The organism is Jiangella endophytica (genome assembly GCF_003427025.1).
GTDB classification, from domain to species: Bacteria; Actinomycetota; Actinomycetes; order Jiangellales; family Jiangellaceae; genus Jiangella; species Jiangella endophytica.
In genome coordinates, this window is sequence record NZ_QVAI01000012.1 from 1 (window position 1) to 57042 (window position 57042).

Consider the following 57042-nt stretch of genomic DNA (forward strand, 5'->3'; position numbering starts at 1 on the left):
CGCCCGGTCGTACCCTTTCGGGTTCCCCGGACGAGCCCGGCCTCAGCCGGTGTGGCCCAGTTCGCCGTCCAGACCGGCCAGGACGGCCGCGGCCTCGGCACGCTGCGGTGAGCCCGGCGGGAGTCCGTCCATTCGGGCCCGCCAGATCTGGGCGTCCTCGCGGCCGGACGGCGACATCGCGTAGCGCCGCAGCGCGTCGCCGTCACCGGCCTGCAGCAGCACGTTGCGCAGCCAGCCATGCAGCCGGTAACGCAACGCGACGACGCCCGGCGCCGCCGAGCGCGGCAGGAGGTCGCCCCGGTACAGCTCGACGGCGCCACGGTGGTCGCCGCGGGTGAGCCGGTCGGCGACGTCCATGGCGTCGGTGCGCAGCTCCGTGCGCAGGCGGTACTGGCCGGCGGGTGACACCAGGTCCGGGACGGCCTTGCGCAGCCGCGACATCTCCGCGCGGACGGTGACCTCGGCGGCGTCGTGCTCGTACAGCTGCCACGCCAGCTCGCTGGCCGGCAGACCGTCGGGGTGCTCGGCGAGCAGGAGCAGCAGCTCGGTGTGCCGCAGGCTGAGCTCGATGCTGCGGCCGTGGTGAACCAGCAGCCCACGCGGGCGGCCCAGGACCTCCAGCCGGCTGTCCGGCGCTGCCGCGACGGCTCCGCCGAGAAGCCGCAGCTCCGCCTCGACCGCCGCGACGGCGGAGCGGACCAGGAACGCCGACTGCGGCGTCACGACCGAGGCGCCGCCGGTGATGTCGAGGACGCCGATGACCTGGCCGGTGCGCGGGTCGCGGATCGGAGCCGCGGTGCAGCTCCACGGCTGGACGCTGCGGGCGTAGTGCTCGCTGCCGAAGACCTGCACGGTCTCGCCGACCGCCAGCGCCGTGCCGATGGCGTTGGTCCCCATGGCGTCCTCGCACCAGTCGGCACCGGCCTGCAGGCGCATGCGCTCGGCCCGGCGGCGCAGGTCGTCGTCGCCCTCGGCCCACAGGATGCGACCCCGGGCGTCGCTGACGATGACCAGCACGCCCGCGTCGGCGGCGTCGTCGATGAGCAGGCGGCGCACGACCGGCATCGCGTGGCGCAGCGGGTGGGTGGCGCGGGCCTCGTCGAGAGCGTCGTCGACCAGCGTCATCGGCGAGTCGCGTCGGTCGGGGTCGACCTGCAGCGCGGCGGAGCGTCGCCACGACTCCAGGACGACCGGCCGGACCTCGGCGTCGCCGCGTGGGTCGGACAGCAAGAAGTGCTCGTGGGCCCGGGCCGTCATGCGCCAGCGGCTGACCGGGTCGACGCCGTTCGGGAGTGCGAGCTGGAGGCTGGGCACGTCACTCCTCCTGGGGAGGTGGTCCGCGGACACGCCTAGAGTAGGCCGTCCGGAACCGGCGGACGGCCGAACCCCGGCGATCGGCAGACTGTCGGACCGGCTGCATAGGCTGAGTGCATGCCCGTCGACCTTCCCGACCGCCGCCTGCTGCTGGTGCACGCCCACCCCGACGACGAGTCCATCGGCACCGGCGCCACCATGGCCCGCTACGCGGCCGAGGGCGCCCACGTCACCCTCGTCACCTGCACCCAGGGCGAGCTGGGAGAGATCGTGCTGCCCGAGCTGGCACACCTCGCGCCCGAGCACGACGACACGCTGGGGCCGCACCGGGCCGGCGAGCTGGCCGACGCCATGGCGCAGCTGAAAGTCGGCGACCACCGGTTCCTCGGCGGTCCGGGGCGCTATCGCGACTCCGGCATGGTCTGGGGGCCCGACGGTCGCCGCGCGGTCGCGCCCGACCAACTCGACCCGCGCGCGTTCTGGTCCGCCGACCTCCGCGAGGCGGCCGACCACCTGGTCGCCGTCATCCGCGAGGTCCGGCCGCAGGTGCTGGTCACCTACGACGAACACGGCGGCTACGGCCACCCCGACCACATCCAGGCGCACCGCGTGGCCACCTACGCGCGCGACCTCGCCGCCGTCCGCTCCTACCGCACCGACCTCGGCCCCGCCTGGGACGTCGCCAAGGTGTACTGGACGGCGACCCCGCGGCAGGTGCTGCAGGAGGCGCTCACGGCGCTGCGCGAGCGGGGCGGCACCGGCTTCGAGAACGCCGCCTCGGCCGACGACTTCGGGTACGTGGTCGACCTCGCCGACATCGACGCCGTCATCGACGGTTCGCAGCACATCGACGCGAAACTGGCGGCCATGCGGGCGCACGCCACCCAGATCGACGTCCAGTGGCCGTACTTCACGCTTTCCGACCACGTCGGGCAGCCCGTCTGGGCGCAGGAGTACTTCCGGCTGGCGCACGGCCGTCGCGGCCTGGCCGACTCCGCCGGCGGCTTCGAGACCGACCTCTTCGCCGGCGTCGCACCGTGACCGTCGCACCCGGGGCGCCGGTGCGGTCCGGGCCGGTGCCCGGCCCGACGCTGCGGGCTCGGGTGCTGTCTACGCTCGCCGTCGCCGGCCTCGGGGCGGTCGCGGTCGCGGTGGCCGTCGCCGGGGCGTTCCTTCACCGGTGGAACAACCCGGCCGGCATCCTGCTGGCGGTGGGTGGCGCCGTGTCGCTGGGCGTACTGGTGCGGGCGTGCGCGCGCAGCCGGGCGGGCATCGCGGTGGTCGCGTTGCTGTGGCTCGCGCCGGTGCTGGTCCTCGCTCAGCTGCCGCCGGGCGACGACCGCGTCATCCTCGGCGACGAAGCCGGCCTGGTGTTTCTCTTCGGCGGGACGACCAGTATGGCCATCGTTCTGGGCCGAGGCGTCGAGGCGAGATCGACTCGACCAGTGACGTAAGATGCCCCGGGCAAGACCTGACTACTGACGAATTGCGCATATTCAAAGCGATAGGTGCCCTAGCGTGACCGACAACCCACCTGGCCGGGGCGACGCCGCGGCCGGTTCCACTGACCGTGGCGACGCGGTCGGCGTCGAGAACGACCGGCCCGCCGACGCACCGGCGACGTCTTCCGCAGACCCTATCGGGTCGGCCGGAAACGCATCCGCCACCCCTGCCACTGAGACGAACAGCACACCCACCCGGCCGGCCTCCGCCGAGGGCGGGCGTCCTGATGCTGCCGGGGGTGCGCCGGCACGGCGGACCACCATCGCCGCGTCGGCGGCAGCGCTCGCGGAGAAGCGGGCGGCCAAGGCGCGTGCGGCGGCGGAAGCCGCGGCGGCCGGCGACGGCGCTGTGGGCGCATCCGCGCGTCCACGGGTCATCGACGCCCGGCCCACCGGCCCCCAGCCTGCGCGCGACGACCAGCCGGCCGCAGACGAGGTTCGACCGGTGCGTGAGGGGCAGCGGCCGGAGAACGGCCGCCGCCAGGACGACAGTCGTGCCACCAGCGACCGTGGGCCGAGCGACGGCCATCGACCGGACGACGGGCGCGGCGCCAGCGACCGTGCGCCGAGCGACGGCCGACGGCCCGATGCTGAGGCCCGGCCCATGCGTGACGGTCAGCGGCCGGAGAACGGCCGCCGCCAGGACGACGGTCGCGCCACCAGCGACCGTGCGCCGAGCGACGGCCAGCGGCCCGACGCCGGAGCCTCCGAGGTTCGGCCCATGCGTGACGGTCAGCGGCCGGAGAACGGCCGGAGCCAAGACGGCGGTCGCGCCACGAACGACCGTGCGCCGAGCGACGGTGGGAGGCCGCAGACCGGCCGCCGCCAGGACGACGGGCGCGGCATCAGCGACCGTGCACCGAGCGACGGCCAGCGGCCCGACGCCGGAGCCTCCGAGGTTCGGCCCGTGCGTGACGGTCAGCGGCCGGAGACCGGCCGCCGCCAGGACGACAGGCGCGGCGCCAGCGACCGTGCGCCGAGCGACGGCCACCGACCGGAGGCGGCCGCGGGCAACGCCGCGGGTGCTCGTGCGCCGCACGAGTCGCGCGGTGACGCGGCGCCGTCGCGCGAGGTACGAGGCGTCGACGAGTCGCGGCGGCCGGATCAGGGCGCGCCGAACCCCGAGCCGTCCCGCGAGCCGCGGCGACCGGACCCGGCGGCACCGAGCACTGCCACGCCGCGCGACCCGCGCCGTAGCGACGAGACGCGGGCGGCGCAGAGCGCCGAGGCCGCACCGTCGCGGGCGGAACAGTCGCGGCGGGCCGGTGAGACACCGGAGCGCGGCGGCCGCCAGGACGAGCAACCGGCCGCCGAGCAGCAGGGCCTGCCGACCCGGCAGCGCCCGACGTCGGCGCCGTTGGGTGCGGCATCGCCCCAGCCGTCGATGCTGCCGCCGGTCCAGAAGGAGGCACGCGCGGCCGGGGCGATGCAGTCCCGGCCGGCCGCCGACGAGGCGAGGTTCGCGGCCACGGCGCAGGCGTTCACCGGCGCCCAGGCCGCCCGTGCCCGGGTCGCCGAGCAGTCCGAGAACACGCCCGGGCCCCGCGATGCGGAGGAGCAGCGGCCCAGCGGGCCGACGCCGCCCCCGTCGGCGCAGCGGCCGGCGCCCGGTCGCTCGAACGTCAAGGACCGCAACCGCTCGGGTCAGACCCCGGTCGATCCGCGGCTGTCCGGCCCGGTCCCGACCGCCGCGGCAGCCGCCGCGGCGGCCGAGGGCAGCGGCCAGCGCTTCGAGGAGCCGCGCGTCGTGCAGGATGCTCTCGCGGCCAAGGCCCGCGCCTCCGAGCGGGCGGGCGCCGGCTCCGACGAGTCCGGCGTCGCGGAGACCGCTGCCGCAGCAGGTGCGGTCGGCGCCGCCAGGACGGCCGAGGCAGCGACCGCGAGACCGAGCGAGACGCCGGCGGCGACACCGAGCGAGACATCGGCCGCGACACCGAGCGAGACCCCGGCGGCGGCACCAGCCGCCGAGCAGGCCCGGCCCGGTACGGCACCGGCCGCCGAGCAGGAGCGGCCCGATGCCGCACCGGCACCCACACCGGCACCCGCACCGGCAGCAGTACCGGCCGCCGAGCCGGCCCGGCCGCGTCCGGAACCGGGCGTGCGGGCGGCCGGCATCTACACCTCGGGCCGCGAGCCGGCCGAGGAGCCGACCCAGGAGTTCGGCGCCGTCGACGCCCCGATCGTGGCCGCCGCACCGCCGGTTGCCGCGGCGGCCGACGCTCCGCCGCAGGACGAGTCCGCCGGGCGAGCCAACCGGCGTCAGCAGCAGCGCTCCTTCGGGCAGGCCACGGCGGCCGCCCTGCTGGACTCCTCCAAGCGCGGTGACGACGGCAACGGCGGCGACGGTAGCGGCGGCAACGACGACGAGGCATCCAGTGGCCGGAGTAGGGCCAAGGTGGCAGCCCTGGTCGTCGCCGGGGTGGTCGTGGTGCTGGGCATCGGCTACGGCGTCGCCTACGCGGTGGCCGGCGACTCGCTGGCCCGCGGCGCGACGGTCGCGGGCATCGAGGTCGGCGGCATGACGCCGGAGGAGGCCGAGGAGACGCTCAACACGCAGCTCCCGGCCCTGGTCGACCAGCCGTTCCACCTGACCATCGGCGAGGAGGAGACCTCCTTCGAGGTGGTCCCGTCGGCGGCGGGCATGACGGTCGACGTGCCTGCGACGATCGACGAGATCCCGGGCGGCAGCGCCAACCCGGTGTCGCTGTTCCAGGCGCTGCTGGGCGGCGGCGAGACCACCCCGGTCCCGGCGTTCGACCAGGCCGCGCTGGAGGCGGCGCTGACGGAGATCGCCGCTCAGGCGAACATCGAGCCGGTGAACGGCGCGGTCGCGTTCGACGGCGGTGAGGTCGTCACCAGCGACCCGCAGCTCGGCCGTGCGGTCAACCTCGACGCCACCATCGAGCGGCTCGAGGGCGCGTTCTTCGGCGCCGAGTCCACCCTGCCCGTCGGCGACGTCCAGCTGGCCATCGACGAGGTGCCGCCGGCGGTCAGCGCCGAGGAGGTGCAGCGTGCGGTTGCCGAGTTCGCCGAGCCGGCGATGTCCGCGCCCGTGACGGTCGTCGCGGGGGAGGAGAGCGTCGAGCTGCCGGCGGAGCTCGTGGGTCAGGCGCTCGCCATGGCGCCCGACGAGGCCGGGACCCTGCAGCCGGCGCTCGACGGCGCCAAGCTGACCGATGTCGCCCGCGACCTGCTGACCGAGGTGGGCCAGGAGGGCCGCGACGCCACCATCACCATCGAGGGCGGCGAGCCGACCGTCGTGCCGGCCGAGCGCGGCATGGGCATCGCGCCGGAGTCGCTGAGCGCGGCGCTGCTGCCGGTGCTGACCGCCGAGGGCGACGAGCGGCAGGCCGCGGTCGAGCTCACCGAGGTCGACCCCGAGCTGACGACGGCCGCCGCCGAGGAACTGGGCGTCACCGAGGTGGTCGGTGAGTTCACGACGCGGTTCCCGCACGCCGACTACCGCAACGTCAACATCGGCACCGCGGCCGAGCGCATCGACAACACGCTGCTGCTGCCCGGCGACGAGTTCAGCCTCAACGGCATCGTCGGCGAGCGCACCGAGGCCAACGGCTTCACCGCCGGCACCATCATCAACGGCGGCCGGCTGGAGGAGTCCCTCGGCGGCGGCGTCTCGCAGGTGGCGACGACGACCTTCCACGCTGCCTTCCTGGCCGGCCTCGAGGACGTCGAGCACTGGCCGCACTCGATCTACTTCGACCGCTACCCGGTCGGCCAGGAGGCCACCGTCGCGTGGGGGGCGAAGGACATGCGGTTCAGCAACGACACCCCTTACGGCGTCGTCGTCGACACCAGCTTCACCCCGAGCTCGTCCGGCAACCAGGGCACGCTCAACGTGAAGATCTGGAGCACCGAGTACTACCGGGTCGAGACGTCGGTCTCCGACCGTTCGAACTACTCCTCGCCGCAGACCATCTACGACACGTCGGACAACTGCTCCGCACAGGGCGGCAGCCAGGGATTCGACATCACGTCGTACCGGCAGGTGTGGGACCCCGACGGCAACCTCGTCAAGGACGAGGCGGACCCGTGGACCTACAACCCGAACCACCGGGTCATCTGCGGTCCCGACCCGGGCGAGGACGACGGCGAGGGCGGCGGCGACAACTGACGCGCGACCACTACCGCCGGCTCAGCGCAGCCGGCGGTAGTGGTACGCGTGGTGCTCGGCGAAGCCGGCCTTGCGGTACGTCGCACGGGCCGGCTCGTTCGGTTCAGCGACCTGCAGGTACACGTCGGTGGCGCCGAGCTGGTCCGCCCACGCGGCCAGCCCGGCGACGATGTGCCCGCCCAGCCCGCGCCGCCGGGCCACCGGCGCCACCTCGACCGCGGTCACCCCGAGCCAGCGTCGCCCGCTCGACGCGTCGCTGACGGCGCCCCGCGCGATGGCGACTCGCTCGCCGTCGTCGTCCACCGAGGCGAACCCGACGCGGTCGGCGTTGACCAGCACGTCGACGGCGTGCGCGGGCAGCTCACCGCCTCGGTAGTGATAGCCGGCCAGCCACGCGTCGTCGGGCCGGTCGTCGACCCGGACCCGCGGCAGCTCGGCCCGCTCAGCGCCGCGCACCACGTCGACCGACGCCACCATGACGAAGGTGCGGTCCTCCAGCGCCGGCCAGCCGCGCGCGTCCAGCACCGGCCCCAGGGTGCGACCGAGCGGCTCGGGCACCTGGAACGCCGGCACCAGCCCACGCGCCCGGTACCACCGCTCGACCAGCTCGACGGCCTCGGGCAGCGGCCGCCCGGGGTCGTCCAGCGGAAGGCACGAGTTGGCCCGGCCGGTGAACCCGCCGGAGGCCCGCAGCAGCCAGCCGCCGTGCCACTCAGGCTCCAGCGCCCGCCAGCCGTGCAGCGCGGCCGTCTCGAGGTCGCGGACGTCGCGTCGGGTCACCGTCAGCTCGGGGATCTCCTTGACGACGATGACGTCGTCGGCCCGCACCACGACCACGTCGCCACCGCGCGACGGCCGCACCCGCAGCTCGTCGCGCGAATGGGATTCGAGGAGGCCGAGCACGTCCGTGGCGCCGAACTCGTCGCCGTGCAGACGGTAGCGAATCACGACACGCCGTCCGACCAGGTCGGACGGGTTCTGATTCGCACTGGGCTGTCTCATAGGCTGACCTTGGTGCACGATGGATTGCGGGCAACGCGATACTAGGGCTGAGCACGAAAGAGTAGCCGGACCGGTATGCGCCGGAAGGGCTTGCGATAGGAGGATCCCGCCGTGACGTACGTCATCGCGCAGCCTTGCGTCGATCTCAAGGACCTCGCTTGCGTCGAGGAGTGTCCGGTCGACTGCATCTACGAGGGCGAGCGGATGCTCTACATCCACCCGGATGAGTGCGTCGACTGCGGTGCGTGCGAACCGGTCTGCCCCGTCGAGGCGATCTTCTACGAAGACGACGTCCCCGGCGAGTGGAAGGACTACACGCAGGCCAACGCGGAGTTCTTCGACGACCTCGGTTCGCCCGGAGGCGCAGCCAAGCTCGGTGCCATCGACAAGGACCACGCGGTCGTCGCGGCGCTGCCCCCGCAGGAGCACGAGGGGCATTGAGCACGTCGCAGGGCCGGCCGCAGCGCACACCACGCCAGCTGCCCGACTTCCCCTGGGACGCTCTCGTCCCCTACGGCGAGCGGGCGGCGGCACACCCCGACGGCATCGTCGACCTCTCGGTCGGCACGCCGGTCGACCCCACGCCGGAGGTGGTGCGCCAGGCGCTGGCCGCGGCGGCGGACGCTCCGGGCTACCCGACGACGCTGGGCACGGTCGCGCTTCGTGAGGCGGCCGTGCGCTGGCTCGGCCGCCGGGCCGGCGCCAAGGGGCTCGACCCCGGCGCCGTCATTCCGGCCATCGGCTCGAAGGAGCTGGTGGCGTGGTTGCCGACGCTGCTCGGCCTGGGCCCCGGCGACACCGTCGTGTTCCCCGAACTGGCCTACCCGACGTACGACATCGGTGCCCGGCTGGCTGGGGCCGACCCGGTCGCCAGCGACTCCGTCACGGCGCTCGGCCCGCGTCCGGTGGCGCTGATCTGGGTGAACTCGCCGGCCAACCCGCACGGCCGGGTGCTGCCGGCCGCGCACCTGGCCAAGGTGGTCGACTGGGCTCGCGAGCGTGGCGCCGTCGTCGCCTCCGACGAGTGCTATCTCGAGCTGGGGTGGGAGGAGCGGCCGGTCTCGATCCTCGACCCCGCCGTCAACGGCGGCTCGCTCGACGGCCTGCTGGCGGTGCACTCGCTGTCCAAGCGGTCCAATCTGGCCGGCTACCGTGCCGGGTTCGTCGCCGGCGACCCCGCGCTGGTCGGTCAGGTGCTCGCGGTACGCAAGCACGCGGGCCTCATGGTCCCGACGCCGGTGCAGGCCGCCATGGCCGCCGCCCTCGACGACGACGCTCATGTCGACGCCCAGCGGGAGCGGTACGCCCACCGCCGCGAGGTGCTGCGGGCGGCGCTGGTCGAGGCCGGGTTCCGCATCGACCACTCGACGGCCGGCCTGTACCTCTGGGCGACCCGCGACGAGCCGTGCTGGGACACCGTCGGCTGGCTGGCCGACCGCGGCATCCTGGCCGCGCCGGGCGTGTTCTACGGCGCCGCCGGCGGCTCGCACGTCCGCATCGCCCTGACGGCGACCGATGAGCGGGTCGACGCCGCCGCCAAGCGCCTCACGCCCTGAGAATGATCACGTTGAGTGGGGGTGCTCCCGCTCCACCAGGCATGCATGCCTGGTGAACCGTGAACTCGCCTGGGCCGACCCTGGGAAAGCGATTGCCGAGCCGACGCTCGGCGTTCTACCGCTTCCCCAGGCATGCATGCCTGGTGGAGCGTGAAGAGCCCCACTTAACGTGATCATTCCGGGGTGGGGGTCAGCTGATGGCGGCGGCCGCGATCTGGGGGTCCGGTCCGACGCCCAGCGCCACCTCGGAGCCGGAGCACGACACGACGGCCGACTGGCCGGTGCCGGTGAACACCGTACGGCCGTCCTCGTCGCCGGCCTGTGCGTCCGGGAACGCCGCCGCGTAGAACTCGGTGACGGTGTCGCACAGCGGCGTGACCCCGTCGTCGCCGCGGTCGGCGAGCACGAGCGCGAGCGCGGTGTCGTCGCCGTCGCCCCAGACGGTGACCTCGCCGCCGGCCCAGGCCGCGACGCGGTCCTTGGCGTCGGACGGCGCGGCGGACTCGTCGTCGCCCGGCGCCTCGAGCAGGAACAGCAGGTCGGCCGCGCCGAAGGTGTCCATGCGCAGCTGCTGCCAGCCCGGCCCGGCCGGGTCGCGGACGTCGACGGCGGCCTCGCCGGCACGGTAGCGGTCGGGGAAGAGCACCTGCGCGGTGGTCGCCGGCGGCGTGGAGTACGTGGCGTCGACCGCGTCCCAGCCGCCGTCGAGGAACACGTCGCAGGTGAACGTCATGCCCTCGACGTACGGAAACTCCAGCTGGCGGGCGATGAAGTGCGGCAGTGCGTTGAGGTCGGCCGTGGTCCGGCCGGAGGTCTCCTGCAGCGCGAGCAGCTGGTCGAGCGGCAGGTGCTGGCCGATGAACTGCTGGCTGTACAGCGACGCGTCGCCCTCGATGGCGTTGAGCGCGGCGTACGCGGCGTCGGAACCGGATTCGACGGCGATGGCCTCCTGGTCGGGCAGCCCGATGGCGGCGTCGGCTTGCGCGTGCACCAGTTCGTGCGCCGTGATCAGCGCGCCGAGGCCGTCCATCTCCTCCGACCCGATGACCAACTGCCGCGTCTCGGGGTCGTAGAAACCGCCGACGCCGGCGTCGAGGGCGTCGAGCTGCGCCTGGCCGAGGTCGGTGCCGGGCTCGACCGCGCCGAGCGCGGCCAGCAGCCGGGAGTCGACGGCGGCCCGCTCCGGGTCGAGGTCCTCCTGGGTGAGCTCCACCGCCCGTCGCTGCACTTCGTCGAGGCCGACGAACTCGATGTCGACGTCGTCGCCGGCGGGCAGCCCGCGCTCCTCTTCGACCAGCTGCGCGATGGCCGCCACCTGTGTCTCGACGTCGGCGTCGGGAATCGAATCGGAGCCGCCGAGGCCGAGCCCGCCGGAGCCGAGGCACTGCAGCAGGATCGGGTCGAAGTCGCCCATGCCGCCGAGATCGCCGCCGAGCTCGCCCAGCAGTCCGTCGAGCCCGCCCTCGCCGAGCAGGTCCTCCAAACCGCCGAGCCCGCCCTCGGAGCCGCCCAGCAGGTCCTCGAGGCCACCGAGCCCCGACGACTCCTCCTGCGCCGCGGCCAGCTCCTCGCGGGCGGTGTCGCGCTCGGCGCGCAGGTCGTCGACGCGCCGGTCCATCACCACGTACGTGACGCCGGCCAGCACCAGCCCGACGGCGAGCGCGAGGGCGGTGGCGACCTGCCAGACGGCGGTGCGCGACCCCCCGCTCGGCGAGGCCGACGGGGACGGCGACGGGTCCGACGGCGGAGGCGGCGGGGTGGGGGTGCTCATGATCGTCCTAACGTAGCCCGGCGGTCACGCCGTCGCGACCGCCGTGGTGGCGACGCGGGGATCGCGGGCGGACAGCCGCCAGCCGGCGTCGTCGACCCGGATCACCGAGACCGGGCCCCAGCCCGGCTGCGGGCCGTCGGCCGGAACGACGTCGTGGCCGCGCCGGCGCAGGCCGTCGACGATGCGGGCGGGGACGTCGGGCTCCAGTCGCACCCGCGACCCGGACGGCACCGGCGTGCCGGTGGCGCCCTCGTGGGGCTCGATCGTCCATCGCGGCCGCGCCTGTGCCTCGTCGGGGTCGAGGCCGGCGCCCAGCACGGACGCGGCGACCTGCTGGACCAGTTGCGGCTGGACGTGGCCGCCGCGGGTGCCGAGCACCATCGCCAGCCGCGTGCCGTGGGTCCACAGCGTCGGCGACAGCGTGTGCAGCGGCCGACGGCCCGGCGCCAGCTCGCCCGGATGGCCGGGGAGCAGCGAGAACCCGCGGCCGCGATCCTGCAGCAGGAAGCCGGTCGAGCCGGCGCCGACCAGCGAGCCGATGCCGTGGAAGTTGGACTGGATCAGCGAGACGCCCATGCCGTCGCCGTCGACGACGCACAGGTAGGCGGTGCCGCCGGCGGCCAGCGCGGGCGCGTGGCGGTCGCGGGCCGCGGCGGGGTCGACGGAGGCGGCGACGGCATCGAGCCGGGCGGGGTCGAGCAGCCGGTCCAGCGCGACCGGGACCCGGCCGGGGTCGACGGCGACGTCGTCGCGCTCGGCGGCCAGCGCGCGCTGCGCCTCGATCTGCAGGTGCCAGGACTGCGGGTCGGCGGGGTCGTCGGTCCAGCCGAGGCGGTCGAGGACGGCGCAGCCGCCGATGCCGAGGTAGCCCTGCGAGTTCGGCGGCATGGTCCAGCCGGTAGCGCCCCAGACGTCCACGGACAGCGGGTCGACCCAGTCGGCCTGGACATGGCGCAGGTCGTCGGCGGTGATGACGCCGTCGACGGCGGCGCTGATCGCCCGGCCGGGCGCGCCCTCGTAGAACGCCGCGCGACCACCGTCGGCGACCAGCCGCAGCGACGCGGCCAGCTGCTCGCGGGCGACGGTGGAGCCGCGGCCCGCCGCGAGCATCGGCTGCGCCGCCTCGACTCCGGCCAGCGCCTCGGCGTTGGCCCGGAACGCCGCCACCAGCTCGTCGTTGGCCGGGAAGCCCTCGGCGGCCAGCCGGATGGCCGGCGCGAGCACGTCGGCCAGCCCCAGCCGGCCCAGCCGCGACGACAGCGCGGCCCAGCCGTCGACGCAGCCCGGCACCGGGATGGCGGCCGGGTGGCTGCGCGGGATCTCGTCCAGTCCGGCGGCCCGCAGCGCGGCCGCGTCGACGCCGGAACCGGCCCGGCCGGAGGCGTTGAGGGCCAGCGGCACGACCTCACCCGGCGAGTGCACCAGCGCGAACAGGTCGCCGCCGATGCCGCACGTCTCGGGGGCCACCACACCCTGCACGGCGCACGCGGCGATGGCGGCGTCGACCGCGTTGCCGCCGGCCTGCAGGATCTGGACGCCGGCGCGGGTGCTCAGCGTGTGCGGCGTCGAGACGACACCGCCCGGACTGCCCGTCATGCTCACGACCCTTCGGCGACGTCGATGTGGACGTGGTCCAAGTGGCGCAGGGTGACGTTGGTGGTGTCACCGGACGGGTGATTGTACTCGCGCCACCCTTCGTCGGACCGGCGCGCAGACCATATCCTGTCGTCGTAGATGACGGTCGCTATGCCCAGTTCCTGGGCGTTCGCGACGGCCCACTGGGCCACCGCCCAGCCGCGGCGGTTCACGTCGGCGTTGTCGTACGGCTGGAACATCACGTCCAGCGCGCGGCCGTCGTAGTGCGCGGAGCCCTCGACGTGCCCGGAGTCGACGCCGCCCGGCTCGAAGCCGCCGATGTCGAGATCGTCGAACGTGCTGGCCAGCTGGTCGCGGACGGCCCGGGCGCGGTCGGTGAGACCGTCCTCGCCCTCGGTCTGCACGGCGACGTCGTCGGCCTGGAACGTGCAGTAGAAAGCGGCCTCGGAGTTGCCGGTCAGTGCCGACGCCAGCACCCGGGCGTCGTCCTCGTGGTCGGCGTAGGCGTCGGGGAACGCGCTGCGCTGCACCTCCTGCGCGGCGACGGTGATCTCGAGCTCGCGATAGCCGGGGATCTCCACGAGTGCGTCGTAGAAGGCCCCCGCCGCGTAGACGGGGTCCTGCACCTGTTCGGGCGTGCCCCAGCCCTGCGACGGCCGCTGCTGGAAGAGCCCGAGGGAGTCGCGGTCGCCGTAGTCGATGTTGTAGATGTCGGATTCCTGGTACGCCGTGGCCAGCGCGATGGTGACGGCGCGCGCCGGCAGTCCGCGCTCGACCGCGACCGCGGTGATGGTGGCGGCGTGCCGGGCCTGCTCCGGCGACAGCGCGACGGTGAGGCCGTCGACGGTGGCCCGGCAGTCGTTGCGGCGCATGAACGGGTTGTCTTCGCGGCCGACCCACCAGATGAGCAGCGCGGCGATGCACCCGCCGAGGGCGAGCAGGGTCCCGAGGGTGGCCGTCAGGCGGGCAGCGCGACTCATTTGGCGGGAGAACGTCCGTGGCGGGTGCGGCGGTTCCGGATGGCCCGCGCGTCAGTTCGCGTGCAGGACGGAGTTGAGCCCGCCCCAGTCGCCTGACCGGGCCAGCGCCTCGACGGCGCCGGTGACGCTGTTGCGCCGGAACAGCAGGCCGTCGCGGCCGGACAGCTCCAGCGCCTTCACGACCCGGCCGTCGGGCAGCCCGACCTTCGTGCCGGCCGTGATGTAGCAGCCGGCCTCGACGACGCAGCCGTCCCCGAGCGAGATGCCGATGCCCGCGTTGGCGCCGATCAGGCAGCCCTCGCCGACGCTGATGACCTGCGTCCCGCCGCCGGACAGCGTGCCCATGATCGACGCGCCGCCGCCGACGTCGGAGCCGTCGCCGACCACCACGCCGGAGGAGATGCGCCCCTCGACCATGGACGAGCCGAGCGTGCCGGCGTTGAAGTTGACGAACCCCTCGTGCATGACGGTGCTGCCGGCGGCGAGGTGGGCGCCGAGACGCACGCGGTCGGCGTCGGCGATGCGCACACCGGCCGGGACGACGTAGTCGACCATGCGCGGGAACTTGTCGATGCCGTACACCGTGACCGGGCCGCGGCGCAGCAGCCGCAGCCGCGTCAGTTCGAAGCCCTCGACGACGCACGGGCCGTGGTTGGTCCACACGACGTTGTTCAGCACACCGAACAGGCCGTCGAGGTTCTGGCCGTGCGGCGCGACCAGCCGGTGCGACAGCAGGTGCAGCCGGAGGTAGGCGTCCTGGGCGTCGGCGGGCGGGGCGTCGAGGTCGATCTCGGTCTGGACGACGGCCCGGCGGACCTCGCGGTCGCGGTCCTCACCCTCGAGGTCGCGCAGCTCGACGAGGGCGTCGTCGGACGAGATGGGCGGTTTGCCGAGAGCCGGCGATGGGTACCAAACATCCAAGATCGTTCCATCTGCGGCTATGGTGGCCAGGCCGAAGCCCCATGCCCGTCGCTCGTCGGTCATGGGCTCAGCCTACGGAACACGGCGGTATGCGTGAGCGCGGTGGTCGCCGCGTCGATCGCCGCAGCAGACACGGGAGCTGGGAGGCGCCGATGGTGCGACGACGGCTGCTCGCCACCCTCGCGGGGGTTGCGACGACGATGCTGGTGGCGGCGGGCGGTGCGTACGGCGGCGCCGTCACCGCTGACGCGGAGCCGTCCGGCCCGCTCGCGGCGGAGATGGCGGCGGCGCTCGAGCAGCAGCCGGGTGGCGTGCAGCTCTCGGACAATGCCATGGCCTGGGACGACGGCGGGGTCATCGTGGTGTGGCCGGACCCCGGTGCCGACACGGCCCCGTTCGGGCTGGGCGACGGCGTCCGGTCCGGCGTCGTCGAGGCGCTCGGGCTCGCCGACCTGGCTCTGCCGGTCCAGCCGGCCTCCGGCGCCGAGGCGCGCGGCAGCGCGTCGTCCTGCCCGTCCGGCTACTACTGCTTCTACACGGCCACGAACTTCGACGGCGCGCGGTACCAGTTCTCCAGCACGTGCTCGGCCTACGCCAGCACGTACGGCTTCGACAACACCGCGTCGTCGTGGGTCAACCGCAACTCCGGCCGCAACTACCACGCCTACGACTACGTCGGTGGCGCCAGGCTGTGGACCATGGCGCCGGGCGCCAGCGACTCCTACGTCGGCGCCGCCGCCGACAACCGGATGAGCTACTGGAGCTGCAGCAGCGCCTGACCGGCCCGGCCGTCAGAGGAAGACGGTGTAGGTGGCGACCACCGGAGACTTGACGTCCAGGCCGCCGGTGTCGCCGGTGAGGACCTCCTCGTACCCCAGCAGCCCGCCCGTCCGCGGGTCGACCATGAGCACGTACCGGCGGTCCAGCCCGGAGTCGTCGCCGTCGGCGCCGAACGCGACGGCCGTGCGGCCGCGCCGGTCGGTGGTGTCGCCGAGCGCCACCACGCCGGGCTCCTGAGCCAGCATCGTCAGTGCCGCGGCCTGCACCGAGGCGTCGAGGACGCGGGTCGAGGCGACCTCGTGCAGCGCCTGGAACAGCGCCGCCGCGGAGTCGTCGGCCTGCGGCCAGGCGGACAGCAGCTGCTCGCGCAGCGCGGCGGGCTCGGTGGCCAGCGACGCCGGGTAGGACGACGCCAGCCCGCCGGCCGGGAACGTCTCGTCGAGCAGGACGGCACCGGGGGTGGCGGCGTCGTCGGCCTCGCTCCACTCCGCGGTCGGGAACCGCGGCTCGCCCTGCGTCTCGCGCACGTGTACCGAGCCGTCGGCCAGGAACCGCTGCTCCCGCACCACCGGCACGACGGCGGTCGTGACGGCCGGCGCGGCCAGCGACAGGGTCGCGGCGGCACCCTCGGCGGGCGCACGGCCCTCGGCCGGCTCGCCACCGGTGGTCTCCGTCACCGTCAGCAGCCAGCTCTCGGTGGTGACGGTGGTGTCGGCGGCGTAGAGCTGCGCCTGTGTCTGGGTCGCCGTGGTGGCCAGGGACCGGAGCTCCGTGCCGGCCGGCTGCCCCATCGCCAGCTCCGCCGCCAGCACCGGCGGCGTGGCCGCGTAGGCGGTGTCGGCGCCGTCGGACCCGAGGTCGCCCACGATCAGCACCGCCGCCGTCACCGCGGACGCCGCTACCAGGCCCGCCGCCGGCCACAGCGCCAGCCGGACCTGCGGCCGCGGCAGCACAGGCCGCAGCCGCGGCCGCCCGGACACCGCCTCCTCCAGCAGCCGCCGCATGGCGTCGCGCCGGTCAGCGGGCAGCTCCCGCCTCGGTGGCAGGTCGAACGCGAAGTTCATGCCGGTGGAACTCATGTGTAATGCGCTCCTTCGGGGCGCGAGCCGGGTCGCGGCTCGGCTGGCTTCGTGGCCGCGGCCTCGGTGAGCCGCTCCATGTGAGCTCGGGCTCGCGCCAGACGCGAGCGTACTGTGCCGACGGGGATTCCGAGGGCGACGGCGGCCTCGGCGTAGGTGCGCTCGCCCCAGACGCACAGCGCGAGCACCTCCTGCTCCTGCTTCGGCAGCCGCCGGAAGACCCGCAGGACCTGCTTCATGTGCCGTTCGTCGTCGGCCCGCGCCTCGGCGTCGGCCTCGACGGGGTCGGGCACCGGCGCGGCGTCGGCGGCGCCACCGGCGATGACGGCGGGCGGCAGCTTGGCCAGCAGCCGCCGGTGCCGGCGCACGGCCCGGGTGCTGTTGCGGGCCACCCGCCCGGCCAGGCTCAGCAGCCACGGCACGAACCCGGCCTGCGCGGCGACGTCCTCGCGCTTGCGCCAGGCCTCAAGGAAGACGACCGAGGTGAGGTCCTCGGCGGTCTTCCAGCTACCGGTGAGCCGGAAGCAGTAGTTGTAGACCACCGTCGAGTGCCGGGTGAACAGCTCGCCGAACGCTGCCGGGTCGCCTCGGCGCGCCCGCGACCAGAGATACTGGTCGTCGGGCGGAGCGGCCGGCAGGGAGCTCATGGTCGTCGGGTCACCTGGCTGGGTACTCGGGCGGTCATGGGTGTCGGTGCGCTCGGCTAGCGTGGTCGTCGTGAGCCAGACACCACCCGTCGCCACCTGGCAGGCCCTCTGCCTCGACGCGAGTGACCAGCCCAGGCTCGCCGAGTTCTGGGCGGCGGCACTGAACCGCCGGCCAGATGCAGACGATCCTACGCATCTGCGAGGTGAAGCAGAAGGCGAGCGCGTCTGGGTCGACGCCGTGCCCGAGGCCAGGACGGCCAAGAACCGCGTGCACCTCGACGTCGAGGTGGGCGACCTCGACGGCCTGCTCGGGCTCGGCGCCACCGTCCTGCGCGGTCCCGACGACGAGATCTCGTGGTGGGTCATGGCCGATCCCGAGGGCGGCGAGTTCTGCGCGTTCCTCCGCCTGGAGCGGCCGTCGCTGCCCGGGCGGCTGCACCAGGTGGTGGTCGACTGCGCCGACCCCTACGCGCAGGCCGCGTGGTGGGGCGAGCTGCTGGGGCTGGTCTCCGAGCGCGAGCCGAAGGAGCACCACAGCGCACTCGAGAGCGACGGCCGGCTGCCGTTCGACTACCTGTGCTTCGTCCCGGTGCCGGAGCCGAAGTCGGTGAAGAACCGCGTCCACTGGGACGTCGACGTCGCCGACATCGGCCTGCTCACCGAGCGTGGCGCCACGGTGCTGCGGCCGCCCGGCGGCGACATCTCATGGCACGTCATGGCCGACCCCGAGGGCAACGAGTTCTGCGCGTTCACGCCACGTCAGTAGGCTGAGGCGCTTGTGGGCACTCTTCTCGACCTCGACCTCCCCGCGCCGGAGCTGACGGCGCAGCTGTGCGACCTCGCGTCCCCGAGCGGCCGCGAGGGACCGCTGGCCGACGCCGTGGAGGCCGCGCTGCGCTCCGCCGGGCACCTCACGGTCGACCGCGACGGCGACACCGTCGTCGCCCGCACGGCGCTCGGCCGGCCGTCGCGGGTCGTGCTCGCCGGGCATCTCGACACCGTGCCCGTCGCCGGCAACCTGCCCACCAGACTCGACGACGGCGTGCTCTGGGGCCGCGGCACGGTCGACATGAAGGGCGGCGTCGCGGTCGCGCTGCGGCTGGCCGCCCACGTCCCGGCGCCCGGCAGCGACGTCACCTACGTCTTCTACGACAACGAGGAGGTCGAGGCCGAGCGCAACGGCCTCGGCCGGGTCGCCAGGCAGCACCCCGACTGGCTGACGGCCGACTTCGCGGTGCTCATGGAGCCGTCGTCGGCGTCGGTCGAGGGCGGCTGCAACGGCACGCTGCGGGTCGCCGTCGAGCTCACCGGCACCGCCGCCCACAGCGCCCGCTGGTGGATGGGCAGCAACGCCATCCACGCGGCCGGGCCCGTGCTGCGCCGGCTGGCCGACTACCGGCCGGCCACGGTCACCGTCGACGGCCTCGACTACCGCGAAGGGCTCAACGCCGTCGGCATCAGCGGCGGCATCGCCGGCAACGTCATCCCCGACCGCTGCGAGGTCACGGTCAACTACCGTTTCGCGCCCAGCCACTCCGAGGCGCAGGCGCTCGACCACGTGCGGCAGGTGTTCGACGGCTACGACGTGCGGCTGCTCGACTCCGCGCCCGGCGCCCGGCCCGGCCTGGACCGCCCGGTCGCCGCGGCCTTCGTCGCGGCCGTCGGCGGCGAGCCACGGGCCAAGGTGGGCTGGACCGACGTCGCCCGGTTCGACGCGCTCGGCGTCCCGGCGGTCAACTACGGTCCCGGTGACCCTCAGCTCGCCCACGCCGACGACGAACGCGTCGACGTCGCCGAGATCGAGGCCTGCGAGACGCGGCTGCGGGCCTGGCTCGAAAGCTGAGGCCGGCGGGCGGCGCGGCAACTACCCTGGCCGCGTGACCCGATACGACGAGTTCGAACGGCCGGTGGAACAGCACTCCGGGCCGGTGATCAAGCGAGGGAAGCAGTACGACGTGACGACGACCGACCAGCGGCTGCTCGACACCGCCGGCCCCACCGACTGGGTCCACACCGACCCGTGGCGCGTCCTGCGCATCCAGTCCGAGTTCATCGAGGGCTTCGGTGCGCTGGCCGAGCTGGGCCCGGCCATCAGCGTCTTCGGCTCGGCCCGCACGCTGCCCGACGACCCGTCCTACCAACGCGCCGTCGAGCTCGGTGCGCGGCTGACCAGCGCCGGGTACGCCGTCATCACCGGTGGGGGCCCGGGCATCATGGAGGCCGCCAACAAGGGCGCCCAGGAGGCCGGCGGCACGTCCGTCGGGCTGGGCATCGAGCTGCCGTTCGAGCAGGGCATCAACGCCTACGTCGACCTCGCGGTCAACTTCCGCTACTTCTTCGCCCGCAAGACCATGTTCGTCAAGTACGCGCAGGGCTTCGTGGTGTTCCCCGGCGGTTACGGCACCCTCGACGAGTTGTTCGAGGCGATGACGCTGGTGCAGACGCACAAGGTCACGGCGTTTCCCATCATCCTGGTCGGGGAGTCCTACTGGAAAGGGCTCGTCGACTGGCTTCGTGACACGCTGGTCGCGGAGAAGAAGATCTCGCCTGTCGACATCGACCTTCTCACCGTCACCGACGACCTCGATCAGGTGATGTCGGTGCTGGCCAGGGCCGAAGAAACGCGTCGCGCGGCGGGCCGGGAATAGCACCGGAATTCCCGCATCGCGGGCCTTGACTCGCCGCATCACTGCTTGCGTTGTAGACCCTCCAAGAGGTAGACCAAGGCAACCGATTGGAGGCGGCACATGGCAGATGCGCCCGTGCAGACCGGCGAGGCTCCCCGTCAGCCCGCGGAGGAGCCCAGCCTGAAACGGGTCATGGGCCCGAGTCTGCTGTTGCTGTTCGTCGTCGGCGACATCCTCGGCACCGGGGTCTACGCACTCACCGGCCAGGTGGCCGCCGAGGTGGGCGGTGCGGCCTGGCTGCCGTTCCTCAGCGCGTTCGTCGTGGCCATCCTCACGGCGTTCAGCTACCTCGAACTGGTGACGAAGTACCCGCAGGCCGCCGGTGCCGCGTTGTACACGCACAAGGCGTTCGGCGTCCACTTCGTGACGTTCATCGTCGCGTTCACGGTCATGTGCTCGGGCATCACGTCGGCGTCGACGGCCTCGCGCACGTTCGCGGCCAACCTGGGCGAGGCGTTCGAGCTCGACCTCGGCACCGGCGCCGGCGTCACCATCGTGGCGCTGCTGTTCATGGGACTGGTCGCGGCGGTGAACTTCCGCGGCGTCGGCGAGAGCGTCAAGGCCAACGTCGTGCTCACCTGCGTCGAGCTGAGCGGCCTGCTGATCATCATCATGATCGGGCTGTGGGCCATCGGCGGCGGCGACGCGGACATGTCCCGCGTCGTCGAGTTCGACACACAGGGCCACGGCGTGTTCGGCGCGGTCACCGCGGCGACGGCGCTGGCGTTCTTCGCGATGGTCGGGTTCGAGGACTCCGTGAACATGGCCGAGGAGTGCAAGGAGCCGTCGCGCATCTTCCCCAAGGTCATGCTGAGCGGCCTGATCATCACCGGTGTCATCTACGTGCTGGTGGCCATCTCGGCCGTCGCGCTGGTGCCGGTCGACGAGCTCGGCGAGGGCGACACCCCGCTGCTGAAGGTGGTCGAGGCCGGTGCGCCGGGCTTCCCGTTGCAGATCTTCGCGTTCATCACGATGTTCGCCGTCGCCAACTCGGCGCTGATCAACATGCTGATGGCCAGCCGGCTGGTCTACGGCATGAGCCGCGAGCGGGTGCTGCCCGGACCGCTGGGCCGCGTGCACCCGAGGCGGCGCACGCCGTGGGTCGCGATCATCTTCACCACGGTGCTCGCGATCGGGCTCATCACGTTCGTCGGCGAGGTGCCGGCGCTCGGCCGGACGACGGCGCTGCTCCTGCTCGGCGTGTTCACCATCGTCAACATCACCGTGTTGGTGCTGCGCCGCAACCCGGTCGAGCACAAGCACTTCCGCACCCCGACCTTCATCCCGGTCATCGGCGCCGTGGTCTGCGCGTTCCTGACCACGCCGCTGGCCGGGCACACCAGCGAGCACTACCGCATCGTCGCCGTCCTGCTGGCCGTCGGCGTCGTGCTGTGGTTCGTCACGTGGACGGTCAACCGGCGGCTGCACCGGTCGCAGGGCGACATGGACGACCCCGAGAACCTGGGCGTGGGCGGCCCGGTCAACTGACCGGGCGGCGTCAGCCGGCCTGCTGGGCGGTGTCGTCCAGCAGGCCCTCGCGGTGGGCCAGGGCCGCGGCCTCGCCGCGGCCCGAGACGCCGAGCTTGGCCAGGATGTTCGACACGTGCACGCTGGCGGTCTTGGTGCTGATGAACAGCTCCTCGCCGATCTGCCGGTTGCTCCGCCCGGCCGCGACCAGGTGCAGCACCTCGCGCTCGCGGTCGGTCAGCGCGGCGAACGACCCGGCGTCCTGGCCGTCGGGTCGCGACGGGGGCAGGCCCAGCCGGGCGCGGCGCCCGAGATCGTCGATCCAGCGCCGGATCAGGCCGGCGCCGAGCCGGTCGGCGTCGTCCGCGGCCCGGCGCAGCGGCTCCTCGGCCGCGCCGCGGTCGCCCAGCAGGACGTACGCCTCGCCCAGCCGGTAGCCGGCGAACGGCCGCAGGTGCGCAGGTCCTTCGGCCCCCTCGACGGCGTCCAGCGCCACCCGCCAGGCGTCCGGCGCCGGTCCGTCGAGGCCGGCGAGGTGCGCCCGGACCACCGGCGTCCACACCGGCGCCGGACCCCAGTCGCCGATCGGCGCGAGCCGGCCGCGCAGCCACTCGGCGTCGGCCTCGACACCGTCGGCCTGGACTCGCGCCCGCGCCTCCAGCGCCCAGCCGGCCGCCCCGAGCAGTGGCAGCTCGTAGCCGAACTGCTGGCCGGGGCATGCGTCGACGGCGGTGCGGACGAGCTGCCAGGCGAGGTCCGGCTCGCCGCGCCCGAGCGCCGCCTCGGCGCCCGCGCGTGTCGCCGGCAGCACGTACTGCGGCCCGGGATCGTGGCCGGCCAGCCGCTCGCGCACCTCGACCGCGAACCGGGACGCGGCCTCGACGTCGCCGCGCCACAGCGCCAGCCACGAGCGCAGCCCGGACAGGTGCCAGACGTGCCGCCCGGGCGGCCGGAGTTCGAGGGCGCGGACGATGACCCGCTCGGCCTCGTCCCAGCGGCCCAGCGCCATCAGCGGTTCGGCGGCGTTGCCGGCCAGCATGGTCCCGAGCGTGCGGGCCAGTCCGACCGCACCGGCGCCGTCGATGCCGCGCTGCGCGACCTGTTCCGCCTCGCCGTGCCGGCCGAGCAGGTGCAGCGAGTCGGACATGTTGATGTGGTAACTGACCAGCCACTCCGGCCGTTCGCCGGCCAGCCGGTGCGCCGTCGCCAGGGCGTCGAGGCCGTCGTCGACGTGGCCGGAGTGCACCAGGCAGGGCCCGAGCACGACGTACGCGCGGAACTCCGACTCGGCCTCGCCGGTCTGGCGCGCCAGCGCCGCCGCCTCACGGGCCAGCGCGACGGCGTTCGCCTGCCGGCCGTCCATCATCAGCCCTGACACGTACTTCTGCAGCAGCCGGGCCCGCTGCGGCGTGGGCGGGTCGGCCGGGATCAGCGCCAGCGCCCGCTCGATCTCGGCGGTGGCGCCGCCACGGCCGAGTTCGCTGAGCAGCCCGCCGCGGAAGCCCAGCAGCCGGGCGACGCGGCTCGGCTCGACGGCGTCGCCTGCGGCCTGGACCTCGGCCAGCGAGGCGTCGACCAGCGCGAGGGCGCGGTCGAGCTCGCCGGCGTGGTCCGCCGCCGCGGCGGTGCGGGCGAGCAGTTCCGCGTGGTCGTGTCCGGCCTTCTCGGCGGCGTCGGGGACCTGGTCCCAGAGCTCCAGCGCCCGCTCGAGGTTGCGCTGCGCCTCGTCGTAGGCGGCCAGCGAGCGCGCCTCGGCGGCGGCGTCGAGGGAGGCGGCGAACGACTTCTCGTGCTCGTGCGCGCAGAACCAGTGGTGCGCCGCCTCTGCGGTGACCGCGCGGCGCGACGCGGCGCCGGACTCCAGCCGTCGCTCCAGCGTGGCCGCGTACAGCGCGTGCAGCCGGGCATGCTCGCCTGGCAACAGGTCGTCGTGGACGGCCTCGCGGACCAGCGCGTGCCGGAACACGTACCCGTCGCCGTCGACCCGCAGCACGTTCGCCGACACCGCCTCGCGCAGCGTGCGGTCCAGAGCGTCGGGATCGACGGCGGCGACGGCGGCCAGCAGGTCGTGGTCGACCCGGTCGTTGCCGACGGCGAGCATCCGGACCAGCCGCTGCGACTCCTCGGACAGCTGCTCGACCCGGACCAGCAGGAGGTCACGCAGCGACTCGGGCAGCGTGGTGCCGTCGTCGAGGTCGGCCAGCTGCTCGACGAAGAACGGCACGCCCTCGCTACGGGCGTGGATGCGGTGCACGGCGTCGACCGGCGGCGGTGCCCCGGCCAACCCGGTGAGCTGCTCGGCGACCTCGTGCTCGGTCAGCCGGGGCACGTCGATGCGGTGCACCGTCCGGATCCGCTCCAGCTCGGCCAGCAGCCGCCGGAGCGGGTGATCGCGGGACAGCTCGTCGCTGCGGTACGTCCCGACGATGAGCACGCGGGAGCTGCCCAGGGCCCGGACCGCGAAGCCGAGCAACTGGCGCGTCGCGCGGTCGGCCCAGTGCAGATCCTCGAGCACCAGGACCAGCGGGCGGTCGGTGGCGACCTGCTCGAGCAGCCCGGTGACCGCCTCGAAGACCCGGCCCTGACTGGTGCCGCCCGGCTGCTCTCCGTCGTGGGGGAGATCGGGCAGCAGGCTGGTCAGTGCGGCTCCGCCGGGACCGGCGGCGGCCAGCAGCGCGTCGGTGCCGAGCTGGCCGGCCAGCTCGCGCAGAGCGCCGGCGATGGGGGCGTAGGCGAGCCCGTCGCCGCCCAGGTTCACACACTGGCCGAGAACCACCCGGGCGCCGGCGCGCTCGGCCTCGGCCGCGAACTCCGTCACCAGCCGGGTCTTGCCGACACCCGCCTCACCGCCCAGCACCACCGTGACCGGGACGCCGTCGGCGGCAGAGGCCAGTGCCGACCGCAGGCCGTCGAGCTGGTCGGTGCGGCCGACCATCGCGGGACTCATCGCTGCCAACGCCACGGTGTCCATCCTGCTACGCCCTGGCCGCCGCGGGCATCCGGGTCCGCTGTGGACAGGGCGAGGCCCCGGTGTCCGTGACGGACACCGGGGCCTGGGTGGTGGTCGCTCGTCAGACCGCGTGGCGGCGGGGCAGGTGGCGGATCGCCCACGTCGACCGGCGGCCCGCGGACCGCTTGGCGGCGCGACGGGCCGCGCGGCGGGCGATACGGGCCAGGCGATCGGCGTCGGCCTCGGCCCGCAGCCGGCCCGCACGCTCCTCGTGGACGAGCTGGGCGACATACGTGCTGTTCATGACCGGACCTCTTTCGGTGCTCCGTTGTGCTGACACTGAAGAGTCTGGTCCGTAAGGGGTGGTCGCCACATGCGGTGACTGCCGCATCTTCCCAGGTGGAAGGGGCCTTACTCGGCGCCTGAGGGCCGTCTGAGGGGGCCTGAGGTAGCCCCTGGGCGGGCTGAGGTGCCTCAGGCGTCAGGTGAGGCCCCGCAGCGGGGCCGCCGGCGGCCGGTCGCCGCGGATCGACGCGACCATGTCGAGCACCTGCCGGGTGGCCGCGACGTCGTGGGCACGGAAGACCCGCGCGCCGTGCCAGGCGGACACCGCCGTCGCCGCCAGTGTGCCGGTCAGCCGCTCGTCGACCGGGAGATCGAGCGTCTCGCCGACGAAGTCCTTGCGCGACAGGCTGACCAGCACCGGCCAGCCGGTCGCGACCAGCTCGTCCAGCCGGCGGGTCAGCTCCAGCGAGTGGAAGGTGTTCTTGCCGAAGTCGTGCGTCGGGTCGATCAGGATGCTCTCGCGCGGCACGCCCAGCTCCGCGGCCCGCTCGGCCAGCCCGGCCGTGTGCCCGGCCACGTCGGCGACCACGTCGTCGTAGCGGACCCGGTGCGGCAGCGTGCGCGGGCGCATGCCCCCGGTGTGGCTGCAGACCAGCCCGGCGCCGTGCCGCGCGGCGACCGCGGCGACCTCGGGGTCGGCGCCGGCCCAGGTGTCGTTGACGAGGTCCGCGCCCGCCTCGCACAGCGCCTCCGCCGTCCGCGCCCGATAGGTGTCGACGCTGACCACGACCTGCGGATACGTCTCGCGGATCGCGCCGACCAGCCCGGCGACGCGGTCGATCTCCTCGTCCTCGCTGACGTGCTCGCCCGCGCCGGCCTTCACTCCGCCGACGTCGATGATGTCCGCGCCCTCGGCCACCACCTGCTCGACCCGGCGCCACGCCTGCTCGAACGCGAACGTCGCGCCCTGGTCGTAGAACGAGTCAGGGGTGCGGTTCACGATCGCCATGACGGCGAACCGTCCGGGCGGGAACGTCGATCGGCCCAGGCGAAGAACACCCACGGGACTCCTCTGATCGGATCGCATCCAGGTCGCCAGTAAGCCTCGCACGCCGTGTCCACCCGGTGTGGCGCGGAGGTGGAACGCCGGACGTGGCACCCTTGTGCCGTGTTCGTCGTCTTCGTGATCGTGGCCGCGGCCGTGCTGTTCGGCGCGGTCCTGCTGGTGCTCGGCCGCGGCGACGTGCTGCAGCCCGAGACCCCCGGTGAGCCGGCCCGCCTCCTGCCCGACGGTGCCGTCGGCTCCGGCGACATCGCCGAGCTGCGCTTCTCCGTCGTGCAGCGCGGCTACCGCATGGACCAGGTCGACGCCGTCCTCGACCGGCTGCAGCGCGAGCTCGCCTGGCGCGACCACCGGCTGGCCGAGCTGGAGTCGCGCATCCCCGGCCTCGGCGGCCCGCTCCCGCGCCGGCCCGCCCGTCCCGGCGATGCCGACGAGGGCTGATCCGCCGGTCACGGGGTATGAAGGGGGCACGGAGGGTGCTGGGTGAGCTCTTGGGGGTGCCGGGTGAACAGCGGGGTGAAGTGGGGGGTTCGCGGTGATCGGCGGAGCACCGCACGACCTGCGAGGAGGGCGACGTCGACGCCCGCGTCGGCGCCCGTGGCGGTGTGGCCGTCGGTGAGTGCTGACGTCACGGTGACGCGCAGGGTCGCCGCGCCGGCCGACGTGGTGTGGCATGTTCTCACCGACTGGCCGGCGCAGAACGCGTGGATGCCGATGACCCGGGTCCGCGTGCTGGGCTTGGGCGACGGCCGCGAGGTGGGTGCGCGACTCGAGGCCTGGACCGGGTTGGGGCGGGCCGGGTTCCTGGACTCGATGGTCGTCACGGCATGGGACCCGCCGTGCCGGTGCGAGGTCCTGCACACCGGCAGGCTGGTGCGCGGGCCGGGCGTGTTCTCGGTGCGGGCGCTCGGTGCGCACGCGGCCGAGGTCACCTGGGAGGAGCACCTGGACCTGCCGTTCGGCGCGGTCGGGCGGGCCGGGTGGCCGCTCGCGCGGCCGGCGGTCCGGTTCGGCCTGGGCATCGGGCTGCGGCGCTTCGCCAGGTTCGTCGAACGGCTGCCGCGCGGCTAGCGGGAAATGATCACGTTAAGCAGGCGTCCTCCCGGTTCACCAGGCATGCACGCCTCCTGAACCGGGAGAACGCCTGGTCCGAGCGCACCGATGGCGAGGGACTCACGTGTGCCGCGAACGGCCGTGCGTCGCCGGGCCTGCCGCCGTGGTGACGCGCGGGGGTTCCTCGTGACGGCCAGGGAGCACCGGCGGTCGATGGAGCACCGGCGATCGGGGATGCCAGAACGCCGGTGTCGCCGTGACGGTGGTCAGCGGGCGGTGCAGCCTGCCAGGTGGTCGTTGACCAGGCCGCACGCCTGCATGGCCGCGTAGGCCGTGGTGGGGCCGACGAAGACGAAGCCGTGCTTCTTCAGGGCCTTCGCGAGGGCCTTCGACTCGGGGGTGGTGGCGGGGACGTCGGCCAGGGAGACCGGGGCCGGGCGGTCGGCGGGGGCGAACGACCAGATCAGCCGGTCGAGCGCGCCGTCGCCGTCGGCGTCCTGCAGGGCGACGAGGGCGCGGGCGTTGGAGATGGCGGCCGCGACCTTGGCGCGGTTGCGGACGATGCCGGTGTCCTGCATGAGCCGCGCCTCGTCGTCGGCGCCGAACGCGGCGACGGCCGAGGCGTCGAACCCCGCGAACGCCTTGCGGAAGCCGTCGCGCTTGCGCAGGATCGTCAGCCACGACAACCCGGACTGGAACGCTTCGAGCGTGAGCCGCTCGTACAGAGCGGCGTCGCCGTGGACGGGGCGGCCCCACTCGTCGTCGTGGTAGGCGACGTAGTCGGGGGTGCTCAGGCCCCACGGGCAGCGCGGCCGGCCGTCGGGGCCCTCGACGAGGTCACTTGCCATGGAACACCGCCGGCCGCTTGGCGAGGAACGCCTCGACGGCGGCACGGTGGTCGGCGGAGGCGCCGGTCCACTGCATCATGTCGGCCTCGTGGTCGAGCGACTCGTCAAGAGAGTGCGTCGCGGAGAACTCGAGGGCGCGCCGCAGCGCCGCGTAGGCCAGCGTCGGGCCGGCGGCGAACTCGCGGGCCAGTTCCATGGCTCGCGGCAGGACGTCGGAGGCGGGGACGACCTCCGTCGCCAGGCCCAGCGTCAGCGCTTCGCCGGCGGGCACGGTGCGGGGACGGAACAGCAGCTCGCGCGCCTTCGCCCAGCCGACCAGCCGTGGCAGCGTCCACGACGACCCGGTGTCGGAGGAGAGGCCGATGGCGGCGAAAGCGAGGTTGAAGCCGGCGGTGTCGGCGACGATGCGCAGGTCGCAGGCGAACGCGTACGACGCGCCGGCGCCGGCCGCGACGCCGTTGACGGCGGCGATGACCGGCTTCGGCATGGTGAGCAGCGCCTTGACCGTCGGGTTGTAGTGGGCCCGGACCGTGGTGGCCAGGCCGGAGTCGCCGGACGCGAGCGCCTCGGCGTGCTCCTTGAGGTCCTGGCCGACGCAGAAGGCGCGGCCGGAGCCGGTCAGCACGACCGCGCGCACCGCCTCGTCGGCGGCCGCCGCCAGCACGGCGTCGCGCAGCGCGACCTTGGTGGCGGTGTCGAGGCTGTTCATGGCCTCGGGCCGGTCGAGCGTGATGACGCCGACGCCGTCGTCGGCCTCGTAACGGACCAGGCTCACTGGTCGCCCTCCTTGGTGGTTCCGGCGGACAGGCAGGCGTCGACGAAGCGGCCGGCGGCGGGCTGCAGCCGCGCGGCGTGCTCGTCGAAGTAGTCGGCGGCGTCGTCGCCGGGCCAGACGGCGGGCAGCAGCTCGCGCGGCAGACCGGGGTCGGTGAACAGGAACTTGCGCCACTCGTGCACCAACCGGCTCCGCGCGGCGAACGCCTGCTCGTCGGTGGGCCTGGCGGGCAGGGACGCGAGCAGCCCGCGGGCGTCGGACAGCCAGCGCAGGTAGGACCGCCCCACGGCGTCGAGGTCCCACGCGCGGCGCACCAGTTCGGCGTCGTCGCCCTGGTGCCGGGCGCTGAACCGCTCGGCCCGCAGCTCCTCGGCGTCGAGCAGCGACGCCAGCTCCGGCGACGGCCTGGCGGCGATCCAGGTGCCGTCGCCGACCGGCGCGTAGCCGAGGTAGGCCAGCCCGTTGCGCAGCCGCTCGCGGGCGGCCCGCTGTGCCGACCGCTCGGGCACGACGACGTGCCAGCGGCCGTCCCAGTCGCCGCGGCCGTTGGTGCGGTAGATGCGTGCGGCGGCGTCCTCGAGGCGGCGGTCGGCCCGCTCGGTCAGCTCGTAGCCGGGCGAGCCGTCGATGCGGACCGGGCGCAGCCAGCCCTGCTTGACCATGCGCGACACGGCCGTGCGCACCGCCGGCGCGGCGACGCCGAGCGGGGCGAGCAGCCGCACCAGCGCGGCGACGCGAGCCTTGCCGCCGCGCGAGCGCACGTGATCGCCATAGAGGTCGAACAAGGCGGATCTGGCGTTCACAGTCCCCCATCCTGCCAGCCCGCACCGACAGCCACGTCCGCTGATCCGGGATCACCAGGTGAGGACATACCGACCGCGGTCTCCCCGCGACGACCAACATGCGGGATAATGACCTCCATCGTGACGCACACGGCTGGTGCTCCCTGGACATCAGGGGGTTTGGGTGTGCGCCTGAAGAAGGAAGGGGTGCGCGGATGGCGGCGATGAAGCCGCGGACTGGCGATGGGCCGCTCGAGGTCACCAAGGAGGGGCGCGGCATTGTCATGCGCGTCCCGATCGAGGGTGGCGGTCGTCTGGTCGTCGAGCTCACTGCTGACGAGGCCGGCGCGCTGGGTGATGCGTTGAAGGATGTCGTCGGCTGACGTGTCGTTGCCGTGAGCATTGAATAGGTGCCCTCGTCCGGCGCCTGAGGCGCTGGGCGGGGGCATTACTCTGCCCGGAGGACCGGGAGTCAGGACGAGGAGTACGCGTGCCAGCTGAGAGCACTGTTCGCCGCACCGACGTCGTGGTCGATGCCAGACCGCTGCTGGACGCCGAAGCCGGCGTGCTGGCGCTGGCCGTGTGGCCGGACGACGGACCGGCCCCGGCCGAGCCCGGCGACGGCTCGCCGTGGATCGGTCCCGGCGGCGCGGAGGTCGCCGATGCGCTCGGCCTGGATCTGTTCGCCGCGCTCGAACGCGACCGCGGCACCGGCAAGGCCGGCGAGGTCGTGTCGGTTCCGGTGTTCGCCGAGGGCCGCGGCGCCGCCAGCGTCGACGGTGAGGTCGACGTCACGCGGGTGCTGCTGGTGGGGCTCGGCGACGGGTCCGCGACGGCGTACCGCAGGGCCGGCGCCGCGTTGGCGCGGGCGGCCCGCGGCATCGACCGCCTGGCCTCCGCCGTCACCGCGACCGCCGACGACGCCGCCACCCGCGCGTTCGTCGAGGGCGCCGTCCTCGCCACCTACGCGCTGGGCGGCTTCCGGGGCACGCCCGCGCCCGAGGCGAAGCGGCCGCTCGGCATGCTCGTGCTGACCGGCGACGGCGCACGCGCGGACGTCGTCGACACGGCCGTCGCGGTCGCCGGGGCCAGCTGGATCGCCCGCGACCTCGCGCAGACCCCGTCGAACGTCAAGGATCCGGAGTGGCTGGCCGAGCAGGCCCGCCGCATCGGCGCGGAACACCGGCTCGACGTCCGGGTGCGCGACGAGAAGGCGCTGGCCGACGAGGGCTTCGGCGGCATCCTGGCGGTCGGCCAGGGGTCGGAGCGGCCGCCGCGGCTCATCGCGCTGCGCTACGAGCCGCCGAAAGCCGGCAAGGACACCGCGCACGTCGTGCTCGTCGGCAAGGGCATCACCTACGACACCGGCGGGCTGTCGCTGAAGCCGCGCGAGGGCATGGTCCCGATGAAGACGGACATGAGCGGCGGCGCCGTCGTCATGGGTGTCCTGTCAGCCGTGCGCGAGCTGGGCGTCGACGTCCGCGTCACCGGGCTGGTGGCGGCAGCCGAGAACATGCCCGGCGCCAACGCGCAGCGGCCCAGCGACGTCATCCGGCAGTACGACGGCACGACGGTCGAGGTGCTGAACACCGACGCCGAGGGCCGTCTGGTACTCGCCGACGGCATCGGCTACGCGGTCGCCGAGCTGGAGCCGACGGTCATCGTCGACGTCGCCACGCTCACCGGCGCCGCCACCACGGCGCTCGGCCGCGGCCACGGCGCGCTGTACGCGTCGTCCGACGAGCTGGCCGCCGCGCTGCGCGAGGCCGGCGAGGCCGCGGGGGAGCGGCTGTGGCGCATGCCGCTGGTCGACGACTACCGCTTCGGCCTCGACTCCTCGATCGCCGACGTCTCGCACATCGACACCGCGCACCTCGGCGGCGGCTCGATCATGGCCGCGTTGTTCCTGCAGCGCTTCGTCGGCGACGTGCCGTGGGCGCACCTCGACATCGCCGGTCCGGCCCGCGCCGACTCCGACAAGGTCGAGCGGACCAAGGGCGGGACGGGGTTCGGCGTGCGAGCGCTGCTGTACTGGCTCGAGGCCGGCGCGCCGGTCGACTGACGATTCTCTGGAGGATCCCATGTACGGACTGAGCGTGCGCTGGTCGCTGGCCGAGGCGCCCGACGGCGTCGACGCGGCGCTGCGCGACTACGTCCACGGCACGTCGCTGGCCCGGTTCACCGGTATGGACGGCCTGCGGTTCAAGACCTGGCGCACCCGGCCGGGCGAGTGGTTCGAGGGCACCTACGTGTTCGAGACCGCGGCCGCCCGCGACGCGTTCGCCGCGTCGTTCGCCGAGATCGCCGCGGAGTCGCCCGGCTCGCAGCTGATCGGGTCGTCGCCGGTGCTGCAGGAGTCGTTCGATGTGGTCGCGGTCGCCGAGGGCGGGGCGGGCTTCGCCGCCGGCCCCGGTCCGGCCTAGCAGCTCAGGTGGCCCGGCACCGGTCGCGGACCTCGGGGAGGTCGTGAAAGCCGGCCGACCGGTAGGTGGCGACTGCGGCCACGTGGGAGCTGGGCGTGCAGACGATGGCGCTCGACGACCCCAGCTCCCGCAGCGCGGCCGCCGCGGCGATCGTGATCGCCCGGCCGTAGCCGTGGCCGCGGTGGTCGCGGTGGACGCCCACCGGCTCGAGCAGCCCTGGTCGCCCGGGTCCCGCCGACCACACGGTCAGCGCCGCCACGGCATCGCCCCGGTCGTCGTACGCGACCAGGCACCGGGCGTCGGCGTACGGTGCTCCGTCCGCCATCGCGTGCCAGCGCCGCTCGGTGAACGTCGACCCGTCGAACGCGGCTCGTTGCACGGCGGCCCGCACGTCCGCCAGCTCCGGCCCGATCGTCACGACGCGCACACCCGGATCGTCCACCGGGTCGGTCAGGTCGCGGTGCAGCGGCCGCCACGGTTCGTCGGTGTCCCAGCCGGCGTCGGCCAGCAGCTCCTGGAGCAGCGCGTCCGCCGGCGCTTCGACGGACGCCTTCCCCTCGGGCAGGACACCGCGTTGCGGCCGGATGAGGTCGTCGGCCAGCTGCCCCGCCAGCTCCTCGTCGCGCCGGGCGTCGGGCGCGATGGTCATGCGCAGCAGCCTGGACCCGTCCAGCAGCCCGACGGCGAGGATGCGTCCGTCCCGGCTCCAGGTGCGGATGGCCGCGGCCGTCGCCGCTGCTCCGAACCGCCAGAACCACCCGACGTCGCCCGGGTGCAGTTGTGTCGGCGCCGCGTCGTCCTGCCACTCCCGCAGCGCGCCCACCGCCGCGCCCAGCTCGTCGATGCGGGGCCTGCCCGTCACGATCGCCATGCCCGGAGTACACACCACCGGACCGAGCCCGGCCCACCGATTTTCGGTGTGGCGACCGGCTCGGGTCAGAGCAGCCCCTGCTCGCGGAAGATCTTGTCGTAGATCTCGCGGATCACCGGTTCCTTGTGCCGGTTGTAGTCCGTGACGATGCCGCCGGACGCGGTGGTGTCGGCGGCGGCGCGCAGCTTGGCGTCGCGGTACCGCGCGAGGTCCTCGGGGTGCTCGATCAGCCAGTCGCGGAACAACCGCTGGCGGGTCACCTCCGGGCAGCCGGGACCGAAGACGTGCAGGTTGGTGTTCGGGTCGGCGTACTTCAGCGCGCGGTGCTCGTGCCAGCTCGGCTCGCGGATGACCAGCACGAATCCCGCCGCCTCGAGGTCCGGCAGGTAGGCGGGCTCGTCGGCGGGGTCGGCGACCGTGAGGTCGACGTCGATGACCGGCTTGGCCGGCAACTCCGGGACCGAGGTCGAACCGATGTGCTGCAGGCCCAGGACCCGCTCGCCCAGCGCGTCGCGGATGCGGGTCGCGACCGCCTCGTAGCGAGCGGGCCAGGCGGGGTCGTAGTCGACGACGTCGATGGGGCGCGTCTCAGGGCGGCCGTGCACCCAGACGTCGTCGCCGGGGTTGTCGCGATGCTCGGTCAGGTCGTCCGCGGGTGGCATCCAGGCACCCTACGCCCGGGCCTCATCGCGCCGTGTGCGCGACGACCTCGGCGACGACGGTGTCCCAGACGGCGCGCGGCGGGTATTGGTGTCCCATGCCCTCGAGTGGGACCAGCCGGGCGCCGGGGATCTCGGCGGCCAGCGCCTCGGCGTGCGGGTAGGGCAGCAGCGGGTCGGTGGTGCCGTGCAGGACCAGCGTCGGCGCGGTGATCTCGGCCAGGCTGGCGCGGTCGAGCTCGCCGTCGACGAGGATCCAGTGGTTGGTCTGACTGGCGGCGACGTCGGTGGTGCGGTCGTACATGCGGGCCACCGTGGCGCGCACGTGCACCTCGTCGAGCGGGATGTCGCCGCCGAACAGCCGCTCGCCATCGACCATCGCCTCCATGGCGGCGTCGCGGTCGGACCAGTCCGGGCCGGGCTCCTCGGAGGCGAACACCTCGGCGAGCTGGGGCGACATGGGCGGCAGGTCGGGACGGTCCGGGCTTGCGGGCCCCGCGGGGCTGGTGGACTGCAGCGTCAGCGACAGCACCCGCGCCGGGTACTCCACGCCCAGCTGCTGCGCGATGCCGCCGCCCATCGACACGCCGTAGAGGTGCGCGGCGGCGACGCCGTAGCCGTCCAGCACCGCCAGGGCGTCGGTCATCAGGTCGGCGCCCGTGTAGCCGGGTGAGCCGGCCGGGTATGCCGTCGACCGGCCGGTGTCGCGGAAGTCGTAGCGAACGACGAAGCGACCGGCCGCGGCGAGCCGCGAGCAGAACTCGTCCTCCCAGTAGTCCATGGACGCGGCCGCGCCGCCGATCAGCAGGATCGCCGGGTCGTCCGGCGAGCCGAACGCCTCGGCGCACAGCTGCGCGTCGCCGGCCGGGATCATCTTCTCCGTCATCGCCCTCTCCTCGCTTGCTATGAAAAACGTAGTGAGTGCTATTCTTTTCATAGTTTCCAAGGAGGCGCAAGTGACCCGGACCTACGGCGAGGGCTGTCCGATCGCCCTCTCGCTCGACATCGTCGGCGAGCGCTGGGCCCTGCTCGTCGTGCGTGAGCTGCGGCTGGGCCCGCGCCGCTACCGCGACCTGCAGGAGGCGTTGCCCGGCATCACGCCGGCCGTGCTGTCCAAGCGGCTCAAGGAGCTGGAGGAGTACGGCGTGCTGCGCCGGCGCGAGCTGCCGCCGCCGGTCGCCGCCAGGGTGTACGAGCTGACCGCGTGGGGCGCCGAGCTGGAGCCGGTGTTCCAGTCGCTGGCCCGCTGGGGCGTCCGGTCGCCGGTGCTGCCGCTGACCGGCGAAGTCAGCGCCGACTCCGTCATGCTCGGCCTGCGCACCTTCTTCGACGGCAACGGCGACGGCGATGGCGAACCGCGCACGCCGTGGTCGGCGAGCTACGAGGTCGCGCTCGGCCGCGACGTCTACCGGCTGCGGGTCGAGGACGGCCGGCTGACGGAGCTGGCCCGCGGCCCGGCGGCCGACGCCCCCGACGTCCTGGTGCGAACGACGAAGCCGGCCTGGCAGGCGGTGCTCCACGGCACCGACCCGCTCGACGACGCTGTCGCGGCGGGCCGGCTCTCCGTCACCGGCGACGTCGCGGCGCTGCGCCGGCTGGTCGCCGCCCGCACCCACCCCACGCCCCGTTGATCTTGGAGTTGTTCGGCGCTACGGTCCGGAATGTCCGATAGATGGGCGAACAACTCCAAGATCAACGCGGGGGTGCGGGGGCGGGGGCGGTGGGCTCCAGCCGGACGATGACCGACTTCGAGGCCGGGGTGTTGCTGACCTCGGCGGTGTGGTCCAGCGGCACCAGCACGTTGGTCTCCGGGAAGTAGGCGGCCGCGCAGCCCAGCGCCGTCGGGTAGGACACCACCCGGAACGACGGCGCGCGGCGGTCGCCGTCGCTCCACTCGCTGACGAGGTCGACCATGGCGCCGTCGGAGAAGCCCAGCTCGGCGAGGTCGGCCGGGTTCACGAACACCACCCGGCGGCCGTCGCGGATGCCGCGGTAGCGGTCGTCGAGGCCGTAGATGGTGGTGTTGAACTGGTCGTGCGAGCGGACCGTCTGCAGGATCAGCCGGCCCCGCGGGACCCGCAGCACCTCCAGCTCGTTGACGCTGAACCGGGCCTTGCCGCTGGCGGTCGGGAACGACCGGGAGTCGCGCGGCGGGTGCGGCAGCACGAACCCGCCCGGCACCGCCACCTTGGCCTCGTAGTCGTCGAAGCCGGGGATCACCCGGGCGATGCGCCGGCGCACCGCCGCGTAGTCGGCGGCGAACGAGCCCCACGGAACGGGGCCGTCGTCGCCCAGCACCCGCCGGGCCAGCCCGCAGACGATCGCGACCTCGCTGCGTAGCTGGTCGGAGGCGGGCTTGAGCGTGCCGCGGGACGAGTGCACCGCGCTCATGGAGTCCTCGACCGTGACGAACTGCTCGCCGCCGGCCTGGACGTCGCGCTCGGTGCGGCCGAGGCACGGCAGGATGAGGGAGCGCCGGCCGGGCAGCGCGTGCGACCGGTTCAGCTTGGTCGACACGTGCACCGTCAGCGGCACCGTCTGCAGCGCCGCCGCCGTGACGTCGCTGTCCGGGGTGGCCGCGGCGAAGTTGCCGCCCATGGCCATGAACACGCCGACCCGGCCGTCGCGCATGGCCCGGATGGTGTCGACGGTGTCGTGGCCGGGCCGCCGTGGCGCGGTGAAGCCGAACTCGGTCTCGAGCGCGTCGAGGAACGCGGCCGGCGGCTTCTCCCAGATGCCCATGGTGCGGTCGCCCTGGACGTTGCTGTGCCCGCGGACGGGGCACGCGCCGGCGCCCGGACGGCCGATGTTGCCGCGCAGCAGCAGGAAGTTGACGATCTCGCGGATGGTCGGGACGGCCTTCTTGTGCTGCGTCAGGCCCATGGCCCAGCAGACGATGACGCTCTCGGCTCGTCGCACCTCGTCGACGAACGCCTCGATCGCCTCGCGCGGCAGGCCGGTCGCGGCGGCGACGTCGTCCCAGTCGAGCTTGTCCCAGGCCGCGGCGGCGTCGTCGTAGCCGGCGGTGTACTCGCGGACGAACTCGTGGTCGACGGCGCCGGCGTCGACCAGCATGCGGTTGACCGCCTGGAAGAACGCGAGGTCGCCGCCGAGGCGGACCTGCAGGTACAGGTCGGACAGCAGAGTGCCCTTCCCGACCACGCCGCGGACCTTCTGCGGGTTCTTGAACGTGTGCAGGCCGGCCTCGGGCAGCGGGTTGACGGCGACGATGCGGGCGCCGCGCCGCTTGGCCTGCTCGAGCGAGGTGAGCATGCGCGGGTGGTTGGTGCCCGGGTTCTGCCCGACGATGACGATGAGGTCGGCGTGATCGGTGATGTCGGTGAGCGAGACGCTGCCCTTGCCGATGCCGATGGTCTCGGACAGCGCCGCACCGGACGACTCGTGGCACATGTTCGAGCAGTCGGGCAGGTTGTTCGTGCCGAGCGTGCGGGCGAACAGCTGGTACAGGAACGCGGCCTCGTTGCTGGTGCGCCCGGACGTGTAGAAGACGGCGTCGTCGGGGCTGTCGAGGCCGGTCAACGCGTCGGCGACCAACCCGAACGCGTCGTCCCAGCCGATCGGCCGGTAGTGGGTGCCGCCGTCCTCGCGCAGCATCGGCTCGGTGAGCCGGCCCTGCTGGCCCAGCCAGTGGTCGGACCGTTCGGCCAGCTCGGCGATCGGGTGCGCGGCGAAGAACGCGGCGTCGACCCGGCGGACGGTGGTCTCCTCGGCGACCGCCTTCGCGCCGTTCTCGCAGAACTCGGCGAGGTGCGGTTTGCCCGGCTCGGGCCAGGCACAGCCGGGGCAGTCGAAGCCGCGCTGCTGGTTGACCAGCCGCAGGGTCTTGACGCCGCGGCGCACACCGGCCTGCTCGAGCACGGCCGCCAGCCCGTGCACGACGCCGGGGACCCCCGCGGCGCTGGTGGCCGGCGGGCTCACCCGCACGCCGGCCTCGTCGTGCTCGTCCTTGGGCGCCCGTGTGGTCATGTACCGACGGTAGCGCTCGGCGTGCGCCGATGGGCAGCCCGGAGCGCCCTCGTGACCCGTCCGGCGCCGGTGCGGACGGCCCGCTCGATGTCCCAGCGCCGCGCCTGGAACTCCGGCGACGGCAGCGAGATGGCGACCGAGCCGATGATGTCGCCACCGGGGGAGCGGACCGGCGCCGCCATGCACGACAGCCCGGCCTGCAGTTCGCCGATCTCCAGCGCGACGCTGGCCTCGCGCACGTGCGACAGGTGCCGTTCCAGATGGTCGCGCCGGACGATCGTGGCACCGGTCAGCGGCGCCAGGCCGGCGGTGTCGAGATAGCCGTGCAGCTGGTCGCGGTCCATGCCGGCCAGCATGACCTTGCCGAACGCCGTGGCGTGCGCGGACTCGTCGAACCCGACGTCGAGCTGCTGCACCCGGCGGCGCCGCTCGGAGTCGGCGATGTGCGCGATGACGATGCCGGCCTCGCGGAAGACCGCGTAGTAGGCGGCGGCGTCGGCCTCGACGTGCAGGGCGCGGATCGCCGCCGCGACGTCGTCCTCGACGGCCAGCTGGCGGTGCAGCCCGCGGTCCAGCCGCCGCACGCCGTAACCCAACGCGTAGCGGTGTTCGCTGGCGAGGTGGACGACGTAGCCGCTGTCGATCAGCGTGCTGAGCAGGTGGTAGGTGGTGGGGAGGGCGAGGCCGAGCTCGTCGGCGATGCTGCGGGCGGTGACGCCGCGCGGGTCGGCGGCCACGGCCTCCATGACCCGCAGGGCCTTGGCGACCGAGGCGATGGTTCCCGACGAGGACCGCACCATTGCCCGTCCCATTCGTCCAGCCTAACCGCCATATCGGGTGCTGAGCAGGCCGCGGCAGAATCCGGAGTTCCCCTCGATGCTGATCCGCGTGGTGCGGGCCAGGCGCAGCCGCAACGGCAGCGCGTCGGCCGGGATCGGCGCCCCGTCGTCGCCGACCAGCAGCGGCGCGTCGTCGCCGGCCGGTAGCCCCAGCCGCTCGCGCCGTCGTCGCAGCCGGGCGGTGTCCGGGGCGTCGCGCAGCCGCGCCGTGGCGAGGTCGACGCCGTCGCGTGCCAGGCGCGACGCGACCCGCTCCTGCTCCGCGGCGTGCGCCTTGCGCCAGAACGTGATCCGCAGCTCCTCCAGTTCGCCGGCGGCGAGGCCGGGGAACGCCGCGGCGAACCCGTCGCCGGCCGCGACGCCGTCGTTGATCTCGTCCGCGGCGAAGTGGTCCTCCAGCCGCACGTCGACGGCGTCGACGCCGGGCACGGCGCGGGCGGCCTCGTAGGCGTCGGCGACCATCAGGTAGGCGAAGTTCGGCGCGCAGAAGTACGTCGGCAGCCGGAGCCGGATGTGGGCGACGCGGTCCTCGACGCTCACCGCGGTGACGAAGCCCAGCTCCGTCACCGGCTCGTCCAGCTCGGGGTCGACGACGGCGTCGAGTGCACGCCAGATCGCCGGCACCGGGCCGGCGGCTGGGTTGCCGCCGGCCCGGGCGGCGTCGGCGCCGCTTGGGGGGCTCGCGGCGCGCGACGCGGTGGTGGCGCTCACGGTGCCACCGGTGCGACCGGTGCGGGTTCGGATCCGATCGCCTCGTCCGGCTCCGTCGCGCTGGGCAGACGCAGCCCGGCCGGAACGTCGAGGTCGTACAGGCGGGCGGCGTTCAGGCCGAGGATCTTCTTCTTGATCTCCGGCGTGAGGACGCCGTACTCGGACTGCATGTCCTCGGGGATCTGGAAGTCGACGAACCTCTCGATCAGCCACTTCGGCGTCCAGATGGCGTAGTCGCTGGCGAACGTGATGCGGTCGGCGCCGATCCAGTAGAGCAGCTCACCGAGCACCTGGGCGAAGTATCGCGGCCGCGAGTGGATGAACGGCATCGCCACCGCCAGCCCGCCGTAGACGTTCGGCTCCTGCGTGGCGATCCAGCAGAAGTCCTCCAGCCGCGGCAGCCCGCAGTGCTCGACGATGAACCGCAGCTGCGGGAACGCGGACGCGACGTCGTCGACGTCGGCGACGTCGAACGCGTCGCGGTTGAGCGGGTAGATGGTGGGGCCCTTGTGCACGTGGATGTTGCGGATGCCCAGCTGCTGACACCGTTCGAGGTAGCGGTACGACCACGGGTCGGACAGCTTCCAGCCCTTGGAGTCGCCCTTCCACTCCGCCGTGTACAACTTGACGCCCTGCAGGTTCCAGCGCTCCGCCAGCTGCTCCAGCCGGCCCAGCCCGGCTTCGCCGTCGCGCGGGTCCCACGAGCCGTTGACGATGAACCGCCCCGGGTGCCGTTCCGCCAGCGCGCCGTCCTGCTCCGTGGTGTTGAAGCCGTTGACGAAGAAGTCCGTGAGGTACGTGGGCTGGAAGATGGCCTTGTCGACGTAGCCCTCCTCGAACAGGTCGTGCATGACCTGCTCCTCGGTCTGGCGCTGGAAGTGCTCCAGCGACCACACCCGGTCCTCCGGACTGAGGTTGCGGTGGTAGTCGTAGAAGCAGTTGAGGAAGCCTTCGCCGTACCGGTTGGCCTGATTGGCCGGCGTGCCGTCCCAGAAGTGGATGTGGCTGTCGACGACGAAGTAGTCCTGGCCGTCCTTGCTGTACATCGGTGTCTCCTCTAGAGCGCCGGGACGAGGATGGCCCGGCCGCCGGGCACCAGGCCGTTGTCGAGGTCCGACAGCGCCTGGAGCGCGTCGTCGAACGTGTAGAGCTTCGTGTGCAGCCTGACCTTCCCCCGCGCGGCCAGGACCATCAGCTCGTCGAGATCGTTGTACGAGCCGACGAGGTTGCCGATCACGTTGATCTCGCGCGAGATCAGCTCGATCGTCGGGACGTCGACGTGCCCGCCGTACCCGATGACGAAGTACGAGCCGGCCCGCCGGGTCATCGCGACGCCGGCGTCCTCGGTTCCTTGTTCTCCGACGAAGTCGAACACCACGTGCGCGCCACCGCCGGTGAGCTCGAGCACCTGCGCGACCTGGTCGGCGCCGGATCCGACGGTGTGGTGCGCGCCCAGTTCGGCGGCGAACTCGAGTGCCTCCGCGGACAGGTCGACGACGGTGACCTCGGCCGCCGTCGTGGCCAGCAGCGTCTGCAGGCCGATGTGGCCGAGCCCGCCCGCGCCGATCACGACGGCGTGCGTGCCCGGATACAGCAGCGGCCAGGCCTTGCGGACCGCGTGGTAGGCCGTGAGGCCCGCGTCGGCGAGCGCCGCGACGTCGCGCGGCGCCAGGCTCTCGTCCAGCTTCACGACCGACCGGGCGCCGGTGAGCAGCAGCTCGGCCATGCCGCCGTCGCTGTCGATGCCGGGGAAGCGCGAGTTCTCGCAGTGCACGTCGTCGCCGCCACGGCAGGCCCGGCACAGACCGCACGTGACCAGCGGGTGCAGGATGACGTGGTCGCCCGCGGCGACGTTGGTGACGGCGGGACCGACCTCGATGACGGTGCCGGCGTTCTCGTGCCCGATGGTGTACGGCAGCGTGACGCCGCTCTTCTGCGCCCATTGCCCTTCGACGATGTGCAGGTCCGTGCGGCAGACCCCGGCCGCGTCGACCTGGACGAGCACGTCGAAGGGTTGTCTGGGTGCCGGCGCCGGCACCTCGTCGATCGAGGGTTCCTTGCCGTACTCGTGGACCCGGACCGCTCGCATCGGCACCCTCTCCCTCGTCGCCACGTTGCGCTGGTGCCAGGCAATCTGCCGCGTCCGGCAGCCGTTGGGAACGGTGCTTATCGGATGGCGATAAGTGGGTAAAGAGAAGAGGACGGGGGTCGACTCCTGACCTTACGGTGGTGCTATGGGGCAGATGACGACGCGACGGCCGGTGTTACGGCTGAGGCCCGGCCGATCGGCACGGCGCCCCGACACGCTGGCGGTCGAGGAACCGCTGCTGGTCCGGGTCGGCGGCCAGATCCTCACGTCCACCATGCGCACGCCGGGGCACGACTTCGACCTCATCGCCGGCTGGCTGGTCGCCGAGGGCGCCATCGGCGACCGCACCGACGTCGCCGGCATGAAGGAGTGCGTCGACGAGCAGAACACCATCGAGGTGACGCTCGCCCACGGCGTCGAGCCGCCGCGCGCCCGCGCCTTCGAGACCACCAGCGCCTGCGGCGTCTGCGGCGCCGACCGCGTGGTCGACGTCCGTGCCGCGCTGCGCTGGCGGCTGGCCGACGACCCCACCCGCGTCGACGTCGGCGTCCTGGCCACACTGCCCGACCGCATGCGCGCCGAGCAGCGCGTGTTCGATCGCACCGGCGGGCTGCACGCGGCCGGCCTGTTCACCGCGACCGGTCAGGTGGTGGCCGTCCGCGAGGACGTCGGCCGGCACAACGCCGTCGACAAGGTCATCGGGTCGGCGTTCATGGGTGGGCTGCTGCCGCTGTCCGGTCACGTGCTGCAGGTCAGCGGCCGGGCGTCGTTCGAGCTGGTGCAGAAGGCGGCCGCCGCGGGCGTGCCGGTGCTGGCCGCCGTCTCGGCGCCGTCCAGCCTCGCGGTCGACCTCGCCGAGGAGTGCGGGCTGACGCTGGTCGGCTTCGTCCGCGGCGGTGGCATGAACGTCTACACGTACCCCGACCGCGTCCGCGTCGCCGTCTGACGCCGGACACTGCTCAGCTCGCGGGGACCCAGTAGCGCAGCTTGCCGTGCCGTTCGTCCTCGAAGACGCCGCCGGCGGCCTCGATGACCTTGCGCGAGGCGACGTTGTCGACGTCGCAGGTGACGAGGGCGGGGTCGATGCCGAGCTTGGCCGACCACGGCATGGCCTGCTGCAGCATCGCGGTGGCGTGGCCGCGGCGTCGCGCCGACGGGCGGACGTCGTAGCCGATGTGGCCGCCGTAGTCGCGCAGCCACGGGGTCAGGTGGTGCCGGATGGACAGCCGGCCGAGGAAGAGCGGGCCGTCGACGTACCAGAGGTGGGTCGACGGCACCATGCCGCGCGAGCGCGGCGCGTCCTCGCGCTCGTCGTCGATCTGCCGGCGGACGTACGTGGCGAACCCCTCGGGCCGGACCATGTCGGCGAGCTGGAGGTCGTCGGCCCATCGCGGCTCGTAGCCGGGCTCGCCGACGGCCTCGAGCCACGACTCGTGGACCTCGACGGTAGGGCGGACCAGTTCCGGCACGAGATCTATCGTGCCCGGTAACCAGCCGGTCAATCGCGCGGATCGCGGAATCGGCCGTATTTCGCGGCGCCCGGCCGCCCCGCCGGTCGGGCGGGGCGGCCGGACCTGCTATCGCTGGGCGCGGAACACGAACCGCGCCTGATCGGGCAGGTGGTTCGGATCGCCGTCGTAGGACGCGACGACGCTGTACGGCCCCGGCTTCAGACCGGCGGCGGTCTCGCAGCTCGCCGTCCCGTCCTCGACCACCGCGACGCAGAGCGTCGAGCCGCGCGAGTCGAATCGCACCTCGCCGGTCGCCGACGGCGCGAGGGTCGCCGTCAGCACGGCCGGCTCGCCGGGCGGGACGGGGTCGTTCACCGGGCCGGCCGCGAACTCCGCGGGCGCCCGCCGGACCGTCACCCGGGCGGTGCCGGTCGACGGCGCGTACTCCGCGTCGCCCGAGTACGCCGCCGACACCTCGTGCGTCCCCGCCGGCAGGATGCCGAGGGAGCAGCTCGCCACGCCGCCGGTCACCGTCGCGACGCACGCCGCCCCACCTGCCAGGCCGAACGTGACCGTCCCGGTCGCGCCGGAGGGCGTCACCGTCGCCGACACCTCCACCGGCGTCCCGTACGTCTGCGTCACCGGCCGCGCCGTGACCTCGGACGCCGCCGAGCCGGCGCCCGCACCCGTGGTGAACTCCCAGATCGGCGACCTGGCGTAGTAGCCGTCCGGGTCGGTCGCCTGGGCGTACCACTGGTACGTGGTGTCCGGCGTGAGTCCGTCGACGGTGACCGCCGCCCGCTCGCCGGAGGTCACGCCCGTCGCCAGGCCCAGCCGAGCGTCGCCCCAGGCGCTGACGCCGAGGCGGTCCGTCGCGATGCTGCGGGTGGGCGTGTCCAGCTGCAGCGGCGTCGTGAAGTTCTCCGCCGCCGGGTCGCCGAAGGCGCTGTCCGCCTCGGGGGTGAGCACGGAGAACGAGTCGTGTGTCATCGTGCCCGCGACGGTGTCGAAGTCGATCGTGCGCATCCAGCCGCCGCCGGCGGTCGGCAGCTCCTGGGTGTCGTAGAGGACCTCGACCACGACCCGGCCGTCCTCGAGGTGCTTGATGTTGTAGGCCGTGTTGTGGATGTGCCCGCACAGCACCAGGTCGACGTTGTCGTTCGGCACCACGATCTCGTCGAAGATCCGCTGGCCGGGACCGGTGAACACGCCACCGCCGCCGATGTACCAGTGCGTCGCGATGATCACGTTGTGGTCCGGGTGCGCCTGGATGATCTCGTTGGCCCAGGCGATCTCCGCGTCGTCCAGCGTCCAGTCGAGGTACATGACGAGGAAGTCGGCCTTCGGCGTCGACAGCACGTCGTAATGCTGGACGTTGTCGGCCACGGTGCCGCCGTACCAGGGGTTGTCCTCGTACCGGTCGCCGCCGAAGTGCTCGCGGTAGGGCCGGTACTCGCCGCCGCCGACATCGTCGTGGTTGCCCGGCACCAGGCCGTACGGGAAGCCGGCCTCGTCCCAGGTGCGCATGATCTCCGACGCGCGGGCCCACTCGATCGCGGCATTGGGCGTCTGCACGATGTCGCCGGTGTGCACGCCGTAGCTGAGGTCCTTCGCCGCCCGGTTGGTGACGACCCAGTCGACCATCTTCTGGTAGGTCTCCGGCTCCTTGTTGGAGTACCACTGGGTGTCGCTCATCCAGGCGAACGAGACGACGTCGTCATCGTCGACGACGGCCGCGCCGGCGTCCTGGACCAGCACCTGGGCCACGCCCTCGCGGACGGTCTCGTCGACGCGCACCTCGCCGCTCAGCGTCAGCGGCCGGCCGCCGTCGCCGTCGGCGAGCAGCTGCCACGACCGGGTCGCGTGGTTCCACACCAACAGTTCCGCGCGGTGCCCCCGCGGGACCTGGCCCGCCCATTCGACGGTGAACCGGGCCGCATCGATGTCCGCGGGCACGGTGACCTCGAACTGCTGGAACGGGTAGGCGCCCTCGGCGCTGGTGGTCAGGGCGTCGTCGTCGGCCTCGGCGACGGCGTCCGCGTCGGCGACCGGGTCGCCGGTGCCGCGGCCGGGCCGCGCGTTCGCGGACGTGCCTTCGCGGACGACCGCGGCGCCGGCGGCCTCGTAGCCGCGCTTGAACTCGACGGCGAGAACGTCGCCGGCCGGGTCGAGCGCCGTCACGGACAGGTCGGCCGCGCCCGGCGGCACGTCGGTCGCGCCGTCGGCCGGCCCCGGGTCCGACGGAGCGTCGGGCTGGTTGCCTGCGGTCGTGAACGTGACGGTGCTGGTGCTGGTGTTGAGCAGCCCGTCGGTGGCGGTGGCGACCAGCGTGTGCTCGCCGTCGGTGACCGTTTCCGGGTCGATGACGGCGCCGTCGGCGATCGGCTCGCCGTCCAGTTCCAGCTCCAGCTCGTCGACGCCCGCGGGGTCGTTCGCCACCACGTCGACCGTGACGGTCACACCGTCGTAGGTCGCGCCGTCCCGCGGCGAGCGCACGGTGATCTCCGGGCCGGTCGCGTCGACGCTGAACTCGACCGTCTCGGTCTCGGCCGTGCCGTCGTCCGCGGTCGCGGTGACCTCGACCGTGTGCGTCCCCGTCGCGACCTCGGTGAGCTGCGCGTCGAACGTGCCGTCGACCCGGCCCAGTGACACCGGGTCGCCGCCGTCGAGCCGGAACGACACGTCCGTCGGCCGGGTGACGACGCCGGTCAGCGCGACGGTGCCGCCGCCGATCTGCTCGCCCGGCCGCGGCGACAGCAGCGTCACGACCGACTCCTCGTCCTCGAACGCGGCGTCGGCGAGGACGGCGACCTGCTCCGCCGTCAGCGCCTGGCTGTAGACGCGCGCCGACTCGATCGAGGACAGGCTGTACGACTGGAGGGCACCGTTGCTGGCCGCGTCGGCGCCGAGGACCCAGTTCTGCGCGTGCGCGGGCGGCAGCCGCAGCGCGCCGGTCGCGGCGATCTGCGACGCGACCCGGCCGTCGACGTACAGGAAGAGCGTGGAACCGTCCCAGACCGCCGTCGCGTGGTACCAGCGGCCGGGTTCCAGCCGCGCGTTGATCCGCTTGTACGCGCCGCCGATGTGCGCCCACACCTCCATCACGCCGCCGCCGACGTCGATCGCGATGCCGCCGCCCTCGGCGTCGGAGCAGACGTTGCCGTGCTGGTCGGGGCTGTCGCCGTCGAACCGGAACACGCACTCGACGCTGAACGACGTGGTCAGCTTGCTCCACTGGGCGGTGAACGGGTAGACGAGCGCGTCGTCGCCGTCGAAGGTCGCGACGGTGCCCGGCACGCCCGGGTCGGTGCCGTAGACCGGCGCGCCGACCGTCCGCGCGGGCAGGTTCTGGGTGTGCTCGACCGGGGTGCCGTCCTCGAAGTCGACGTCGAGGACGTCGGCGTCCGGCACCACGACCGGAGCGGCGGTGACGGTCGACGAGACCGTGACGTCCTGGGTGGCCTGGCCCGGCGGCACGGCCAGGCCGCCGGCCAGCAGGCCGAGGCCGGCGACGGCCGCCACCGTTCGGAGTCGTCGATGCTGATGGGGGTGCGATCTCACGGCGATGCGCTCCTCAGGAGTGGGGATGTCCGGTGCCGACGCCGTCAGCGGACGGCTCCGGCCGCCGGCGGCGTACGAGGAGGGTCACGGCGGCGGCGGCCACGGTCACCGCGGCGAGCACGGTGCCCACCTGCGGCAGCGCCCGCCTGGCGAGGCCCGCGCCGTCGGTCGTCGTCGCGGCCGCCGCCGGGTCGAACGCCCACTCGGCGGTGTCGTCGGCCAGCGTGTAGACGTGCCCCTGGTCGCCGGCGCCGGTCGCGAGCGTGCGGTAGGCCGCGTGCAGGTCGGTGAGTGTCGAGATCGACACCTCGGCCGTCCGCACCGGCCCGGCGCAGGTGAAGGAGAGCTCGGCGCCGTCGTCGGCCAGCCGGTCCAGCGCGCCGACGGACCCGGCGCAGTCCTGCCCGCCGGCCCGCACCCTGATGCGCTCCAGCAGGTAGCCGGCGAACTCGGGCGCCGCGGCCAACGCGTCGACGTCGGTCGGGTCGGACTCCTCCGGGACCAGCGCGCCGTCCTGGTAGACGAACGTCCGGCCGGACTCGACCACGCGCAGCTCGATCGCCAGCGCGGACAGGTCGTCGGCGGCCGCCCGCCAGCTCACGTGGACGGTGTCGCCGTCGGCGCCGACCCGCGCTGTCTGCGGGTCACCGAACGGATGGGCCTGCGCGACGCCGCCGGTCAGCGCGGCCGCGGCCAGCGCCGCGGTGCCGACGCGCAGCAGGCGGCGACCTGGTGCCACGGTCCGGCCTCCCGCGGGGTCCTGGGGCGGCCCGGCGGACCCGGGCTACCGACAGGTGCCGAGCCTGGCGGCCGTCCTCGACCCGTGCGGGGCGGCCAGGTGACCAGGCCCGGTCGGCGCGGTGAACTATTGGGACAATCCACGTCCCACGGTGGTGTCAGTCGGCGCGCTTGACCGCCACGAGCAGGCCGTCGCCGACCGGGAGCAGCGCCGGCACCAGGTGGTCGTCCTCGCGGACGAGACGGACCAGCTCGCGGATGGCGACGGTCTCGGGGTCGCGCTGCGCGGAGTCGGCGACGCGGTCGTGCCAGAGCGCGTTGTCGAAGGCCACCGCGCCGCCCGGGCGGAGCAGCCGCAGCGCCTGCTGCAGGTAGTCGCTGTACTCGGTCTTGTCGCCGTCGCAGAAGACGAGGTCGTAGGCGCCGTCGGTGAGCCGGGGCAGCACCTCGAGCGCCGCGCCGGCGATGAGCCGCGTGCGGTTCGCCGCCACGTTCGCCTCGGAGAACGCCTCGCGAGCCAGCCGCTGGTGCTCGGACTCGATGTCGACGCTGGTGAGTACACCGTCGGCGCGCATGCCGGACAGCAGGTAGAGCCCCGAGACGCCGCAACCGGTGCCGACCTCGACGACCGTGCGGGCGTCGAGCGCGGCGGCCAGCACCCGCAGCGCGGCCCCGGCTCCGGGGCCGACGGGGACGGCGCCGACCTCGGCGGCGCGCTGCCGGGCGCGGCCGAAGATGTGGTCCTCGTCGAGGTAGGCCTCCGCAAAGGCCCACGACTCCGGCGTGATCGGGGTGGTGCTGCCCGTGGAAATGACGGCCTCCAGGTCGGGAACGTCCTGTGTCGCGCGCGAACTTTGTCAGTCCTGAGCTTAGGCCGTCAAGCATCCGCATCGTGGGATCCGGAACCGGGTGGGCGTCCCGGATCGTTCTGGAGGTCAGGGAACGTCGGGAATAGATGGGGGGCTTCCCTGATTGGCCACGAAAGGGGCAATGGGTGACGATGGATGTAGCGCTCGTGCCGACGAGCCGTGTCGAGGAAGGACCCCGGGTGGCCGACGTTGAGACCTGGACGCCGCCGAGCTGGGAAGAGATCGTCCGCGAGCACTCTGGACGGGTCTACCGGCTGGCGTACCGTCTGACCGGCAACGCGCACGACGCCGAGGACCTCACCCAGGACGTCTTCGTCCGGGTCTTCCGCTCGCTGTCCTCCTACACTCCCGGCACGTTCGAGGGCTGGCTGCACCGCATCACCACCAACCTGTTCCTCGACTCCGTGCGCCGCAAGCAGCGCATCCGGTTCGACGCACTGGCCGACGACGCCGCCGAGCGGCTGCACGGCCGCGAGCCGACGCCCGAGCGTGTCATCACCGACAGCATGCTCGAGGCCGACATCCAGCGGGCGCTCGAGGCGCTGCCGCCCGACTTCCGCGCCGCCGTGGTGCTGTGCGACATCGAGGGTCTCTCCTACGAGGAGATCGCGGCCACGCTGGGCATCAAGCTCGGCACCGTCCGCAGCCGCATCCACCGCGGCCGGGCCCAGCTGCGGGCCGCGCTCGACCACCGTGCGCCCGACGACGCCAGTGCGCTCAGCTTCGACGAGCACGAGGCCGACGCGCCGCGTGAACACGGAGACTCCGCATGAAACACCTCGACGAGCGGATCAGCGACCTCGTCGACGACCGCCTCGAACACCACGAACGCGACCGCGCCCTGGTCCACCTGACGGTCTGCGCGCACTGCCGCGAGGCCGTCGAGCTCGAACGCGACGCCCGCAACGCGCTGCGGTCGCTCCCCGCCCTCGCGCCGTCCGACAAGCTGGTGGCCAGCCTGATGGCGCTGGCCGAACCGGGCGAGCCGCTGCCGCCCGCCCCGCCGGCGTCGTCCACGCAGCCGGCCCCGGTGGCCGGTTGGCGCCCGCGCGACTCCAGGCCGCCGTCGGGCCCGTCCGGCTCGCGTCCGGGCGGCCGCGCCAGCCGCCGCGTCCGCGCGGTCCGCGTCGTCGCGCTGGGCATGTGCACCACCGGCGCCATGCTCATCCTGCTGGCTTCGCTCGGCGGCACCGGCAGCTCGCCCGGCACGCCCGACACCCCGGTCAGCGTCGTACCTCCGCTCGAGGAGTTCACCGTCGAGCACGCCCGCTCCACCGGCGGGCTGCCGTTCGTCGAGCCCGCCTCGCTGCTGGTGGGCACCGTCAGCTCCACCGGAGACGGCTGGTGATCTTGGGCAACCGCGTCGGGCACGGCAGGACCGGCGGGTTGGCCGCCCTGGTCGTGCCGGTCCTGGCCATGCCCCTGCTCGTGGGCGCGCTGGCGGTGTTCGTGCAGGCGGTTCCGGCCTCCTCGCGCGACGTCGGCGACGACCCCCGTGCGGTCGAGCTGCTGCGGCAGTCCGCCGCGGCGGGCGAGCACGTCTCCTACAGCGGCACGCAGTACGTCTCCACCTGGTCCGCGCTGACCCAGTCGGCGGCCTCGTCCAGCGCCGTCGTGCAGGTCCAGCACGCCGCCGGCGGCCAGACGTCGATCCGGGTGCACAACCGCCAGTCGGCGATCTTCGACGGCCGCACCGCCTCCCGGTGGCTGGCCGGCGAGGACCCCGCCGACCTCCTGCTCGGCGCCTACACCGTCCGGCTGGCCGGTGAGGACGCCGTCGCGGGCCGCTACACCGACGTCGTCGTGGCCTACCGCAGCGACGGCTCGGTCGCCGCGCAGCTCTGGCTCGACCGCGAGACCGCGCTGCCGCTGCGCCGCGAGTCGTACACCAGCGACGGCTACACGCTGTCGGCCAGCGCGTTCGTCGACATCAACGTCGGCCGCCCGGGCACCTGCTGCAAGGCCGGCGACGGCGTCGGCCCCGCGGCCACCTTCGACCGCGACGACTCCATGCTGCGCTGGGACGACATCGATCAGCTGCGCGAGGACGGCTGGCACTGCCCGGACTCCCTGGGCGAGGGCATGGACCTCTACGAGGCGCGGCGCATCGGCGACGCCATCCAGCTCAGCTACTCCGACGGCGTCATGACAGTGTCGGTGTTCGAGCAGATCGGCTGGCTCGACCCCGACCAGCTCGACGGCTACGACACCGCCGACTACGAGGACGGCGTCGTCTACACCCGCCCCGGCCCGCCGGCCCGGCTCACCTGGTCCAGCGGTGGCCGGGTCATCACCGTGGTCGCCGAGGCCCCGCTCGACAGCGTCCGCGACCTGCTGAAGAACCTGCCGCCTGACCCCGCCGCCACGCACGAGGAGAAGAAGGACGGGTTCCTCGACCGCATCGCCCGGGGCGCGCAGCGGGTGGGTTCGTGGGTCAACCCGTTCGACTGACCATCATCACGCGCGACCGGACGGTGCGTCTCGCGCCGCCGCCTGGGAGAATGACGCCATGAAGGCAGGCTGGAGCAGTCTCGGGCCGACCACGCCCCCGGAGCGGAGCCCGGGCGGCGACCCCTGGGCGGGTGGCTCGTGGCAGTACTCCGACGAGACGAGCCGTCCCGCGCCGGCCGTGAGCCCGGCCGCGGCCACCCGGCCCCTCGTCGCGGGCAACGGAACCGGCGCCGCGCCGGCCAACGACGGCACGACCCGGTTCCTCGCGACCGCTCCCGACGGCACACCGGCGGCCGGCACCGCCGCGGCGGCGCCGGGCGGGCCCGCCGCGCCCGGCCCGGGTGTTCCTGCCGACGGCGCCGGGCATCGGCGGCCGCCGAAGAAGCGCCGCGGTCTGGCCACCCTCGGCATCCTGGTCCTGGCCGTCGCCGCGGGCGGTGCCGGCGGGCTGGTGGCCGAGGCCATCGACGACGACGGCAGCGGCGGCGGTGGCACGGTCACCGTCATCGGGGCCGACCCCGCCGGGCTGGTCGAGCGGCCGCCCGAATCCATCGCGGGCGTGGCCGCCAGCGTGCTGCCCAGCGTCGTGTCGGTCAGCGTCGCTGACGCCGGCGGCTCGGGCTTCGTCATCTCCGAAGACGGCTACGTCATCACGAACAACCACGTCATCGCGACCGCGGGCGACGGCGCCATCGAGCTGGCGTTCTTCGACGGCCGCCGGCTCGAGGCCGAGCTCGTGGGCGCCAGCCCCAGCTACGACATCGCCGTCCTCCACGTCGACGCCGACGACCTCCAGCCGGTCGTCTTCGGCGAGTCCGAGTCCGTGGCCGTCGGCGACCCCGTCGTGGCCATCGGCAGCCCGCTGGGTCTCGACGCCACCGTCACCAGCGGCATCGTGTCGGCGCTGGAGCGGCCGGTCAGCGCCGGCGGCGAGGACGACCAGTCCTACATCAACGCGCTGCAGACCGACGCCGCCATCAACCCGGGCAACTCCGGCGGCCCGCTGGTCGACGGCTCCGGCCGCGTCATCGGCGTCAACTCCGCCATCGCCAGCCTCGGCATGGGCCAGCAGGCCGGCTCCATCGGGCTCGGGTTCGCGATCCCGATCGAGCAGGTGCAGCGCACCGCCCAGCAGCTGATCGCCGACGGCGAGGCCGTCTACCCGGTCATGGGCGTGCTGCTCGACAACGCCTTCGTCGGCAGCGGCGCGCGGGTCGCCGACGACGGCGACAACGGCCCCGGCGTCACGCCCGGCGGCCCGGCCGACGAGGTCGGCATCGAGTCGGGCGACGTCGTGGTGGCCGTCGACGGTCAGGACATCCGCACCCCGGCCGAGCTGATCGTCCGGCTGCGCGCCCACGAGCCCGGCGACGACATCACCGTCGTCGTCGATCGCGACGGCGAGGAGCTGGAGTTCACGCTCACCCTCGGCTCGGCTGTCGGTTGACGCGGCACGTAGTCTTGCGGGGACGGATGCACGTACGTAACCGACGTGGGGGCCGACTGTGTTCGACATAGGTATCGGCGAGGTGTTCGTGCTGCTCGTCGTCGCCCTGCTCGTCTTCGGCCCCGACCGGCTGCCCGACATGGCGCGGCAGGCGGCCGGCTTCGTCCGTGATCTTCGCACCATGGTGGCCAACGCCCGCAAGGATCTCTCCGGCAGCGTCGGCGATCTCGGCATCGACAAAGAGGACCTGAAGACCCTCTCCGACCTGCGCAACCCGAAGTCGTTCGTGCGCCAGAAGGTCCTCGACGGCATCGACCTCGGTCTCGACGACGACGATGACACCTCGCCGTCCCGGCGTACCAACGGCAACGGCACCCGCCCGTCGGCGCGGTCGGCCTCCACGGGCGGCGAGCGGGTCGGCGAGACGGTCGACGTCCCTCCGCCGTCTGCCGACGTGCCCCCGGCCCCCGAGGAGGAGACTCCTCCGCCGCCGATGGAGGACACCCCCGCGGCTCCGGCTGCTGCGGCCGCTTCGCCGGGCGCTGACGCGTCCGAGCAGCCCGCGTCCGAGCCGTCGACCCCGGCAGCGTCGGCTCCGGCTCCGGCTGCGTCGGCGGCGGTGGCGGTGGAGTCGGCGGCTGAGCCTGCGGCCGTGGAGCCGGAGGCGGTGCCCGCTGAGACGGCCCGTTCGCCGCGCTTCGACCCCGACGCCACCTGACGTCTCGCTGCTGCCCGTTCTGCCCGCGTCACCACCCCTTCCATGATCATCAATCTTCCGCGTCGTGATGACGCCGCAGAAGGTTGATGATCATGGACGCGCTGCTCGTTCCGGCGCCTGGGGCCTCGCTCTTCCCGGTGGCGAACGGGGCGTTCGCTGGTGGTACAGACCATTTTCGGCGCGGCGAGGATCGTCGGACCAGGCGTTCTCCCGGTTCGCCAGGCATGCATGCATGGTGAAGCGGGAGAACGGGTGGTTCACGTGATCATTTCCAGCCGGTGGGCGACGCGGGGTGGCGGCGCGTGGGCCGATACTCGGCGACGGCGCTCCTGGGGGCACCTGGTCGTGGGTCGGGGCTGTCGTCGCACGTGTGACGTCCACTGGGTGAGATTTCTCGTCGATTCGGGGGCCATGCCTAGGACTGTGTTCGCTCTGCGAGGCATGCATGCCTGGTGGAGCGGGGGAACGCCTAGTGGCGTACGTGATCGTTGATGATCATCGCTGTCCACAGGCCACGGCGTCGGTGATCCCGAGGCGACGGTCGCCGAGGGCGGGTTCACGTCGCCGGTCGGACCACGGCGACGTCGGTCGGCGTTGCGCAGCCGGCGATGGCCGAAACTGCGCCCCGGTCGCCGATGGGAGGGTGGATTCGGCTGCGGAGTTCGAGGTGTGTCCAGACTCGCCCCGTCCCCCTGATAGCTGCCAGGTTCTTGGCCGCGGAATCGCGGGTCAAGCGGTCTCGTCGGCGCGAAGCGCCCGTCAGTCCGCTTGAGGCGCGGTTGCGCGGCTGAGAAAATGGGCAGCAGGGGGACGGCGAACGGCGCGAACCCGAGGCACGCACGCCCGGCCAACTAGAGGGCTGAGCGAACGAGCGGACCGAACCGACCGAGTCACCCGGCTCACGAACGGTGGAACCGGGACCACGCCCGCGCACCTTGAGGTGTGCCCAGACTCGCCCCGTCCCCCTGATAGCTGCCAGGTTCTTGGCCGCGGAATCGTGGGTCAAGCGGTCCTCGTCGGCGCGAAGCGCCCTTCAGTCCGCTGGAGGCGCGGTTGCGCGGCTGAGAAAATGGGCAGCAGGGGGACGGTGAACGGCGCGAACCCGACACACGTCCGCCCGGCCCACGAAACGCCGGCCCACCAGCAGGCCAAGCCGAGCCGGGCCGGGCCGCCGAGCCGGGCCACCGAGTGGGTCGACCCGGTCGCTCTGTCCGCGAACGGTGTACCGATCCGACCTGAGTTGGCGGCGCACCCGAGTCGACCGCTCGACCGCTCGACCGGCCTGTCCGGCCTTCCGAGTGACCCGAGCAGCCCGAGCGGCTCCTCGCAGCTCCAGCCGCCGAGCGCACGGTACCCCCACCCGAACCCGCCCACCAGAGTCGGCCCGTTCCCGCGCGCCAGCGGCTCGGCCACCACCTACGTGAGCGACAATGGACCCCCACCCACCTGCGCATTCACCGCCGGCACCGCCGAGGCGATGATGACTCCAGGGTCACGGCACGGTCACGATTGTCGACAGAAAAGTGATTTAGTGATCTAATCACTCCAACGCCGCAAAGCACGTCGAAGGGGACGGGGCTGTGACTGCCGGAGATGCGAGCCGCCGGACGCTGGCCGATGAGCTGGCCACCGGCGTCGTCGAGCTGATCCGGGAGCGCCGTCTCGAGGCGGGCGCGCAGATGGACACCGTCCGGTCGATGGCCGAGCGGTTCGCCGTCGCGGTCCCGACCATGCGCGAGGCGTTGCGCCGGCTCGAAGCGATGGGTGTGGTGGTGCTGCGGCACGGCTCCGGGGTGTACGTGGGGGAGAACGTGCGCCGCTCAGTGTTGCCGAATCCGCATGGACCGCTGCTGACCAGCGAAAGTCTGGTCGACCTGTTGCTGGCGCGCAGCACCATCGAACCGCCGATCGCGGCCATGGGCGCCACCGTCCGTGACCCCGTCGGCGTCGAGCTGATCACTGAGACGCTGCGGGAGGCGGAGCGCTGTCTCATCGAGCGCAACGAGCGGCTCTGGGTCGTCAACCTGGACTTCCACCGAGCGGTCGCGCAGGCGTCCGGCAACACGGTGCTGGCCGAGGTGGTCGACTCGATCGTGCTCGTACACGCCCAGGAACAGCGCGAGATCCTGCGGCTGCACGGCGACGAGGGCGAGGACTTCGAGGAGCACCGGCGCATCGCGGGGGCGGTGCTGGACGGCGACGCCGATGAGGCGTACCGCGCCAGCAAGGAGCACCTCGACAACGTCATCATGGCCATCCGCAGCAGGAGACCCGATTCCGGGCGGTAACCGTTGATCCTGGCATACTGCCTAGTCACGGGCACATGCAGACAGGTTACACCCGATGTCATACATGAAAGCTACGAGGTGAGGTCACGTGAGATTGCGTCACACCGGGGTGGCGGCGCTGGCGGCGTCGACGCTCGTTCTGGCTGCGTGCGGGGGCGGCGACGACGAGGACGCCGAGGGTGCTGCCGGACCGGGCATGATCAACTTCTACACCGACAAGGGCGCGTGGGAGCCTCAGTTCCTGGAGGTGTCCGACGTGTCGGAGACCAGCCTGGGGCTGGGGCTGGACTTCACCGGGTACTCCGACGCCGAGCAGTACTCGGCGTTCGTCCGGCAGTCCTTCCGCACGGACGAGAAGCCCGACCTGTTCACCTGGCACACCGGCAGTGAGCTGGAGGACCTCGTCACCGAGGGCCTGCTCGCGCCGACGACGGACATCTGGCAGGGCGCCATCGACAACGGCGACGTGCCCGAGGCCATGCGCGAGCACTTCACCGTCGAGGGCGAGCAGTACTGCGTGCCGATGAACGCCGCCTACTGGGTCATGTACTACAACAAGGACGTCTTCGCGGAGTACGGCCTGACCGAGCCGACCAGCTGGGCCGAGCTGATGACGATCGCCGACACCCTCAAGGCGGGCGGCGTCACCCCGTTCTACGAGACCAACATCCTGTTCTCGTTCGTCTGGTTCCAGACGCTGATGGCCGGCACCGACCCCGAGCTCTACAACGCGCTCGGCACCGGCGAGGCCAACTACACCGATGCGGGCGTCGTCGCGGTGATGGAGCAGTGGCAGTCGATGCTCGAGGCCGGCTACTTCGGCGACCCGGGTGACCAGACGGCGCCGCAGGACCAGCTGAAGAACGGCACCGTCGCGATGATCAACTTCGGGACGTTCCTCAGCGGCCAGCTCAACAGCGTCGACATGGTCTCCGGCGAGGACTACGACTTCTTCCTCATCCCGAACGTCAACCCGGACCTGGCGCAGACGTCGCTGATCTTCGAGACCGGCCCCATGTGCACCGCCCTGGACGCCGCGAACGAGACCTCCGCGCTGCAGTACGCCGAGTGGTGGATGACCGAGGAGGCGCAGACGGCGTGGGCCAACGCACGCGGCGACGTGTCGTTCAACCCGAAGGCGCTGGTGCAGGACCAGTTGCTCGCGGGGCTGAACGAGCAGTCCGCGAGCGGCGACTACCTGCTGCTCGAGCGCTACTTCGAGGCGACGCCGACGCCGGTGCTCACCGCGGCGCTCGACGGCTTCAGCGCGTTCGTCACCAACCCGGGTGACCCGACCTCGATCCTGCAGACCATCGAGGCCGAGGCCGACGCGTACTGGGCCGAACAGGGCTGAGGCCCGCGCACCGAGAGGAACGAGCGATGTCCGCGCCGGCCACGGCCGCACCCACGACGCCGTCCCGCGGCTCGGCACCCCCCGAGCCGCGGCGGCGCCGCCGGAACACGTACGGCTGGCCGGCGCGCGGCTTCAGCGTGCCCGCCGTCCTGGTGGTGGCGGTCCTGCTGTACCTGCCGTTCCTCTGGACCACGTGGATCAGCTTCACCGAGTACAACGGGCTCGGCTCGCCATCGTGGGTCGGCCTGGACAACTACCGGGCGATGTTCGACGACCCGAACTTCGCCACGTCGCTGCGCAACACCCTGATCTGGGTGGTGGGCAGCATCACGGTCCCGGTCGGGCTGGGCCTGCTGATCGCGGTGCTGTCGCACGGGATGCGGTTCGGCGGCTGGTTTCGGCTGCCGTTCCTCATCCCGTACGCGATCTCCGGCGTCGCGGTCGGCGTGGTGTGGCGGTTCGTGCTGCAGAACGGCGGCGGGCTGAGCCAGGCGCTGGACGCGCTCGGCCTGCCCGGCGCCGACCTGCGCTGGCTGAGCGACGCGCCGCTGAACACGCTCGTGATGATCGGGGCGTCGTCCTGGCAGCAGAGCGGGGTGAACGCGCTGCTGTTCGTCATCGGGCTGCAGTCGATCCCGCGCGAGCCGATCGAGGCGGCCCGGCTCGACGGCGCGTCCGGCTGGCGGATGTTCCGGCACATGCACTGGCCGATGCTCCGCCCGCTGACCACCGTCGTGGTCGGGTTGTCGCTGGTGGCCAGCCTGAAGACGTTCGACATCGTCTGGATCATGACGAAGGGCGGGCCGGGCCGCAACGCCGAGACCCTCGCGGTGACGATGTACGAGGAGACGTTCGTGAACAGCGCTTACGGCGCCGGTTCGGCGGTCGCGGTGTTCCTCAGTGTGGTGACGTTCCTCGCGGCCATCACCTACCTGCGGCGGCAGCTGTCGCCCGAGCGGGCGGTGTGACCCGATGACCGCACGCATACTCCGTCCCACGATCCTGCTGGTGCTCGGCGCCATCTGGCTGGCCCCGATCTACCTGCTGCTGGTCAACGCCAGCAAGGCCCCCGCGCAGTACGCCGCCGACCAGGTGTGGAAGCCCATCAGCGACTTCGCCCTGTTCGACAACATGCGCGAGGCCTGGGAGATCGGCGGCCTGGGCGAGGCCGTCACGAGCACGCTGCTCTACAGCGTCATCGGGCCCGCGCTGGCGGTGCTGTTCGGCGCGGCCATCGGCTTCGCCATCGTCGCGCTGCGGCTCAGGCACGGGTTCTTCTGGTTCGTGCTGGTGTTCGGCGGCACGGTGTTCCCGCTGCAGATGATCCTGATGCCGCTGTTCGTCGGCTACGTCGAGGCCGGCATCTACGACAGCCGGCTCGGCATGATCGCCATCT

At 73.2% G+C, this 57042-nt stretch carries 52 protein-coding genes (1 of these 52 only partly in view); 26 read left to right on the forward strand and 26 right to left on the reverse strand.

Annotation, left to right across the window (positions count from 1 at the left end; all coding sequences use genetic code 11):
- Positions 1–42 precede the first annotated feature (42 nt).
- The gene (locus tag DZA62_RS22250; protein WP_198664059.1) at positions 43–1314 is read right to left on the reverse strand and encodes a GAF domain-containing protein; all 1272 of its coding nucleotides are present in this window, start codon (positions 1312–1314) and stop codon (positions 43–45) included.
- Between the two features lie 117 nt (positions 1315–1431).
- Here DZA62_RS22250 and mshB point away from each other — a divergent pair, with 117 nt between their 5' ends.
- The 3 genes from mshB (at position 1432) to DZA62_RS22265 (ending at position 6948) form a co-directional block, all read left to right on the forward strand.
- Positions 1432–2355: an N-acetyl-1-D-myo-inositol-2-amino-2-deoxy-alpha-D-glucopyranoside deacetylase gene (gene mshB / locus DZA62_RS22255; RefSeq protein ID WP_116951147.1), complete on the forward strand. Its 924-nt coding sequence runs from the start codon at positions 1432–1434 to the stop codon at positions 2353–2355.
- Complete coding sequence (locus DZA62_RS22260; RefSeq protein WP_116951148.1) at positions 2352–2768, forward strand: DUF6113 family protein; 417 nt, start codon at positions 2352–2354, stop codon at positions 2766–2768. Before mshB ends, DZA62_RS22260 begins: the two co-directional genes overlap by 4 nt.
- Before the next feature lie 955 nt (positions 2769–3723).
- Positions 3724–6948, forward strand: coding sequence for a VanW family protein (locus DZA62_RS22265; protein WP_157987834.1), 3225 nt, complete (start codon positions 3724–3726; stop codon positions 6946–6948).
- 21 nt (positions 6949–6969) lie between these two features.
- Here the strand turns inward: DZA62_RS22265 and DZA62_RS22270 are convergent, their stop codons facing one another.
- Complete coding sequence (locus tag DZA62_RS22270; RefSeq protein WP_116951150.1) at positions 6970–7950, reverse strand: GNAT family N-acetyltransferase; 981 nt, start codon at positions 7948–7950, stop codon at positions 6970–6972.
- Between the two features lie 111 nt (positions 7951–8061).
- Here DZA62_RS22270 and fdxA point away from each other — a divergent pair, with 111 nt between their 5' ends.
- Together fdxA and dapC are read left to right on the forward strand one after the other, a co-directional pair.
- Entirely contained in the window at positions 8062–8391 is a 330-nt protein-coding gene (gene fdxA / locus DZA62_RS22275; protein WP_111254906.1) for a ferredoxin, read from the forward strand.
- Positions 8388–9506 (forward strand): succinyldiaminopimelate transaminase, encoded by a 1119-nt coding sequence (gene dapC / locus DZA62_RS22280; protein WP_198664060.1) that lies wholly within the window; start codon positions 8388–8390, stop codon positions 9504–9506. The genes fdxA and dapC overlap by 4 nt, the downstream gene beginning before the upstream one ends.
- Before the next feature lie 190 nt (positions 9507–9696).
- Here the strand turns inward: dapC and DZA62_RS22285 are convergent, their stop codons facing one another.
- The 4 genes from DZA62_RS22285 to dapD are packed head-to-tail and all read right to left on the reverse strand — an operon-like array spanning position 9697 to position 14837.
- Entirely contained in the window at positions 9697–11277 is a 1581-nt protein-coding gene (locus tag DZA62_RS22285) for a hypothetical protein (protein ID WP_116951152.1), read from the reverse strand.
- 24 nt (positions 11278–11301) lie between these two features.
- Positions 11302–12873, reverse strand: coding sequence for a gamma-glutamyltransferase family protein (locus DZA62_RS22290; RefSeq protein ID WP_116951153.1), 1572 nt, complete (start codon positions 12871–12873; stop codon positions 11302–11304).
- A 2-nt stretch (positions 12874–12875) separates the two neighbouring features.
- Positions 12876–13853 (reverse strand): hypothetical protein, encoded by a 978-nt coding sequence (locus DZA62_RS22295; RefSeq protein WP_198664061.1) that lies wholly within the window; start codon positions 13851–13853, stop codon positions 12876–12878.
- 51 nt (positions 13854–13904) lie between these two features.
- Positions 13905–14837 (reverse strand): 2,3,4,5-tetrahydropyridine-2,6-dicarboxylate N-succinyltransferase, encoded by a 933-nt coding sequence (dapD, locus tag DZA62_RS22300; protein WP_116951154.1) that lies wholly within the window; start codon positions 14835–14837, stop codon positions 13905–13907.
- A gap of 89 nt (positions 14838–14926) precedes the next feature.
- Here dapD and DZA62_RS22305 point away from each other — a divergent pair, with 89 nt between their 5' ends.
- Entirely contained in the window at positions 14927–15553 is a 627-nt protein-coding gene (locus DZA62_RS22305) for a peptidase inhibitor family I36 protein (RefSeq protein ID WP_116951155.1), read from the forward strand.
- Between the two features lie 12 nt (positions 15554–15565).
- On the opposite strand, the gene DZA62_RS22310 is transcribed toward DZA62_RS22305, so the two are convergent.
- The gene (locus DZA62_RS22310) at positions 15566–16633 is read right to left on the reverse strand and encodes a hypothetical protein (protein ID WP_116951156.1); all 1068 of its coding nucleotides are present in this window, start codon (positions 16631–16633) and stop codon (positions 15566–15568) included.
- Positions 16630–17280 (reverse strand): RNA polymerase sigma factor, encoded by a 651-nt coding sequence (locus DZA62_RS22315; RefSeq protein ID WP_116951157.1) that lies wholly within the window; start codon positions 17278–17280, stop codon positions 16630–16632. Before DZA62_RS22315 ends, DZA62_RS22310 begins: the two co-directional genes overlap by 4 nt.
- 70 nt (positions 17281–17350) lie before the next feature.
- Here DZA62_RS22315 and DZA62_RS22320 point away from each other — a divergent pair, with 70 nt between their 5' ends.
- From DZA62_RS22320 to DZA62_RS22335, 4 genes are all read left to right on the forward strand, one after another.
- Positions 17351–18046, forward strand: a complete 696-nt coding sequence (locus tag DZA62_RS22320) for a VOC family protein (protein WP_198664062.1) — start codon at positions 17351–17353, stop codon at positions 18044–18046.
- A gap of 12 nt (positions 18047–18058) precedes the next feature.
- Complete coding sequence (dapE, locus tag DZA62_RS22325) at positions 18059–19123, forward strand: succinyl-diaminopimelate desuccinylase (RefSeq protein WP_116951159.1); 1065 nt, start codon at positions 18059–18061, stop codon at positions 19121–19123.
- 34 nt (positions 19124–19157) lie between these two features.
- A complete protein-coding gene (locus DZA62_RS22330; RefSeq protein ID WP_116951160.1) occupies positions 19158–19928 on the forward strand; it encodes a TIGR00730 family Rossman fold protein in 771 nt (256 codons plus the stop codon).
- 99 nt (positions 19929–20027) lie between these two features.
- Positions 20028–21455, forward strand: coding sequence for an APC family permease (locus DZA62_RS22335; RefSeq protein ID WP_198664063.1), 1428 nt, complete (start codon positions 20028–20030; stop codon positions 21453–21455).
- Positions 21456–21465: 10 nt separating this feature from the next.
- Here DZA62_RS22335 and DZA62_RS37295 read toward each other — a convergent pair whose 3' ends face one another.
- The 3 genes from DZA62_RS37295 to folP form a co-directional block, all read right to left on the reverse strand.
- Complete coding sequence (locus tag DZA62_RS37295; RefSeq protein ID WP_198664064.1) at positions 21466–24396, reverse strand: helix-turn-helix transcriptional regulator; 2931 nt, start codon at positions 24394–24396, stop codon at positions 21466–21468.
- 109 nt (positions 24397–24505) lie between these two features.
- A complete protein-coding gene (locus DZA62_RS36450) occupies positions 24506–24688 on the reverse strand; it encodes a hypothetical protein (RefSeq protein WP_198664065.1) in 183 nt (60 codons plus the stop codon).
- A 177-nt stretch (positions 24689–24865) separates the two neighbouring features.
- On the reverse strand, positions 24866–25756 hold the full coding sequence (gene folP, locus DZA62_RS22345; RefSeq protein WP_116951163.1) for a dihydropteroate synthase: 891 nt from the start codon (positions 25754–25756) through the stop codon (positions 24866–24868).
- Positions 25757–25837: 81 nt separating this feature from the next.
- Between folP and DZA62_RS36455 the strand changes: the two genes are divergently transcribed.
- Both DZA62_RS36455 and DZA62_RS22355 read left to right on the forward strand, forming a co-directional pair.
- Positions 25838–26173, forward strand: a complete 336-nt coding sequence (locus DZA62_RS36455; RefSeq protein ID WP_198664066.1) for a DivIVA domain-containing protein — start codon at positions 25838–25840, stop codon at positions 26171–26173.
- Positions 26174–26347: 174 nt separating this feature from the next.
- Complete coding sequence (locus DZA62_RS22355; protein ID WP_116951326.1) at positions 26348–26803, forward strand: SRPBCC family protein; 456 nt, start codon at positions 26348–26350, stop codon at positions 26801–26803.
- A gap of 248 nt (positions 26804–27051) precedes the next feature.
- Here the strand turns inward: DZA62_RS22355 and DZA62_RS22360 are convergent, their stop codons facing one another.
- The 3 genes from DZA62_RS22360 to DZA62_RS22370 are packed head-to-tail and all read right to left on the reverse strand — an operon-like array spanning position 27052 to position 29211.
- Positions 27052–27633: a DNA-3-methyladenine glycosylase I gene (locus tag DZA62_RS22360; RefSeq protein WP_116951164.1), complete on the reverse strand. Its 582-nt coding sequence runs from the start codon at positions 27631–27633 to the stop codon at positions 27052–27054.
- Positions 27623–28408 (reverse strand): enoyl-CoA hydratase/isomerase family protein, encoded by a 786-nt coding sequence (locus DZA62_RS22365; RefSeq protein ID WP_232827569.1) that lies wholly within the window; start codon positions 28406–28408, stop codon positions 27623–27625. The genes DZA62_RS22360 and DZA62_RS22365 overlap by 11 nt, the downstream gene beginning before the upstream one ends.
- Positions 28405–29211, reverse strand: a complete 807-nt coding sequence (locus DZA62_RS22370) for a PaaX family transcriptional regulator (protein WP_116951165.1) — start codon at positions 29209–29211, stop codon at positions 28405–28407. The genes DZA62_RS22365 and DZA62_RS22370 overlap by 4 nt, the downstream gene beginning before the upstream one ends.
- 194 nt (positions 29212–29405) lie before the next feature.
- On the opposite strand from DZA62_RS22370, the gene DZA62_RS22375 reads away from it, so the two are divergent.
- The 3 genes from DZA62_RS22375 to DZA62_RS22385 all read left to right on the forward strand — a co-directional run bounded on the left by DZA62_RS22375 (position 29406) and on the right by DZA62_RS22385 (position 31613).
- Positions 29406–29573: a DUF3117 domain-containing protein gene (locus tag DZA62_RS22375; protein ID WP_069114398.1), complete on the forward strand. Its 168-nt coding sequence runs from the start codon at positions 29406–29408 to the stop codon at positions 29571–29573.
- 107 nt (positions 29574–29680) lie between these two features.
- Positions 29681–31252, forward strand: a complete 1572-nt coding sequence (locus DZA62_RS22380; RefSeq protein WP_198664067.1) for a leucyl aminopeptidase — start codon at positions 29681–29683, stop codon at positions 31250–31252.
- A 19-nt stretch (positions 31253–31271) separates the two neighbouring features.
- Positions 31272–31613, forward strand: coding sequence for a hypothetical protein (locus DZA62_RS22385; protein WP_116951167.1), 342 nt, complete (start codon positions 31272–31274; stop codon positions 31611–31613).
- Between the two features lie 4 nt (positions 31614–31617).
- On the opposite strand, the gene DZA62_RS22390 is transcribed toward DZA62_RS22385, so the two are convergent.
- The 3 genes from DZA62_RS22390 to DZA62_RS22400 form a co-directional block, all read right to left on the reverse strand.
- Positions 31618–32484 (reverse strand): GNAT family N-acetyltransferase, encoded by an 867-nt coding sequence (locus DZA62_RS22390; RefSeq protein WP_116951168.1) that lies wholly within the window; start codon positions 32482–32484, stop codon positions 31618–31620.
- Between the two features lie 65 nt (positions 32485–32549).
- Positions 32550–33146 carry a GrpB family protein gene (locus DZA62_RS22395; RefSeq protein ID WP_116951169.1) on the reverse strand — a complete coding sequence of 199 codons (597 nt, stop codon included), beginning with the start codon at positions 33144–33146 and terminating at the stop codon, positions 32550–32552.
- 22 nt (positions 33147–33168) lie between these two features.
- Complete coding sequence (locus tag DZA62_RS22400) at positions 33169–34029, reverse strand: alpha/beta fold hydrolase (RefSeq protein ID WP_116951170.1); 861 nt, start codon at positions 34027–34029, stop codon at positions 33169–33171.
- A gap of 70 nt (positions 34030–34099) precedes the next feature.
- On the opposite strand from DZA62_RS22400, the gene DZA62_RS22405 reads away from it, so the two are divergent.
- The gene (locus DZA62_RS22405; RefSeq protein WP_198664068.1) at positions 34100–34774 is read left to right on the forward strand and encodes a winged helix-turn-helix transcriptional regulator; all 675 of its coding nucleotides are present in this window, start codon (positions 34100–34102) and stop codon (positions 34772–34774) included.
- 61 nt (positions 34775–34835) lie between these two features.
- On the opposite strand, the gene DZA62_RS22410 is transcribed toward DZA62_RS22405, so the two are convergent.
- The 5 genes from DZA62_RS22410 to DZA62_RS22430 are packed head-to-tail and all read right to left on the reverse strand — an operon-like array spanning position 34836 to position 40769.
- A complete protein-coding gene (locus DZA62_RS22410) occupies positions 34836–37130 on the reverse strand; it encodes an FdhF/YdeP family oxidoreductase (protein WP_116951172.1) in 2295 nt (764 codons plus the stop codon).
- Complete coding sequence (locus DZA62_RS22415; RefSeq protein WP_116951173.1) at positions 37127–37942, reverse strand: IclR family transcriptional regulator; 816 nt, start codon at positions 37940–37942, stop codon at positions 37127–37129. The genes DZA62_RS22410 and DZA62_RS22415 overlap by 4 nt, the downstream gene beginning before the upstream one ends.
- A 9-nt stretch (positions 37943–37951) precedes the next feature.
- On the reverse strand, positions 37952–38680 hold the full coding sequence (locus DZA62_RS22420) for an iron-sulfur cluster assembly protein (RefSeq protein ID WP_198664069.1): 729 nt from the start codon (positions 38678–38680) through the stop codon (positions 37952–37954).
- Positions 38677–39726, reverse strand: coding sequence for an amidohydrolase family protein (locus DZA62_RS22425; RefSeq protein ID WP_116951174.1), 1050 nt, complete (start codon positions 39724–39726; stop codon positions 38677–38679). Before DZA62_RS22425 ends, DZA62_RS22420 begins: the two co-directional genes overlap by 4 nt.
- Before the next feature lie 11 nt (positions 39727–39737).
- Positions 39738–40769, reverse strand: a complete 1032-nt coding sequence (locus DZA62_RS22430) for an NAD(P)-dependent alcohol dehydrogenase (protein ID WP_116951175.1) — start codon at positions 40767–40769, stop codon at positions 39738–39740.
- Positions 40770–40914: 145 nt separating this feature from the next.
- Here DZA62_RS22430 and fdhD point away from each other — a divergent pair, with 145 nt between their 5' ends.
- Positions 40915–41715 (forward strand): formate dehydrogenase accessory sulfurtransferase FdhD, encoded by an 801-nt coding sequence (gene fdhD / locus DZA62_RS22435; protein ID WP_198664070.1) that lies wholly within the window; start codon positions 40915–40917, stop codon positions 41713–41715.
- 13 nt (positions 41716–41728) lie between these two features.
- On the opposite strand, the gene DZA62_RS22440 is transcribed toward fdhD, so the two are convergent.
- From DZA62_RS22440 to DZA62_RS22455, 4 genes are all read right to left on the reverse strand, one after another.
- Complete coding sequence (locus DZA62_RS22440; protein ID WP_116951176.1) at positions 41729–42238, reverse strand: GNAT family N-acetyltransferase; 510 nt, start codon at positions 42236–42238, stop codon at positions 41729–41731.
- Between the two features lie 108 nt (positions 42239–42346).
- On the reverse strand, positions 42347–45742 hold the full coding sequence (locus DZA62_RS22445) for an Ig-like domain repeat protein (protein ID WP_157987836.1): 3396 nt from the start codon (positions 45740–45742) through the stop codon (positions 42347–42349).
- Positions 45743–45794: 52 nt separating this feature from the next.
- A complete protein-coding gene (locus DZA62_RS22450; protein WP_116951178.1) occupies positions 45795–46520 on the reverse strand; it encodes a hypothetical protein in 726 nt (241 codons plus the stop codon).
- 157 nt (positions 46521–46677) lie between these two features.
- Positions 46678–47331 (reverse strand): O-methyltransferase, encoded by a 654-nt coding sequence (locus DZA62_RS22455; RefSeq protein WP_408619434.1) that lies wholly within the window; start codon positions 47329–47331, stop codon positions 46678–46680.
- Positions 47332–47519: 188 nt separating this feature from the next.
- Here DZA62_RS22455 and sigE point away from each other — a divergent pair, with 188 nt between their 5' ends.
- The 9 genes from sigE to DZA62_RS22505 all read left to right on the forward strand — a co-directional run.
- Positions 47520–48161, forward strand: a complete 642-nt coding sequence (gene sigE / locus DZA62_RS22460) for an RNA polymerase sigma factor SigE (RefSeq protein ID WP_116951180.1) — start codon at positions 47520–47522, stop codon at positions 48159–48161.
- Entirely contained in the window at positions 48158–48736 is a 579-nt protein-coding gene (locus DZA62_RS22465; protein WP_116951181.1) for an anti-sigma factor family protein, read from the forward strand. The genes sigE and DZA62_RS22465 overlap by 4 nt, the downstream gene beginning before the upstream one ends.
- Entirely contained in the window at positions 48733–49839 is a 1107-nt protein-coding gene (locus tag DZA62_RS22470) for a sigma-E factor regulatory protein RseB domain-containing protein (protein ID WP_116951182.1), read from the forward strand. The genes DZA62_RS22465 and DZA62_RS22470 overlap by 4 nt, the downstream gene beginning before the upstream one ends.
- A gap of 58 nt (positions 49840–49897) precedes the next feature.
- A complete protein-coding gene (locus DZA62_RS22475; protein ID WP_116951183.1) occupies positions 49898–51286 on the forward strand; it encodes a S1C family serine protease in 1389 nt (462 codons plus the stop codon).
- Positions 51287–51344: 58 nt separating this feature from the next.
- Complete coding sequence (locus DZA62_RS22480) at positions 51345–52004, forward strand: twin-arginine translocase TatA/TatE family subunit (RefSeq protein WP_116951184.1); 660 nt, start codon at positions 51345–51347, stop codon at positions 52002–52004.
- A gap of 1580 nt (positions 52005–53584) precedes the next feature.
- Complete coding sequence (locus DZA62_RS22490; RefSeq protein ID WP_116951186.1) at positions 53585–54292, forward strand: FadR/GntR family transcriptional regulator; 708 nt, start codon at positions 53585–53587, stop codon at positions 54290–54292.
- A gap of 88 nt (positions 54293–54380) precedes the next feature.
- Positions 54381–55646 (forward strand): ABC transporter substrate-binding protein, encoded by a 1266-nt coding sequence (locus DZA62_RS22495; protein ID WP_116951187.1) that lies wholly within the window; start codon positions 54381–54383, stop codon positions 55644–55646.
- Positions 55647–55672: 26 nt separating this feature from the next.
- On the forward strand, positions 55673–56614 hold the full coding sequence (locus tag DZA62_RS22500; RefSeq protein WP_116951188.1) for a carbohydrate ABC transporter permease: 942 nt from the start codon (positions 55673–55675) through the stop codon (positions 56612–56614).
- A 4-nt stretch (positions 56615–56618) separates the two neighbouring features.
- A protein-coding gene (locus DZA62_RS22505) for a carbohydrate ABC transporter permease (protein ID WP_116951189.1) crosses the window boundary here: on the forward strand, positions 56619–57042 show its 5' portion. The gene runs 395 nt beyond the window's last position; only the first 424 of its 819 coding nucleotides appear in the window; it begins with the start codon at positions 56619–56621; its stop codon lies beyond the right edge, outside the window.

What these genes read in the sequence shown, in the direction of transcription:
- mshB (WP_116951147.1), top strand. Translation starts at nt 1,432, where the DNA reads ATGCCCGTCGACCTTCCCGACCGCCGCCTGCTGCTGGTGCACGCCCAC.
- DZA62_RS22270 (WP_116951150.1), bottom strand. Translation starts at nt 7,950, where the DNA reads ATGAGACAGCCCAGTGCGAATCAGAACCCGTCCGACCTGGTCGGACGG.
- DZA62_RS22285 (WP_116951152.1), bottom strand. Translation starts at nt 11,277, where the DNA reads ATGAGCACCCCCACCCCGCCGCCTCCGCCGTCGGACCCGTCGCCGTCC.
- DZA62_RS22290 (WP_116951153.1), bottom strand. Translation starts at nt 12,873, where the DNA reads ATGACGGGCAGTCCGGGCGGTGTCGTCTCGACGCCGCACACGCTGAGC.
- DZA62_RS22295 (WP_198664061.1), bottom strand. Translation starts at nt 13,853, where the DNA reads ATGAGTCGCGCTGCCCGCCTGACGGCCACCCTCGGGACCCTGCTCGCC.
- dapD (WP_116951154.1), bottom strand. Translation starts at nt 14,837, where the DNA reads ATGACCGACGAGCGACGGGCATGGGGCTTCGGCCTGGCCACCATAGCC.
- DZA62_RS22305 (WP_116951155.1), top strand. Translation starts at nt 14,927, where the DNA reads ATGGTGCGACGACGGCTGCTCGCCACCCTCGCGGGGGTTGCGACGACG.
- DZA62_RS22310 (WP_116951156.1), bottom strand. Translation starts at nt 16,633, where the DNA reads ATGAGTTCCACCGGCATGAACTTCGCGTTCGACCTGCCACCGAGGCGG.
- DZA62_RS22315 (WP_116951157.1), bottom strand. Translation starts at nt 17,280, where the DNA reads ATGAGCTCCCTGCCGGCCGCTCCGCCCGACGACCAGTATCTCTGGTCG.
- DZA62_RS22335 (WP_198664063.1), top strand. Translation starts at nt 20,028, where the DNA reads ATGGCAGATGCGCCCGTGCAGACCGGCGAGGCTCCCCGTCAGCCCGCG.
- DZA62_RS36450 (WP_198664065.1), bottom strand. Translation starts at nt 24,688, where the DNA reads ATGAACAGCACGTATGTCGCCCAGCTCGTCCACGAGGAGCGTGCGGGC.
- folP (WP_116951163.1), bottom strand. Translation starts at nt 25,756, where the DNA reads ATGCGATCCGATCAGAGGAGTCCCGTGGGTGTTCTTCGCCTGGGCCGA.
- DZA62_RS22360 (WP_116951164.1), bottom strand. Translation starts at nt 27,633, where the DNA reads ATGGCAAGTGACCTCGTCGAGGGCCCCGACGGCCGGCCGCGCTGCCCG.
- DZA62_RS22375 (WP_069114398.1), top strand. Translation starts at nt 29,406, where the DNA reads ATGGCGGCGATGAAGCCGCGGACTGGCGATGGGCCGCTCGAGGTCACC.
- DZA62_RS22385 (WP_116951167.1), top strand. Translation starts at nt 31,272, where the DNA reads ATGTACGGACTGAGCGTGCGCTGGTCGCTGGCCGAGGCGCCCGACGGC.
- DZA62_RS22390 (WP_116951168.1), bottom strand. Translation starts at nt 32,484, where the DNA reads ATGGCGATCGTGACGGGCAGGCCCCGCATCGACGAGCTGGGCGCGGCG.
- DZA62_RS22395 (WP_116951169.1), bottom strand. Translation starts at nt 33,146, where the DNA reads ATGCCACCCGCGGACGACCTGACCGAGCATCGCGACAACCCCGGCGAC.
- DZA62_RS22400 (WP_116951170.1), bottom strand. Translation starts at nt 34,029, where the DNA reads ATGACGGAGAAGATGATCCCGGCCGGCGACGCGCAGCTGTGCGCCGAG.
- DZA62_RS22410 (WP_116951172.1), bottom strand. Translation starts at nt 37,130, where the DNA reads ATGACCACACGGGCGCCCAAGGACGAGCACGACGAGGCCGGCGTGCGG.
- DZA62_RS22415 (WP_116951173.1), bottom strand. Translation starts at nt 37,942, where the DNA reads ATGGGACGGGCAATGGTGCGGTCCTCGTCGGGAACCATCGCCTCGGTC.
- DZA62_RS22425 (WP_116951174.1), bottom strand. Translation starts at nt 39,726, where the DNA reads ATGTACAGCAAGGACGGCCAGGACTACTTCGTCGTCGACAGCCACATC.
- DZA62_RS22430 (WP_116951175.1), bottom strand. Translation starts at nt 40,769, where the DNA reads ATGCGAGCGGTCCGGGTCCACGAGTACGGCAAGGAACCCTCGATCGAC.
- fdhD (WP_198664070.1), top strand. Translation starts at nt 40,915, where the DNA reads ATGGGGCAGATGACGACGCGACGGCCGGTGTTACGGCTGAGGCCCGGC.
- sigE (WP_116951180.1), top strand. Translation starts at nt 47,520, where the DNA reads ATGGATGTAGCGCTCGTGCCGACGAGCCGTGTCGAGGAAGGACCCCGG.
- DZA62_RS22465 (WP_116951181.1), top strand. Translation starts at nt 48,158, where the DNA reads ATGAAACACCTCGACGAGCGGATCAGCGACCTCGTCGACGACCGCCTC.
- DZA62_RS22475 (WP_116951183.1), top strand. Translation starts at nt 49,898, where the DNA reads ATGAAGGCAGGCTGGAGCAGTCTCGGGCCGACCACGCCCCCGGAGCGG.
- DZA62_RS22500 (WP_116951188.1), top strand. Translation starts at nt 55,673, where the DNA reads ATGTCCGCGCCGGCCACGGCCGCACCCACGACGCCGTCCCGCGGCTCG.